Source organism: Streptomyces sp. CoH27 (assembly GCF_020181035.1).
In the GTDB taxonomy this organism is placed as follows: domain Bacteria; phylum Actinomycetota; class Actinomycetes; order Streptomycetales; family Streptomycetaceae; genus Streptomyces; species Streptomyces camelliae.
In genome coordinates this window covers 169412-225724 of sequence record NZ_JAIQYY010000009.1, presented here as the reverse complement: position 1 = coordinate 225724, position 56313 = coordinate 169412, and the positions used below count along the sequence as shown (strand labels likewise).

Annotated in this window: 49 protein-coding genes, 3 pseudogenes and 1 riboswitch (2 of these 53 only partly in view); of the genes and pseudogenes, 22 read left to right on the top strand and 30 right to left on the bottom strand. The window is 72.9% G+C overall.

The genetic code is table 11. The annotated features are described in order from the left end of the window. Positions 1 to 325, bottom strand: partial view of a spermidine synthase gene (locus LE548_RS16845; protein WP_225097665.1) — the beginning only. It extends 1724 nt beyond the left edge of the window; 325 of the gene's 2049 nt are visible here — the first part of the coding sequence; the start codon lies at positions 323 to 325; its stop codon lies off the left edge, out of view. Between the two features lie 336 nt (positions 326 to 661). Here LE548_RS16845 and LE548_RS16840 point away from each other — a divergent pair, with 336 nt between their 5' ends. Further along, positions 662 to 1975: a S9 family peptidase gene (locus tag LE548_RS16840; protein WP_225097664.1), complete on the top strand. Its 1314-nt coding sequence runs from the start codon at positions 662 to 664 to the stop codon at positions 1973 to 1975. A gap of 152 nt (positions 1976 to 2127) precedes the next feature. On the opposite strand, the gene prcB is transcribed toward LE548_RS16840, so the two are convergent. From prcB to LE548_RS16825, 3 genes are all read right to left on the bottom strand, one after another. Next, positions 2128 to 2982, bottom strand: a complete 855-nt coding sequence (gene prcB / locus LE548_RS16835; protein ID WP_225097663.1) for a proteasome subunit beta — start codon at positions 2980 to 2982, stop codon at positions 2128 to 2130. A gap of 75 nt (positions 2983 to 3057) precedes the next feature. Continuing rightward, positions 3058 to 4023: a lysylphosphatidylglycerol synthase domain-containing protein gene (locus tag LE548_RS16830; RefSeq protein WP_225097662.1), complete on the bottom strand. Its 966-nt coding sequence runs from the start codon at positions 4021 to 4023 to the stop codon at positions 3058 to 3060. Positions 4024 to 4180: 157 nt separating this feature from the next. Then, positions 4181 to 5647, bottom strand: coding sequence for a hypothetical protein (locus LE548_RS16825; protein WP_225097661.1), 1467 nt, complete (start codon positions 5645 to 5647; stop codon positions 4181 to 4183). A gap of 205 nt (positions 5648 to 5852) precedes the next feature. Between LE548_RS16825 and LE548_RS16820 the strand changes: the two genes are divergently transcribed. Further along, on the top strand, positions 5853 to 6236 hold the full coding sequence (locus LE548_RS16820) for a BlaI/MecI/CopY family transcriptional regulator (protein ID WP_225097660.1): 384 nt from the start codon (positions 5853 to 5855) through the stop codon (positions 6234 to 6236). Further along, positions 6233 to 7126 carry a M56 family metallopeptidase gene (locus LE548_RS16815; RefSeq protein WP_225097659.1) on the top strand — a complete coding sequence of 298 codons (894 nt, stop codon included), beginning with the start codon at positions 6233 to 6235 and terminating at the stop codon, positions 7124 to 7126. Before LE548_RS16820 ends, LE548_RS16815 begins: the two co-directional genes overlap by 4 nt. A 358-nt stretch (positions 7127 to 7484) precedes the next feature. Here LE548_RS16815 and LE548_RS16810 read toward each other — a convergent pair whose 3' ends face one another. After that, the gene (locus LE548_RS16810) at positions 7485 to 9848 is read right to left on the bottom strand and encodes a glycoside hydrolase family 65 protein (protein ID WP_225097658.1); all 2364 of its coding nucleotides are present in this window, start codon (positions 9846 to 9848) and stop codon (positions 7485 to 7487) included. After that, positions 9845 to 10585: an HAD family phosphatase gene (locus LE548_RS16805; protein ID WP_225097657.1), complete on the bottom strand. Its 741-nt coding sequence runs from the start codon at positions 10583 to 10585 to the stop codon at positions 9845 to 9847. The genes LE548_RS16810 and LE548_RS16805 overlap by 4 nt, the downstream gene beginning before the upstream one ends. Positions 10586 to 10670: 85 nt before the next feature. Here LE548_RS16805 and LE548_RS16800 point away from each other — a divergent pair, with 85 nt between their 5' ends. Next, a complete protein-coding gene (locus LE548_RS16800) occupies positions 10671 to 11321 on the top strand; it encodes a nucleoside/nucleotide kinase family protein (protein ID WP_225097656.1) in 651 nt (216 codons plus the stop codon). Positions 11322 to 11391: 70 nt separating this feature from the next. Here the strand turns inward: LE548_RS16800 and LE548_RS16795 are convergent, their stop codons facing one another. From LE548_RS16795 to LE548_RS16770, 6 genes are all read right to left on the bottom strand, one after another. After that, complete coding sequence (locus tag LE548_RS16795; RefSeq protein WP_225097784.1) at positions 11392 to 13209, bottom strand: hypothetical protein; 1818 nt, start codon at positions 13207 to 13209, stop codon at positions 11392 to 11394. A gap of 70 nt (positions 13210 to 13279) precedes the next feature. Continuing rightward, positions 13280 to 14980, bottom strand: a complete 1701-nt coding sequence (locus LE548_RS16790; RefSeq protein ID WP_225097655.1) for a hypothetical protein — start codon at positions 14978 to 14980, stop codon at positions 13280 to 13282. A 2-nt stretch (positions 14981 to 14982) separates the two neighbouring features. Next, entirely contained in the window at positions 14983 to 15885 is a 903-nt protein-coding gene (locus LE548_RS16785; RefSeq protein WP_225097654.1) for a carbohydrate ABC transporter permease, read from the bottom strand. Beyond that, positions 15882 to 16793, bottom strand: coding sequence for a carbohydrate ABC transporter permease (locus LE548_RS16780; RefSeq protein WP_225097653.1), 912 nt, complete (start codon positions 16791 to 16793; stop codon positions 15882 to 15884). Before LE548_RS16780 ends, LE548_RS16785 begins: the two co-directional genes overlap by 4 nt. A 117-nt stretch (positions 16794 to 16910) precedes the next feature. Continuing rightward, the gene (locus LE548_RS16775) at positions 16911 to 18242 is read right to left on the bottom strand and encodes an extracellular solute-binding protein (protein ID WP_225097652.1); all 1332 of its coding nucleotides are present in this window, start codon (positions 18240 to 18242) and stop codon (positions 16911 to 16913) included. 276 nt (positions 18243 to 18518) lie between these two features. Continuing rightward, a complete protein-coding gene (locus LE548_RS16770) occupies positions 18519 to 19673 on the bottom strand; it encodes an ROK family transcriptional regulator (protein WP_225097651.1) in 1155 nt (384 codons plus the stop codon). 217 nt (positions 19674 to 19890) lie between these two features. Between LE548_RS16770 and LE548_RS16765 the strand changes: the two genes are divergently transcribed. The 5 genes from LE548_RS16765 (at position 19891) to LE548_RS16745 (ending at position 26877) form a co-directional block, all read left to right on the top strand. Continuing rightward, entirely contained in the window at positions 19891 to 20790 is a 900-nt protein-coding gene (locus LE548_RS16765; protein ID WP_225097650.1) for a BadF/BadG/BcrA/BcrD ATPase family protein, read from the top strand. A 246-nt stretch (positions 20791 to 21036) separates the two neighbouring features. Beyond that, on the top strand, positions 21037 to 22950 hold the full coding sequence (locus LE548_RS16760) for a phosphatase PAP2 family protein (protein WP_225097649.1): 1914 nt from the start codon (positions 21037 to 21039) through the stop codon (positions 22948 to 22950). A gap of 95 nt (positions 22951 to 23045) precedes the next feature. Then, positions 23046 to 25094 carry a phospholipid carrier-dependent glycosyltransferase gene (locus LE548_RS16755; RefSeq protein WP_374116111.1) on the top strand — a complete coding sequence of 683 codons (2049 nt, stop codon included), beginning with the start codon at positions 23046 to 23048 and terminating at the stop codon, positions 25092 to 25094. Between the two features lie 78 nt (positions 25095 to 25172). After that, entirely contained in the window at positions 25173 to 26090 is a 918-nt protein-coding gene (locus tag LE548_RS16750) for a MurR/RpiR family transcriptional regulator (protein ID WP_225097782.1), read from the top strand. Positions 26091 to 26496: 406 nt separating this feature from the next. Then, positions 26497 to 26877 (top strand): hypothetical protein, encoded by a 381-nt coding sequence (locus tag LE548_RS16745; protein WP_225097648.1) that lies wholly within the window; start codon positions 26497 to 26499, stop codon positions 26875 to 26877. 57 nt (positions 26878 to 26934) lie between these two features. On the opposite strand, the gene LE548_RS16740 is transcribed toward LE548_RS16745, so the two are convergent. The 3 genes and pseudogenes from LE548_RS16740 to LE548_RS16730 form a co-directional block, all read right to left on the bottom strand. Continuing rightward, complete coding sequence (locus LE548_RS16740; protein WP_225097647.1) at positions 26935 to 27654, bottom strand: peptidoglycan-binding protein; 720 nt, start codon at positions 27652 to 27654, stop codon at positions 26935 to 26937. A 289-nt stretch (positions 27655 to 27943) separates the two neighbouring features. Beyond that, positions 27944 to 28798: a hypothetical protein gene (locus tag LE548_RS16735; RefSeq protein WP_225097646.1), complete on the bottom strand. Its 855-nt coding sequence runs from the start codon at positions 28796 to 28798 to the stop codon at positions 27944 to 27946. A gap of 238 nt (positions 28799 to 29036) precedes the next feature. Continuing rightward, a pseudogene (locus LE548_RS16730) lies at positions 29037 to 29364 on the bottom strand (NAD(P)-dependent oxidoreductase); the annotation flags it as partial. 118 nt (positions 29365 to 29482) lie between these two features. Between LE548_RS16730 and LE548_RS16725 the strand changes: the two are divergent. Together LE548_RS16725 and LE548_RS16720 are read left to right on the top strand one after the other, a co-directional pair. Next, positions 29483 to 30226 (top strand): TetR family transcriptional regulator, encoded by a 744-nt coding sequence (locus tag LE548_RS16725; RefSeq protein WP_225097645.1) that lies wholly within the window; start codon positions 29483 to 29485, stop codon positions 30224 to 30226. 161 nt (positions 30227 to 30387) lie between these two features. Further along, positions 30388 to 30804 carry a Zn-ribbon domain-containing OB-fold protein gene (locus tag LE548_RS16720; protein WP_225097644.1) on the top strand — a complete coding sequence of 139 codons (417 nt, stop codon included), beginning with the start codon at positions 30388 to 30390 and terminating at the stop codon, positions 30802 to 30804. 39 nt (positions 30805 to 30843) lie between these two features. Here LE548_RS16720 and LE548_RS16715 read toward each other — a convergent pair. Then, positions 30844 to 31395, bottom strand: a pseudogene (locus LE548_RS16715) (gfo/Idh/MocA family oxidoreductase); the annotation flags it as partial. On the opposite strand from LE548_RS16715, the gene LE548_RS16710 reads away from it, so the two are divergent. From LE548_RS16710 to LE548_RS16700, 3 genes are all read left to right on the top strand, one after another. Then, positions 31373 to 31618, top strand: a complete 246-nt coding sequence (locus LE548_RS16710; RefSeq protein ID WP_225097642.1) for an FAD-dependent oxidoreductase — start codon at positions 31373 to 31375, stop codon at positions 31616 to 31618. The pseudogene LE548_RS16715 and the gene LE548_RS16710 overlap by 23 nt on opposite strands. Before the next feature lie 250 nt (positions 31619 to 31868). Continuing rightward, positions 31869 to 32336, top strand: a complete 468-nt coding sequence (locus LE548_RS16705; protein ID WP_225097641.1) for an FAD-dependent oxidoreductase — start codon at positions 31869 to 31871, stop codon at positions 32334 to 32336. A 265-nt stretch (positions 32337 to 32601) separates the two neighbouring features. Then, a complete protein-coding gene (locus tag LE548_RS16700; RefSeq protein ID WP_225097640.1) occupies positions 32602 to 35361 on the top strand; it encodes a S9 family peptidase in 2760 nt (919 codons plus the stop codon). Between the two features lie 32 nt (positions 35362 to 35393). Here LE548_RS16700 and LE548_RS16695 read toward each other — a convergent pair whose 3' ends face one another. Both LE548_RS16695 and LE548_RS16690 read right to left on the bottom strand, forming a co-directional pair. Next, positions 35394 to 35780, bottom strand: coding sequence for a PPOX class F420-dependent oxidoreductase (locus tag LE548_RS16695; RefSeq protein ID WP_225097639.1), 387 nt, complete (start codon positions 35778 to 35780; stop codon positions 35394 to 35396). Between the two features lie 10 nt (positions 35781 to 35790). Next, entirely contained in the window at positions 35791 to 36984 is a 1194-nt protein-coding gene (locus LE548_RS16690) for a MalY/PatB family protein (RefSeq protein ID WP_225097638.1), read from the bottom strand. Positions 36985 to 37157: 173 nt separating this feature from the next. On the opposite strand from LE548_RS16690, the pseudogene LE548_RS16685 reads away from it, so the two are divergent. After that, positions 37158 to 37611, top strand: a pseudogene (locus LE548_RS16685) (SAM-dependent methyltransferase). A gap of 285 nt (positions 37612 to 37896) precedes the next feature. Continuing rightward, positions 37897 to 39303 (top strand): S1 family peptidase, encoded by a 1407-nt coding sequence (locus tag LE548_RS16680; RefSeq protein WP_225097637.1) that lies wholly within the window; start codon positions 37897 to 37899, stop codon positions 39301 to 39303. A 115-nt stretch (positions 39304 to 39418) separates the two neighbouring features. On the opposite strand, the gene LE548_RS16675 is transcribed toward LE548_RS16680, so the two are convergent. Both LE548_RS16675 and LE548_RS16670 read right to left on the bottom strand, forming a co-directional pair. Beyond that, the gene (locus LE548_RS16675; RefSeq protein ID WP_225097636.1) at positions 39419 to 39604 is read right to left on the bottom strand and encodes a hypothetical protein; all 186 of its coding nucleotides are present in this window, start codon (positions 39602 to 39604) and stop codon (positions 39419 to 39421) included. 100 nt (positions 39605 to 39704) lie between these two features. Further along, positions 39705 to 40850: an ROK family transcriptional regulator gene (locus LE548_RS16670; protein WP_225097635.1), complete on the bottom strand. Its 1146-nt coding sequence runs from the start codon at positions 40848 to 40850 to the stop codon at positions 39705 to 39707. Between the two features lie 110 nt (positions 40851 to 40960). Here LE548_RS16670 and LE548_RS16665 point away from each other — a divergent pair, with 110 nt between their 5' ends. Next, positions 40961 to 42163 (top strand): Gfo/Idh/MocA family protein, encoded by a 1203-nt coding sequence (locus tag LE548_RS16665; RefSeq protein WP_225097634.1) that lies wholly within the window; start codon positions 40961 to 40963, stop codon positions 42161 to 42163. A gap of 19 nt (positions 42164 to 42182) precedes the next feature. Here the strand turns inward: LE548_RS16665 and LE548_RS16660 are convergent, their stop codons facing one another. Further along, the gene (locus LE548_RS16660; RefSeq protein WP_225097633.1) at positions 42183 to 42878 is read right to left on the bottom strand and encodes a L,D-transpeptidase; all 696 of its coding nucleotides are present in this window, start codon (positions 42876 to 42878) and stop codon (positions 42183 to 42185) included. Positions 42879 to 43102: 224 nt separating this feature from the next. Here LE548_RS16660 and LE548_RS16655 point away from each other — a divergent pair, with 224 nt between their 5' ends. Then, on the top strand, positions 43103 to 44491 hold the full coding sequence (locus LE548_RS16655; protein ID WP_225097632.1) for a pyridoxal-dependent decarboxylase: 1389 nt from the start codon (positions 43103 to 43105) through the stop codon (positions 44489 to 44491). A gap of 89 nt (positions 44492 to 44580) precedes the next feature. Here LE548_RS16655 and LE548_RS16650 read toward each other — a convergent pair whose 3' ends face one another. From LE548_RS16650 to LE548_RS16625, 6 genes are all read right to left on the bottom strand, one after another. After that, complete coding sequence (locus LE548_RS16650; protein ID WP_225097631.1) at positions 44581 to 45495, bottom strand: SDR family oxidoreductase; 915 nt, start codon at positions 45493 to 45495, stop codon at positions 44581 to 44583. 95 nt (positions 45496 to 45590) lie between these two features. Next, on the bottom strand, positions 45591 to 45965 hold the full coding sequence (locus LE548_RS16645) for a DUF4180 domain-containing protein (RefSeq protein WP_225097630.1): 375 nt from the start codon (positions 45963 to 45965) through the stop codon (positions 45591 to 45593). A 43-nt stretch (positions 45966 to 46008) separates the two neighbouring features. Then, complete coding sequence (locus LE548_RS16640; protein WP_225097629.1) at positions 46009 to 46638, bottom strand: MBL fold metallo-hydrolase; 630 nt, start codon at positions 46636 to 46638, stop codon at positions 46009 to 46011. Continuing rightward, positions 46638 to 47723, bottom strand: a complete 1086-nt coding sequence (locus LE548_RS16635) for an S-(hydroxymethyl)mycothiol dehydrogenase (protein WP_225097628.1) — start codon at positions 47721 to 47723, stop codon at positions 46638 to 46640. The genes LE548_RS16640 and LE548_RS16635 overlap by 1 nt, the downstream gene beginning before the upstream one ends. A 326-nt stretch (positions 47724 to 48049) precedes the next feature. Then, a complete protein-coding gene (locus LE548_RS16630; protein ID WP_225097627.1) occupies positions 48050 to 48379 on the bottom strand; it encodes a hypothetical protein in 330 nt (109 codons plus the stop codon). Positions 48380 to 48701: 322 nt separating this feature from the next. Further along, positions 48702 to 49007 carry a hypothetical protein gene (locus LE548_RS16625; protein ID WP_225097626.1) on the bottom strand — a complete coding sequence of 102 codons (306 nt, stop codon included), beginning with the start codon at positions 49005 to 49007 and terminating at the stop codon, positions 48702 to 48704. 173 nt (positions 49008 to 49180) lie between these two features. On the opposite strand from LE548_RS16625, the gene LE548_RS16620 reads away from it, so the two are divergent. Together LE548_RS16620 and LE548_RS16615 are read left to right on the top strand one after the other, a co-directional pair. Next, entirely contained in the window at positions 49181 to 49546 is a 366-nt protein-coding gene (locus LE548_RS16620; RefSeq protein ID WP_225097625.1) for a nuclear transport factor 2 family protein, read from the top strand. 268 nt (positions 49547 to 49814) lie between these two features. Beyond that, a riboswitch (ZMP/ZTP riboswitch) is annotated at positions 49815 to 49895 on the top strand. Between the two features lie 24 nt (positions 49896 to 49919). Beyond that, positions 49920 to 50765 carry a bifunctional 5,10-methylenetetrahydrofolate dehydrogenase/5,10-methenyltetrahydrofolate cyclohydrolase gene (locus LE548_RS16615; protein ID WP_225097624.1) on the top strand — a complete coding sequence of 282 codons (846 nt, stop codon included), beginning with the start codon at positions 49920 to 49922 and terminating at the stop codon, positions 50763 to 50765. A gap of 14 nt (positions 50766 to 50779) precedes the next feature. Here LE548_RS16615 and LE548_RS16610 read toward each other — a convergent pair whose 3' ends face one another. After that, entirely contained in the window at positions 50780 to 52750 is a 1971-nt protein-coding gene (locus LE548_RS16610) for a ricin-type beta-trefoil lectin domain protein (RefSeq protein WP_225097623.1), read from the bottom strand. A 223-nt stretch (positions 52751 to 52973) separates the two neighbouring features. Here LE548_RS16610 and LE548_RS16605 point away from each other — a divergent pair, with 223 nt between their 5' ends. Beyond that, on the top strand, positions 52974 to 54203 hold the full coding sequence (locus tag LE548_RS16605; protein WP_225097781.1) for a glycosyltransferase: 1230 nt from the start codon (positions 52974 to 52976) through the stop codon (positions 54201 to 54203). Positions 54204 to 54288: 85 nt separating this feature from the next. Here LE548_RS16605 and LE548_RS16600 read toward each other — a convergent pair whose 3' ends face one another. Both LE548_RS16600 and LE548_RS16595 read right to left on the bottom strand, forming a co-directional pair. Next, a complete protein-coding gene (locus LE548_RS16600; protein WP_225097622.1) occupies positions 54289 to 55314 on the bottom strand; it encodes an alcohol dehydrogenase catalytic domain-containing protein in 1026 nt (341 codons plus the stop codon). Between the two features lie 164 nt (positions 55315 to 55478). Further along, entirely contained in the window at positions 55479 to 56141 is a 663-nt protein-coding gene (locus LE548_RS16595; RefSeq protein WP_225097621.1) for a TetR/AcrR family transcriptional regulator, read from the bottom strand. Between the two features lie 139 nt (positions 56142 to 56280). On the opposite strand from LE548_RS16595, the gene LE548_RS16590 reads away from it, so the two are divergent. After that, positions 56281 to 56313, top strand: the 5' end (the start) of a protein-coding gene (locus LE548_RS16590; RefSeq protein WP_225097620.1) for a YncE family protein. The gene runs 1221 nt beyond the window's last position; 33 of the gene's 1254 nt are visible here — the first part of the coding sequence; its start codon is at positions 56281 to 56283; the stop codon falls past the right edge of the window.

Genomic DNA, 56313 nt, shown 5'->3' with positions numbered 1-56313 from the left:
TGGTCTTCACGGCGGTGAAGTAGATGATCTGGCCGCTGCTCTGACGCACCTGCACCGGAAATTCGCGCACCAGAACGACGAGCAGCGCGAGCGGAACCGGTGCCCAGCGTGCGAGCCACTGCCCGCGCGAGGCGGGGATCAGGAACCCGATGCCGATGCCCAGGAACGACCCCAGCAGGATGAAGTTCGAAAAGTAGCTGAGGTGGACGACGTTGGCGCCCGCCCATCTGATCAGCGCCAGCTCGACGAAGAGCATGGTGGCGCTGGCCAGCAGAAGCCGCCAGCGCACCCCGCGGTCGGTTTGTCTGATTTCGGTCGGCCTCACGCGCCATTACGGTGCCATCTTCAGCACGGTCAGTCGAGGAGACTTGCCGACTTTTATGATGATATCTCCAGGTTGAGAGAGGTCTTGCGGAGCCGGCAACCATGCCGCGGGCGGCGCTGCCGGTGCGCAGTCGGCTGCGGTGCTGGCGCTTGTGGACAGCATCAGCAGTGCGCGAATCAGCCGCGGCCACCGACAGCGGAAGCCCGTCGAGACGTGGGCTCCGCCGCAATCGGAGCAGGCGCGGCCGGCGCCTCGGACGGCGGATCTCCACAGGCGCGTTGATGGGGAGTGATGCCAGGGTGAGGCAAACACGTTCGCTGGAAGGGGTCTTCACCCGTGCGGATCCAGAGCCTGCTCCACCTCCTGGTGACTCGCGCCGGCAGAGTGCCGCGCCGCCGCCGGGCGGGCCGCCTGTGCGCCGCCGTGTTCGCCGCCGCGCTCACCGCGGTGGGAGGCAGCTGTGCCTTCTCACACCAGGGGGACATCACCGGGACGGTTGACACCTCGGACCGGCGGATGCCGTCGGGAGTGACCATGGTGGGCCACACCTACCAGGTGCCCGATCCGCTGCCTGCCGCAGTGCCGGGCTCGCTGATCGCCTCGACGGACCACGGCCCCGATGCGCGGCTGGAGGGCGCGCGGCGCTGGACGGTGCTCTATCACTCGACCAACGCCCGCGGCGCGGACATTCCGGTCAGTGGCACGGTGCTGCTGCCACCCGGTGCCGCGCCCAGGGGCGGTTGGCCGGTGGTGTCCTGGGCACACGGAACGACCGGCGTGGCCGACGCCTGCGCGCCCTCCCAATCAGCGAATCTGGGCGCAGACGCCTTCGCTCAGGAGCTTCGCGCGTTCCTACGCGCCGGCTACGCGGTCACTGCCTCGGACTACCCCGGGCTGGGCACCCCTGCGGTGCACACCTACCTGGTCGGCGCGGACGAGGGCAACGCCGTCGCCGACATCGTCACCGCGGCCGGCCGGCTCGTGCCCGGCCTGTCACCGGTGTGGTTCGCGGTGGGGCACTCACAAGGGGGGCAGGCCGCGCTCTTCGCCGCCCACGCCCGGCGTCCGACGGCTGCGCAGCGCCTCGGCGCGGTGGTCGCCGTCGCGCCGGCCAGCCACCTGGAGGCGATGCTCGCCGGGGTGAAAGCCTCTCACGTGCCCAGCGAGCTGTCCTTCGCGTTCTACTCCCTGGCGGGACTGGCCGCCATCGACCCCTCGGTGAATCTGCGTTCGCTGTTGGGTCCCGCGGCCGCAGCGACCGCCTCCCACGTCCTCGCCGACTGCGTGACGGACAGCGATCCCGTGCTCAATGGCCTGGACACCGAGCGGATGCTGCCGCTGAGCGCGGAGCAGATGCGGCAGATGGGCGAGCGGATGGGCGCCTACGGCGACCCGGACCGCTCCGCCGTGCCCGTCCCCGCGCTGGTCATCCAGGGCAAGGCCGACCAGGACGTGCCGCCGGCCTGGACCGACGCGGTCGTTGCACACCTTCGTCGCCTGAGCTCGTCCGCCGTCCTCTACCGCACCTACCCTGGTGCGGGCCACAACCAGGTCCTCGGCCAGTCCGTCTGCGACGTCCTGGCCTACCTCCATGCCCACGGCGGGGCCCGCTCCGACGCGTGCACCACCTCGCGTACCGCCGCGAGATGAACCCGTCTGCCGCCACCGGCTTCGGCTTCCGACACAGTCCACGCACAGATACGACGTCGGCGCCGTCAGCAGCGCAGGCCCGCACTCGCGCGAGTCCGCTCCTGCGCGCCGGGCAGGAACAGCGACCGACGGATCGTCAGAGGTCTCTGGTGTCAGGGCGTGGCGTGCGGTCCGTCCGGGCGGTCACCACGGCGCAGGATCATCTCCCGGCTCAGCTCCTCGGTCTCCGGCACCGAGAGCCGCTCGAACCCGTCCTCGGTGATCACCGCCACGACCGGGAAGATACGGCGGTTCAGGTCGGGACCGCCGGTCGCCGAGTCGTCGTCGGCCGCGTCGTACAGCGCCTGCAGCGCGGCGAGGACGGCCTCGCGGCGGGTCAGGCCCGGCCGGTACAGCTTCTTCAGGGCGCCACGGGCGTACGGGGAGCCGGAGCCCTCGGCGTAGAAGTCGTCCTTCTCGTACAGGCCGCCGGCCGGGTCGAAGCCGAAGATGCGCCCGCGGCGGCCCTCGGATGCGCTGAGGTCGTACCCGGCGAGCAGCGGGACGACGGCGAGGCCCTGCATGGCCTGGGCGAGGTTCTGCCGGATCATGGTCGCGAGCCGGGTGGCCTTGCCGGCCAGGGTCATCGGGGTGCCCTCGATCTTCTCGAAGTGCGTCAGCTCGACCTGGTACAGGCGCACCATGTCCACGGCGAGACCGACGGTGCCGGCGAAGGCGACGGCCGTATGGTCGTCGGCGGGGTGCACCTTCTCCAGGTCGCGCTGGGCGATGAGGTTGCCCATGGTGGCCCTGCGGTCGCCGGCGATCAGGACGCCGTCGCCGTAGGTCAGGGCGAGGACGGTGGTGCCGTGCGGGAAGCTGTGCGGTGCCGTCCGCACCCCGGCGGGCAGCGGGGGCGCGGTGGGCAGCATCTCCGGTCGGTGCGCGGCGAGGAACTCGGTGAAGGACGACGTCCCCGGCGTGAAGAACGCCTCGTCCGGCAGCCCCGCTGTCCCGTTTCCCGGCATGGCTCTCCCCCTCCTGCTGCGGCATGCGACACCCGACTCCTACCTGAAGCGGGCCCGCGGGAAACTCCCCGTGTCTCACAGAGCCTTGCGCCGGACCAGCACCCCGAGCACCAGCAGGCCCGGGAGCAGGGGCAGCCAGACCGTCAGCAGCCGGTAGCCGAGCACGGCGGAGGCAGCGGCCGCGCCGGGGGCGCCGGAGACGGTGAGGGCCAGCGCGAGCGCCGCGTCCAGGGAGCCGAGTCCGCCCGGGGTGGGCAGCAGGGCGGCGGCGCTGCTGGCGGCGAGGTACAGCAGGGCCACCTGGAGCGGGGGCAGCGGCAGTCCGACGGCCCGGGTGACCGCGACGAGGACCGTGGAGTGGAGGGCGGCGAAGGCGAGGGAGCCGCCCCACAGGGCCGCCGCGCGGGCCGGACTGGCGTGCAGTGCGCGGATGTCGGCGAGTACGGCGGCGAGGGCACGGTGGCAGCGCGGCCACAGCGGGGTCGCGAGCAGCGCGCCCAGGAGGACGGCAGCCCCGAGTGCACCGAGGAGGGCGGTCGCGGAGAGGTCCGGCAGGCGCAGCAGGCCCGGGCAGAAGGGGGCGAGGAGCGCGATCAGCGTCAGGCGGACGACGGCGCCGGCGGTGGCCTTGACGGCGAGGGCGCTGGCGCTGCGCCCCGCGGGCAGTCCGCAGCGCATCAGGAAGCGCAGGTTGACCGCGCCCGCGCCGAGGCCGGCGGGGAGCAGGTGGTTGGCGGCGGAGGCGGCGAACTGGGCGGCGACCAGCCGGGGTCCGGGGAGCCGCCGCAGGACCGCGCCCTGCTGGGCCAGCGCCGAGGCCGCCCAGGTGCCGAGTGCCGCGGTCGCCCCGACCAGCATCCACCCCTGATCGGCCCCCGCCAGCCGCCCGGCCCCGCTCTCCAGCGCGGGCCAGTGCCGCCGGGCCAGGTACAGCCCGCCGAGCAGAACGGCGAGCAGCACACCGGCGTGCCAGTGCGCGCGGCGCCGGACGGGGATCGCAGCATCGTCCGGCGCGACGAGTTCCGTACCCGGGGACGTCATCGGCGGCCCCCGGGCACGGAGGAGTACGGCCGCTGTCCGCCGAGGGGTTCGGCCGGCCGGCCAAGGGCACGGCCGGGCATGCGCACCCCTGCCGGCACCGGCGGGGCGACCGAGGTCCCCCGGACGGCGGCGACGGCGCATGCACTGCCTGCGCGTGTCATCGGCCGCTCCCCGGTACGGAGTAGTACAGCCACTGTCCGTCGAGGGGTTCGGCCGGCCAGGCGCGGGCGTACGGCGGTGGCTGGGAGCCTGTTGGTACGAGTACGGCGACCGGCGTCCGGCGGGCGGCGGCGGCGATGCGGGCCGGGGTGCTGTTGGCGTCGGCGCCGTCGGTCACGGCCGAGGAGCAGCCGGTGTAGAAGGCGAGGGGAAGGGCGTCGTTGCCGGTGAGCAGGCAGGGCGGGCGGACGCCGAGCCGGTGCAGGGCGGTGGCGGTGCGGAACCAGGCCTTGTGGGCCTGGGTCGTGCGGTCCACCGTGTGCGTCAGGACGGCCAGTTGTACGGCCAGGTGGGCGGCGAGCCCGAGGCCGAGCAGAGGGGCGACGACCCGGCGGCGCGGTGCGGTGAGGAGATGTGCGAGCGCGTCGGCGACCGGGAGCGCGAGCAGGGCGTAGGCAGGGAGCAGGAAGCGGGGGGCCGCGTAGCCGATCAGGAACAGGTACGGGAAGGCGGCGCTCGCCGCGCAGGCGAGGGGGAGCGCCGTGGCGGCCGGGCGGCGGGCACGGACGGCGACGGCGAGTCCGAGCCCGGCGAGCACGGGCAGGACGAACCACCACGCGGTGATCAACGGATTCGGCAGGCCGCCGGTGCACGGTCGGCACAGCGTGTGGCCGCCGAGGCTGCGCAGTTGGTCGGTGACGGCGAAGTGCCAGCCGAGACCGCCCTGTATCGCCGAGCCCCGCGACAGCCGGTGGGCGAGGCCGCCGTAGCTCGTGTACGCCTCGATCACCCACTGGGCGGCGCCGGCCGCGAGCCCGGCGAGCAGCACCGACAGTGCCCGCCACCGGCGGCGGACGAGGCCGACGGCGAGGAGCGGCAGCACCGCCCAGACGGCGTCCATGGGCCGCATCCACGCCATCAGCGCACCGCTCGCCGCGAGGCCCCACAGCGCGGATCGCCCGGCGCCGGCACGCAGGAAGCAGCCGACGGCGGCCAGGGCGCCCACGGCGACCCAGTAGTTGGGCATGGCTTGCGGGCCGTAGAACAGGGTGATCCACAGGGAGGCGAAGAGGGCGCCGGCGAGGGCGAGCACGCGGGCCGGGAAGAGGCCGCGCCAGGCGTGCAGGGCCAGGAACAGGGCGAGGCCGGACAGCAGCGCGAGGTAGGTCCGCAGCAGTGCCGTGGAGGTGGACCAGGCGGCGACGGGCGCGACGAGCAGGGAAACTCCCCGGGCCCGGGGTGCGCTGAAGAAGGCGGCCGGGGCCTGGGGGCTGACCTGGCTGACGTACACCGTCTCGTCCCAGCCGAGGCCCATGCCGGGCCGGACGAGGAGCAGTTGGGCCAGGGTGAAGGCGGCCGCGACGGCGGCGAGCGGGGCAGTGGTGCGCGGTGCGCGGCCGGCGGACGTGCGGCGGCCGCGCTCGCGCCGTAGTCCGGCGAGTGTGGCGTGCGCGCTGCCGGCCATCATCACCCCTCTTGCCTCCGCAGCGTGCGGAGCCCTTGTCACCCTACAGCCTGTAGGGTCCAGCACGGAGCCGGGAGCATGTCGCCGCACGGTGACAACACCCTCGACCCCGGGGGAAAACACCGCCAAAGTACCCCGTATCGCTGGCTCTTGCCGGGCGGACGGGGCCATCCGGCCCACGCACTACGCGCTGTAAGGTTGGGGCATGGCTGGCACAGAGTCCCGCGGCAGGGCGGAGCGGAGAAGTGCCGGGGAGCTGGAGAGCGAGGTGCTGGCCGCACTGTGGGCCACCGAGCGGCCGCTGACCCCGGCGGAGATCCAGGCCGAGGTGGACGGGGCGCTCGCCTACAACACGGTGCACACGATCCTCAAACGCCTGTACGACAAGGGGCTGGTGCTGCGGGACGCGGACGGCCGGCGCGGTGCGTACCGGCCGGCGAAGAACGCGGCCGAGCTGACCGCCGAGGCGATGCACGAGGCCCTGGACCGGGGCCCGGACCCGATCGCCGCGTTGCAGCAGTTCGTCACCGGGCTGAGCCCCGCGGAGGAGCGGGCGCTGCGCGAACTGCTTGCCGGAGGCGGCGCATGAAGTTCGACGTGTACGGCCCGCTGGTGCTGTCGCCGCTGCCGGTGCTGGTCTGCCCGGTGCTCGCCCGCCGGGTCGCCCCTGCGCTCGCCGCGCGCGTGCTGGCGTCGGCCGCCGTGGTGACGGCGCTGGCCACCACCTGGTCGCTGGTGCTGCTGGCCGCCGCGCTGCTCGGGGACACACCGCCGGTGATCCGGGAGGCCCGCGAGCACGGGCACCGGGTGATGGATCCGGTGCCGGAGGCGATCGGGCTCGGCGCGTGTCTGGTGCTGCTGGTGGTCGCCGTACGGGTGCACCGGGCCGTGCGGGCCGAGCGGTCCACGCGGCGGGCGCTGCGCCGGCTGTGCGCGGGGCAGCCGGACGGCACCGAGCTGATCGTCGCCGCCTCCGAGGTGCCGCAGGCGTTCGCGATCCCGGGCCGGCCGGGCCGCATCCTGGTCACCTCGGCGATGCTGAGTGCACTGGCGCCGGCCGAGCGGCGGGTGCTGCTCGCGCACGAGCGCGCGCACCTCGTCCACCGGCACGGGGCGCTGGTCACGGCGGTGACGCTGGCCGCGGCGGCCAATCCGCTGCTGCGGCCGGTGCGTACGGCCGTGGCCTTCCTCGTGGAGCGCTGGGCGGACGAGCAGGCGGCGGCCACGGTCGGCGACCGCCGCGTCACCGCCCTCGCCCTGGCCCGGGCCGCCCTCACGGCGGGCCGCACCCGCGCCGCCTGCGCCCTGGGCTTCACCGACCGGGCCGTCACCCGCCGCATCGCGGCCCTCCAGACGACCCCGCCGCCCCGGCTGTGGGCCGCCGCGGCGGCCGTCCTCGCCCTGGCCACCCTGCCCGCCCTGCTCGCGGCCGACGCGACGGGCGACCTGCTGGGCCTGCTGTCCGGCACCCTGAACTGAGCCCCGACGACCGGCCGGGGCCCGCAGGACAAGCGGGGACCTTACGACCGCCCTCACCGCGCCAGCCCCACTCGCTGCCGGCACCACGGACGACCGGCTGGGGCTGACGACCGGCTGGGGCTACTGTCCGGCACCCTGAGCTGAGCCCGGCGACCGGCGAGTCGTCGGCGGCGCGCCGGCGACGCCCGCGGAGGTTCCCCCGCGGGACGAGCGGTACGCCGGGATCGTCGGCCCCGGCCTACCGGCACGCCCGGACTGCCCGCCCACCGTGCCGCAGGACGCCGTTCCCGAACAGTGACACCGCAGCCCCGTCGGCCGCCGTCAGGGCTGCCCCACCGGCGCGTACCGGCGCCGCCTCTCACCCCCCGTTCGGCACCCGGTGCAGGGGCTGTTCGGGGGTCGAGCGGCGGATCGGTGGGGGTACCGGGCGGACGGCCGGACCGTCGGGGGTCAGGGTCAGGGGGTCGCCGTGGTGGCGCAAGGTGAGCGGCGGGCCGTCCAGGAGCTCGTAGGTGGCCTTGTCCGCGCCGATGTCCACGCGCAGCGTGCGGCCGCGGAACTGGACGTGGAAGGCGAGCCGGCTCAGCCGCTCGGGCAGCCGGGGCGCGAACCGCAGGCTCTCCCCGTCGCGGCGCAGCCCGCCGAAGCCCGCCACCAGTGCCATCCAGGTCCCGGCCAGCGAGGCGATGTGCAGCCCGTCGCGGGTGTTGTGCTCCAGGTCCTGCAGATCCATCAGGGCCGCTTCCGCGGTGTAGGCGTAGGCGAGGTCCAGATGGCCGGTCCGGGCGGCCATGACGGCCTGGCAGCAGGCGGACAGGGAGGAGTCGCGGACGGTCAGCGGCTCGTAGTAGGCGAAGTTCCGGGCGATCTGCTCCTCGGCCGCCTTCCCGTCGCCGCGCTCGAAGAAGTCGCCGCAGGTGTACATGGCCAGCACCAGGTCGGCCTGCTTGACGACCTGTTTGCGGTAGAGGTCGAAGTAGGGGAAGTGCAGCAGCAGCGGGTACTGCTCGGCGCGGGTGCCGGCGAAGTCCCAGCGCTGGTAGCGGGTGAACCCGGCGTGCTGTTCGTGGACGCCGAGTTCGGCGTTGTAGGGGACGTGCATCGCCGCGGCGGCGTCCCGCCAGGCCGCGCTCTCCTCCGCGTCCACGCCGAGCCGGGCGGCCTGGTCCGGGTGGCGTTCGACGGCGTCGGCCGCGGCCATCAGGTTCTGCCGGGCCATCAGGTTGGTGTACGTGTTGTCGTCGGCGACCGCGCTGTACTCGTCGGGTCCGGTGACGCCGTCGATGTGGAAGACGCCGTGGGCGTCGTGGTGGCCCAGGGAGCGCCACAGCCGGGCCGTCTCCACCAGCAGCTCGGTGCCCACCTCACGCTCGAACGCGCCGTCGCCGGTGGCCTCGACGTACCGGACGACGGCGTCGGCTATCCCGGCGTTGACGTGGAAGGCGGCGGTGCCGGCCGGCCAGTACGCCGAGCCCTCCGGTCCGGCGATGGTCCGCCAGGGGAACGCGGCCCCGCCGAGGCCGAGTTGGGCCGCGCGCTCTCGGGCCTCGTCCAGGGTGTTGTGGCGCCAGCGCAGCGCCTCGGCGACGGCTGCGGGCGCGGTGTGGGTGAGGACGGGCAGCACGAACATCTCGGAGTCCCAGAAGGCGTGCCCGTCGTATCCGGAGCCGGTCAGGCCCTTCGCCGGGATCGCCCGCTGCTCGGCACGGGCGCCGGCCTGCAGGACGTGGAACAGGGCGAAGCGGACGGCCTGCTGGATCTCCTCGTCGCCCTCCACCTCGACGTCCGCGCGGGCCCAGAACGCGTCCAGGCAGGCCCGCTGGTCCGCGAGCAGCCCCTGCCAGCCGTCGTGCGCGGCGGCGGCGAGCGCGGCGTCGACCTGGTCGGCCATCGCGGGCAGCGAGCGGGCGCCGGACCAGCCGTGCGCGACCAGTTTCTCCACCCGCAGCGTCTGCCCGGGTTCCAGTACGGAGGTGACGGTGAGCCGGGCCACGTCGGTGCCGCTCTCGCTGCGGGTGGTGGTCCGCTCGGGGCCGCTGACGACGTGGTCGGCGGCGACGGCGACCCGCAGGCCGCTGCGCCGGGTGCGGTGCACCAGCCGCAGCCGGCTGCCGGCGGCGAGGTGGTCTTCCTGCTCCAGCGGCGACTGGAGCGCCATGGCCGCGCGCGGGTCGCCGTCGGACTCGGGCAGGGTCTCGTTGGCGACGAGCTCGGACTGGATGACGACCCGGCTGCGGCAGCCGACGGCCTGCACCTCGTACGCGACGGCGGCGACCGCGCGCTGGGTCAGCGACACCAGCCGGGTGGAGCGCACCCGGACCGTGGAGCCGGCCGGCGAGGTCCACTCGCAGGTCCGCTCCAGCACCCCGCGGCGCAGGTCCAGGACCCGCTCGTGGGTGACGAGTCGGCCGTAGCGCAGGTCGAACGGTTCGTCGTCCACGAGCAGCCGGAGGATCTTGCCGTTGGTGACGTTGATGACGGTCTGGCCGGACTCCGGGTAGCCGTACCCGGCTTCGGCGTACGGCAGCGGGTGTATCTCGTGCACGCCGTTGAGGTAGCTGCCGGGCAGGCCGTGCGGTTCGCCCTCGTCGAGGTTCCCGCGCCAGCCGACGTGGCCGTTGGACAGCGCGAACACGGACTCGCTCTGGGCGAGGACGTCGAGGTCGAGGGCGGTCTCGCGGACGGCCCAGGGCTCGACGGCGTACGACCGGTCGGTGATCACTGCTTGCCTCCCAGCTCGGCGAGGTCCTGGACGACGATGCTCGCGCCGTGCGCGTACAGCGCGTCGGCCTGGCCGACCCGGTCGACGCCGACGACGTATCCGAAGCCGCCCGCGCGGCCCGCGTCCATGCCGACCAGCGCGTCCTCGAAGACGGCGGCGTGGGACGGCTCGACGCCGAGGTCGCGGGCGGCGGCGAGGAAGGTGTCGGGGTGCGGCTTGCCCGGCAGGTGCCGTTCGGCGGCCACGACCCCGTCGATCCGTACGTCGAAGAAGTGCTCGGCGCCGACCGCGCGCAGCACGTCACGGCAGTTGGCGCTGGAGGAGACGATCGCCGTGCGCAGCCCCTCGGCGCGCACCGCCTCCAGATAGCGCAGGGTGCCCGCGTAGGCCTCCACGCCGCCGGTGCGGATCTTCTCAAGGAGCAGGAGGTTCTTGCGGTTGCCGACGCCGTGCACGGTGCGGGCGTCCGGCGGGTCCTCGGGGGTGCCCTCGGGCAGCTGGATGCCGCGTGAGGCGAGGAAGGCGCGCACGCCGTCGGCGCGGGGGCGGCCGTCGACGTACTCGTCGTAGTCGGCGACCGCGTCGAACGGCCGCCCCTGCGCGCCGTCGTAGTCGCGCAGGAACGGGTCGAAGGTCTCCTTCCAGGCGGCCGCGTGCACGAGGGCCGTCTTGGTCACGACCCCGTCGAGATCGAACAGGCAGGCCTGGATTGTGTCGGGCAGACCGAGCTGAGTCATACCCAGCACTGTTCCCCATGAGGCGCCGTCCAGTGGGTGGCGCACGCCACATGTGTGCGCGAACTCCTGGTGCACACTGTGCGGTGTGCCGCTGACCTTCGACGACCTCCTCGCCCGTGCCCGTGCCCTCGCCGGGGAGGGCCGGCGTGCCGTGCTCGGCATCGCGGGCAGCCCCGGTGCGGGCAAGACGACCCTCGCGGAGCATCTGGTGCGGGCCCTGAACGGGGACGGGCCGCCCTGGGCGGCGCATGTGCCGATGGACGGCTTCCACCTGGCCGACGCCGAACTGGACCGCCTGGGCCGCCGGGACCGCAAGGGCGCCCCGGACACCTTCGACGCGGCCGGCTACGCGGCACTGCTGCGCCGGCTGCACGAGGACACCGAGGAGGTCGTGTACGCGCCCGGCTTCGAGCGGGTCCTGGAGCAGCCGCTGGCGGGCGCGATACCGGTGGAGCCGGCGGCCCGGCTGGTGGTGACCGAGGGCAACTACCTGCTGCTGACCGAGGGTTCGTGGGCGCGGGTGCGGCCGTGCCTGGACGAGGCGTGGTTCTGCGAGCTCGCCGAGGAGGAGCGGATCCGCCGGCTGGTCGCCCGGCACGAGGAGTTCGGCAAGGGCCACGAGGAGGCGGTGGCCTGGGTGCTGGGCACGGACCAGCGCAACGCCGAGCTGGTGGAGACGACGCGGGGGCGGGCGGACCTGATCGTCCCGCCGACCGCGCTGCCCGGCATAGCCTGAGGTGCCGGCCGGTGAATCCCGGGAGGGCGTACGGCGGACGCCGAGCCGCTGCCGGCTGCTGAACCGGACCTCAGGCGGAGATGTCCAGCCGGGGTTCGCCCACCGGCTCGCCGAGCACGGCGGTGAACGCCTCCGTGCGCACGGTGAGTCCCTCCGGGCCCTCCTCGAAGACGGGCGCGAAGGCTCCCCCGGGCCCGTACCGTACGGCGAACACGTGCAGCCCGGCGGGGGCGCCCGGGGCCGGGTCGGCCTCCAGGGCGGTGGAGGAGATCAGGTGGCGCCAGCCCTCGTCCGGGTTGCCGTAGCCGCGCGGGTCGGCGGCGAGGGCGAACGCGGCCTGTTCCTGGGTGAGTTCGCCGCGGGCGTCGAAGTGGTCGTCGCCCGGCGCCGCCGGGTGCGTGAGGCGCAGACCGCCCGCCGCCGTGACCTGGCCTTCGGCGGTGCGGCGCACCCGGTCGCCGTCATCGGCGGCGTACGGCATTCCGGACAGCAGGTACGGCTCCCCGTCGAGGCGTTCCACGGCGACCGTGACCCACAGGCTGGTGCCGTCGGTGACGTACAGCGAGCGGACATGGCGCAGGACGTGGTCGCGGCCGACGACCGGTTTGGTGACCAGTTTGGCGGCGAGCCCGTCGGCACGGACGTCGCGGACGCGTACCTCGCCCATCGGGCGGCACAGCAGGAAGCCGTCGGTGACCGGGCCGAAGCCGTGCTGGCGGCGCACGGCGGCGGGCAGGTAGTAGGTGCCGGCGGCCTCGATCAGGGCGGGGGTCATCCGGCTGTCGAAGGCCACGGAGACCGTGCCGGAGCGCAGTTGGTGGCGGGCGGGGCCGGGGGACGGGGTGCGGTGCCAGCGGGTGGGGTCCTGGATCTGCCAGACGAGCATGAAGGCGAAGTGCCCGTCGATCCGGCCGTCGCCCTGCACGGCGTGCCGGCCCCAGCGGGTGTCGCCCCGGTAGCGGCCCAGGTCGGCGCCGATGCGCGCGCCGAAGTACCGCAGGCCCAGGACGGATTCGAAGCCGGAGTGCTGTTCGCTGTAGCGGGGTCCGCCGCAGTCGTAGCCGCCGCTGGTCAGCCGGGCGTCGAGATAGCGGGCAAGGGTGTCGCCGTCCTCGGCGAACATCTCCGCGCCGCTGACCCGGTGGGCCTGGGCGAGGAACGACAGGGAGATCGGGCCGTAGTTGTTGTCGTAGGCGCCGCCGTGCTCAGGCGGCAGCGATGCGCCCCGGTCACGGACCCGGTGGGCGCGGATCTCCTCGGCGTACAGGCGCAAGGCCCGTGCACGCACCAACTCCCCCTCGCTGTCCGGGAGATGGCGGGCGAGCATCAGGCCGCCGACCACACAGCCGATGGCCTGGTTGCCGGCCTCTTGCGGGTTGAAGAAGGTCGCCTCGGTCAGCCACTGCCAGTAGCCGTGCGCCAACTCCCTCAGTTCGGTGCGCTGTTCGCCGTCCACGAGGCCCTCGGCCGCGTCGAGGACGTTGACCGCCTGGAGCAGGGCCCAGACCGTGCTGGGCCAGTCGCCGATGGGGTGGGCGCCCGCTTCGAGGACGTAACGGGCGTACGGCAGGCCCGAGTTGGTGACGCGCAGGTTGGGGTAGCCGGGGTTGTCCTCGGTGTAGACGCGTTCGCGCAGGTGGAAGGCGAGGCTGGTGCGGACGGCCGCGGGGAGGCGGGGGTCCTTGCCGCGCTGCCAGGCGAGGGCGAGCAGGGAGGTGATGCCGAGCGAGGTGTCGCCGATGTCGTCGCCGGCGTCCGGGTGCTCAAGGTTGCCTTCCGGCGTGATCCGCGCGAGGGCCGCCTCGACGACGTCCGCGAGGACCGCGTCGTACGCCTCGGGGGTGTCGGGCAGGTCGTGCAGCGGGCCGAGCTGGCGGGGCAGATGCACGGGAGGGGGCGGGAGGTGCACGGGGATCAGCCCTTCATACCTGAGGTGGCCATGGCGTGGGTCGTCGGAGTCACACGGCAGGTGCGGGCCGGCGGGCGCGCAGTGCGACGGTCAGTGTGTGCGGGCCGTGTCCACCGATGTAGACGCGGTTCCCGGTCGTCGCGTCGGTGCCGCCCACCACGGTGTAGTCCTGACCGGGGTCGTACCGCAGTACGTCGCTGCGGTACGACCCGGCAAGCGGTTCGCCTGCCTCGACGTCGGCCTCGACCCGGATCTCGTCGTCACCGACCCGGTAGGTCATCGGCCCGGTCGTCAGGCACCAGCGTCCGTCACCGATCGGTACGGCGCCCTCCGGCACGCCGCCCGGCCGGAAGGTCAGTTCGAGGGCCCAGGGCACCGGCGGGCCGCTGATGTCGATCCGCAGGTCGGCCCCGTCCTCCCGCAGGTCGACCTCGACTCGGGTCGTGTGGGAGACCTCGTCCTCGGGGCGGTCGGGGAAGGCCATCGCCGCGGAGAAGCGGCCCTCGTCCACCAGACGGTAGGCGCCGTCGTCACGCCTGAGGTCCTTCGGGAGCGGCTGGTAGTAGGCGGTTGTGAGGGTTTCGGTGAGCCGGTACCGGTTGTCGGCGAGCTGTTCCATGTCTCCGGCGCGGAACGGGCCCATGTCGAAGAACCCCCGCGAGAGACGGACCGCGTCGAGGACGGCGTCGCCGGCGAACAGGCGCAGGAAGGTGGGGTTGCAGGCGAGGCCCGAGCGGATGCGCCGGTGCTCGGGCACGTCGGAGCCGCCGTACACCACGGTGTGCGCGGTGGCCGAGGCGTGTGCGGCGAGGCGTGCGGTGGGGAGGTACCGGTCGCGCGGGAGCTTCTCCGCGTCCGGGGCCGGCAGGGCGCGGCACAGATCCGGGGTGAGGAGGGTCTGGGCGAGCAGGTCGGGGTCGTTGATGCCGTCGGCCGCCGCCAGGCGGGCCGCGCGGGCGAAGTCGCCCCGGCCGGTGCGGATCGCGAGCAGCCGGTAGTGCGGCAGGTAGGGCCACAACGGGAACGAATGGCTCTGGTCCTGGCGGCGCGAGTGGACGGTCTCCACCGTGCCGTCCGGCCTGATCAGGTCCAGGGTCGCGGCGAGGTTGCGTTCGACGGCGTCCAGCAGGTCGGTACGCCCGAGCACCTCGGCCAGCAACAGCAGCGACGGGTTGGTGACGATGGACGCGTAGACGGCGCTGCGTTCCGAGTACAGGCCCTCCGCGTCGATGTCGACGCCCTCGGCGAGCCACTCCTCGGCGCGGGCGAGCAGCCGGTCGTCCGGGAACGAGCGGTGCAGTCGGGCCAGCGCCGCGGACAGCTCCCAGCGGTGGTTCGGGGTGTGCACCCCGCCGGTCAGGAGAGGGCCGGTGGCGGCGCCCGCGATGTCGGCGAGCGCCGCCGTGACGTCGGCCAGTTCCGGCCCCGCGCCCGCGGCGAGGACGTGCGCGTCGCACACGTCGTTGACGGTGAACGCGGAGTCCGGCGGCGACTGCACGTTGTCGCCGCCCGCGAAGAGGCCGGAGGCCGTCTGCACGGACCGCAGGGCACGGAGGTGGGTCAGCGCGGCGGCGACGGCCCGCTCGCTGCCGTGCAGGGCCGACTCCGGCGAGAGGTACGCCGCGACCAGGGTCTTCACCCGCCGGGCCAGGGCGCGGTGCGGCTCAATGAATTCCGCCGATGGGTCGGCCGACCCGTCGGCGGCGAGCGCCGCTGCGCGGACGAACTCGTGGTCGAACCCAGTGGGCAAGGTCAGTCCTTCAGTCCGGCATTGATGTCGGCGCCCATGACGTAGCGCTGGAAGACCAGGAAGATGACGATCAGCGGGATCATGGAGATGACCGATGCGCCGAGCAGGACCGACCAGTTGATGTTCTGCGCGCCGACGATGCTCTGGATGCCGATCTGCACGGTGAACTTGCTGGGGTCGTTGAGCATCAGCAGCGGCCAGATGTAGTCGTTCCAGCGCCACTGGAAGGACAGGATGGCGAGGGTCAGCATGATGGGCCGGGAGAGCGGCACCATGATCCGCAGGAAGATCGACAGTTCGCGGGCGCCGTCGATGCGTGCGGCTTCCACGAGTTCGTCGGGGACCGTCAGGAAGAACTGGCGGAACATGAAGCATCCGGTCGCGGTGAGCACGGCCGGGAGGATGATGCCGGTGAACGAGTTGTAGAGGCCGAGGTTGCGGACCACCAGGAACTCCGGGGCGAGCATGACCTCGCCCGGCAGCATCGTGGTGGCCAGGATGCAGATGAAGAACGCCTTGAGCCACTTGTTGTCGTACTTGGCCAGCGCGTACCCGGTGCAGCAGCTGGCTGCCACCGTGAGGACCGTCGTGATCACGCACACGAGGGTCGTGTTGATGAAGTACTGGGAGAAGTTGGCGCTGCGCCACGCCGTCAGGTAACCCGACAGGGTGGGGTGGTGCGGAACCAGCGTCAGCGGATAGGAGAACAAGTCCCCGGCCGGTTTGAGGGAGCTGAGGATGAACCACAGCACCGGCAGCCCGTAGAGGCACGCCAGGAGCCACAGGAGTGTCGTCGCGGGTATCGCCCGCCGGAGCCCACCGCCGCCCTCGCTGCGGGGCCGCTTCTTGGAGTCGGCCCGTCCGGGATCGGCGTCGACCGGGCGTGCCATGTCTGTGGTTGTCATCGGTTCTCCACCCGCCGGTTGACGATCAGCTGGATGATCGCGACGGCCATCAGGATGAGCATGAGCACGAATGACGCGGCGCTCGCGTAGCCGATCTGGCCCCGTTGGAAGCCGGTCTGATAGATGTACTGGACAAGCAGGTTGTTCGACGTTCCGGGTCCGCCGTTGTTGAGGGAGACGAACAGCGGGTATTCCTTCATCGCGTTGATCGTGTTGAGCAGGATGACGATGAACGAGGTGGGCGCGATGCTCGGCAGCGTGATGCTGATGAACTGGCGCCACGGACCGGCGCCGTCGAGCGCGGCCGCCTCGTAGTACGACACCGGTACGTTCTTGATCGCCGCGATGAACAGCAGCATCGAGAAGCCCGTCCAGGCCCAGGATGCCGCCATCACCACCACCAGCAGCGACAGGTCCGCGTTCGACTGCCACGGAATCGCGTGCCCGCCGAGCTTCTCGACGACGTAGTTGACCAGTCCGAAGTTCTCGCCGAACAGCCACCGCCACAGGACGCCCACGACGATGGGCGACAGCAGCCACGGGATGAAGAAGACGACACGGGCGACCGACGTGCCCTTGGCGTGCTTGCTCACCAGCACGTTGGCGATGAGCAGCGAGAGCGCGAAGTTCAGCGGAACGAAGAGGACGGTGTACAGCAGCGTCCGGGTCAGCGCGTCGTAGAAGGAGGAGTCCCCGAACAGATTGCTGTAGTTGTCCAGTCCGATGAACTGGAACGCGCCCACGCCTGTGTAGTTCGTGAAGGAGTAGACGAGCCCGATCACCGCCGGCCAGACGAAGAACAGCGCGAAGAGCACGACATTGGCCGCGATGAGGACGAGCGGCGCGAGGGTGTAGCGGCTGCGTCTCCTGGGCGAGCTCACGGACACGTCCGAGGCGCGTTTTGTCATCTTCCTGACTCCGTGCTGGTGGAATGGGTTCCTGTGGGCTCACGCCATGAGCCCGGCGTCACGTGGGCGAACAGGGCCGGGCGGCAGTGTCTCGACCCCGCCGCCCGGCCCTGTGGTCTACGATCCGCCGCCGACCTGCTGGTTGTAGCCGGCCACGATGTTCTCCAGGGCCTTGTCGGCCGACTGCTGGCCGTTGACCGCCTTGCCGAGCTCCGTCTTGGTCGGGTCGGTGGTGAGGCTCTTGCCCTTCAGCACCCAGTTCGTCTGCGCGTTGTTGAAGTACCCGGAGATCGGGGCGTAGAGCGGGATCTCCTGGTTGTACAGCTTGAACGCCGCCTGCGCCGCCTCGGAGGTGAAGGGGTACTTCGGGTTCAGGCCGCTCTCGACCGGGAGGAACCCGGAGGTCTCGACCAGCTCGGTGTACTGCTTGGGCGCGTACACCCAGGCCAGGAACTTCTGCGCGGCGGTGGCCGCGGCGCCGTTGTTGTTGAAGCCGACCATCATGCCGCCGCTGTTGACGTCGCTCGCCTGGACCGGCTCGGCGGGCGTGGGGACGCTCGCCCAGTCGAACTTCTTGATGCTCTCCGCGAAGGCGGGAACCTGCCACACGCCGGACCAGTAGGCGACCACGTCACCGCTCTGGAACATGGCCGACGGGTCGGCGCCGCTGGTCCACACCGACTTCGGCATGGTCTTGTCGTCGTTCAGTCCGACGAAGAAGTTCACGGCCTTCTTGGTCGCGGCGTCCACCGAGAACGTGCCGGAGGAGTCCGCGTGGACATACTGCCCGCCCATCTCGTACACCATGGCGCGGAGCCGGGACGGCGACTGGTCGAACGTCAGGGAGTACTTGGCGCCGGTCTTCTCCCGGACCTGGTTCGCCGCCTTGATGAAGTCGGTCCAGGTCCAGGTCTTCTGGGGCGAGGTCGGGAAGGAGACGCCGGCCTTCTTGAACAGCGTCTCGTTGATGTACAGGCCGGACGCGGTGACGTCCGAGGGGATGGACAGCACCTTCCCGGACGAGTCCTTGGCGAGGAAGTTGCCGTTGATGTTGTTGCTCTTGTCGTTGGCGATGGAGCTGAGGTCGATCAGCTTGTTCGACCAGATCGGGTCCAGCGCGGGCACGTCCGCCACGTCGGGCAGAGCGTTCGCCTGCGCGGCGTTGTGCAGCTTCGTCGGGTAGCCGTCGTAGGGGATGTTGACGAGCTTGACGTCGACGCCGGCTTCCTGCTTGTACTGCGCCACCAGCTTCTTCCAGCCCGCGTCCTGCCCCGGGACCGTGGAGATCCAGAACGTCAGCGACTTGGAGTTCCCGCCCGAGCCGGACCCCGACCCGCCGCAGGCGGAGAGCAGAAGGGCACCTGCCGCGGCAGCGGCAGCGAGGGGAACCATCCGGCGTATGCCGCGGCGGCCGAGTCGGCGGGAGCGCCGCACACCCACACTGGTCATCTTCGATCCCTTTTCGTCGTAGGGGACGGAGCACGGCGCCGACCGAGGCGGCACGGGTGCATTTTGCAGGAAATTTCGCTTTCCGGGGGCGCGGCCTCGCCCGGCCTCGCCGCCTTGAGCGGGTGAGGTCCCCGGCCATGAGGGCCGTCGTCGCACAAGCACGCCCTCGTGCGGCTGCCGTACTTCGCGTACCGGCGGGAGGCTCACCCGGAGTCGGCGTTCCCGGCCGACTTAGAAAGCGCTTGTCCGGACATTGACAGAGCGAGCCGGAAGCCGTCAATGCCTCCATCGCGCGGGCTCGGTCACGGTTCGGACACCTCGGGCCACCGCGAGCCGGGCCGCGCCCACCACGGTGCCGAGATCGCCGACCGTGCTGCTGACCACCTCGGTGGGCCAGCTCAGCCGGGCCAGCTCGGCCCGCACCCCGGGCAGGAGCTGCGGGTCCGCGCCGGTGCTGCCACCGAGCACGATCAGCCCCGGGTCCAGTACGGCGGCCACGGCGGCGGCCAGCCGGCCCACGTCGGCGGCGTGGGCGTCGACCACGGCACGGGCCGGTCCCTGCCCTCCGCCGGCCAGCGCGAACAGACGCTCGGTGGTCTTCGGGCACGGCCCGTTCGCGTCCGGTGCGTCCCGCCAGGCCTCGGCGGCGCGGCGCAGCAGGGAGTGCGCGCCCATGTACTCCTCCAGGGCCTCCAGGCGCGGCTCGCGGCCCTCGTCCCAGGGGTAGGGCAGCCGGGCCAGCTCGCCGGCCGCGCCGTTCGCCCCGCGCAGCACCTGGCCGCCGACGACGATGCCGAGGCCGACGCCCACACCGACCCGCAGATAGCCGAAGGTGCCCCGACCCCGGGCGGCACCCTCGTGCAGCTCGGCGAGGGCGGCGCAGTTGACGTTGTTCTCCAGGTGGACCGGCACGCCCGGGGGCAGCGCGACGGCCACGGCGTCGAAGACCGGGCCCGCCTTGGCGGTCGCCGGACGCTCTCCGGAGCTCTCCGTGGCCGGTGCGCTGACGTCGCCGATCGCGACGACGATGGCCCGCAGCGGGGCCGTGGCGGGCAGCGCGTCGAGGGCTTCGGTCACCGCGTCCGCGGCCCCGGCCCGGGAGCCGGTGGCCTCCGCGAGCAGCGTGCCGTCCAGGGCGCAGCCCCGGACCCGGGTGAGGTCCGGGCCGAGATCGACGGCCAGGACCGCGCCGGCCTCCGGCCCGAGCCGGTAGACGGCGGCGGTGCGGCCGGTGCCGCTGGAGGCGGTGCCGGAGTGAGCGGCGAGCCCGGCGCTCTCCAGCTCCGCGACGGCGGAGGACACCGTCGGTTTGGACAGGCGGGCCAGGCTCGCCAGTTGCGGCCGGGTCGCGCTGCCCGCCTCGGCGAGCACGGCGAAGACCGCGCTCGCGCTCTCGGTCAGCCGGGGCGCAGCCACCACGTCGTGTTCCACGGTTCTCCCACTAGGTCGTCGCGAGGACTCTTGACGCACTGTACTTCGTTAGTTAATTTCCTAACGAACTTCACGGTACTCGCCTGCCGTACTCCGCCAGAGGCCCGTCCCGGGGCTTCCCGACCGCTCCGCCCCCGCTTCATCCAGGCACGGTTCGCCCGCCGTCGCAGCATCACGCGCACGAAACAACGACAGCGCACACGACGAAAGAGGTCCCGTGCAGGACTCCACGCCCGTCCTGGTCGGCATCGACGTGGGCGGCACCAAGACGCATCTGCGCGCCCTGGCCGGCCACACCCCGGTCGCCGACCACGTCCGTTCGAGCAGCGGCTGGCGGCCGCACGATCCGGTCGCCGCCGCCGGCTGGCTGGCCCGGCTGACCGCCGAGGCCCTGCCGGCCGGTCTGCGCCCGTCGGCGCTGGCGGTGGGCGGCCACGCCTGCGAGACCCCGCGCCAGTGCGAACAGATCCGCACCGCCCTGCATCTGCACTTCGACGCGCCCGCACTGGTCGTGGGCGACGCCGAACTCCTCGTCCCCGCCGCCGCCCTGGACAAGGGCGCCGGTCTGGTCGCCGGCACCGGCTCGGTGGCCGTGGGCCGCCGCGCCGACGGTACGCCGGTGCAGGTCGGCGGCTGGGGCGCGGTCCTCGGCGACGAGGGCGGCGCGGCCGGGCTGGTCCGCGAGGCGGTGCGCGCCTGCTGGGCCGCCCACGACCGGGGCGAGGCACCCGACGCGCTGGCGGCGGCGCTCCTCGACGCGTTCGGCGTGCCCGAAGTGCCCGCGCTGGGCGCGGCGCTGGAGAGCGCCCCCGACCCGTCCGCCGCGTGGGGCCGGGCCGCCCCGGCCGTCTTCTCCGCCGCCGAGGCGGGCTCCGTGCTCGCCCGGGAGGTGATCGCCGCCGGGGGTCGCGGCCTGGCCGCGCTGATCGTCCTGCTGGAACGGCGGGGCGCGGCGGTCGACGACGTGGTGGTCGCGGGCAGCACGATCCTCGCCCAGCCACCGCTGTACGACGCCTTCGCCGGCGCGCTCGCCGCGTCCCTGCCGTCGGCCCGGCCCCGGCCGCTGCGGGTGCCGCCGGTGGAGGGGGCCGTGGCGCTCGCGCGTGCGCTGCTGTGACGCACCAACTCCCGTGCACCCGGCTGCCGTTGTGACACATCCCTGCACCGGCTGTTGGTTTCTGTGCGCCGGACTCCCCGCGTTCACCTGCCGAACAGCCGGAGATCACCCGGGTCTCCCCAGCGGGTCACACCCTCGCCCTAAATATTCATCCGTTCAACTTCTTCCCCTTTCTTCTCCACGGGATCACACAACTCGGCACAGTGCGCCGGGCTTTCCCGTGGCCCGTCCCTGAGAGGCACAGGCATGCCGTCACCCGCCGGGCATCCCTCCTCCGCGCTGAACCGGCGCGGCTTCCTCACGACCACGCTGGCCGCGTCGGCGGGGGTGCTCGCCGCCCCGGCCGTCGCCGTCTGGCTGCCGGCGGCCGACGCCAAGGCCGCGACGGCGCCGGCCGCGTTCGTGGACGACTACAAGACCAACGTCGCCGCCAACCTGACGCCCGAGACCAACGCCGTGGTCCGGGCCCTCGGCGGCTTCGCCCAGGTGTGGAAGACCGGCTCCGCCTGGAACACCGGCACCCCGCTGCGCCCCGAGATCCTCCGCGCCGACCTGCGCTACTGCGCGACGATCACGGCCGAGCGCACCGACGCCCAGGCCAAGGAAGCCTTCGTCTACGACCGCCAGCACCAGAGTTACGCGATGATCGCCGGCCTCGGCCCGCTGAGCGACCTGTACAAGGCGGGCGCCAAGGCCGTCACCTCGATCACCGGCGCCCCCGACGGCACCCCGGCGACCACCGTCAGCGACACCGTGCCCGCGAACGCCCCGGCCGGCTCGGCGCTCGGCGCGGGCGCCCACGACTCCGCGCTCGGCAAGGTCGCCGAACTCGTCGACACCCTGCGCGGCCCCTACGCCTCCGGCAACCCGTCCAAGTACGCCTACCTGTACCCGCGTCCCTGGCGGCTGAACGAGGACAGCGAGGTCGTCGACACCGGGAAGACCGACGCGTTCGGGTATCCGGTCTACGACTCCCCCGTGGCCGTCGCCCCGCAGCTGCTGCGCCAGCGCGGTACTTCCCCGGCCGACGACGGCGGCTTCCCGAGCGGTCACACCAACGCGTTCCATCTGGCCGCGCTGGCCTACGCGTACGCCGTGCCGGAGCGCTTCCAGGAGCTGGTGACGCGCGCCTTCGAGCTGGGCCACACCCGGATCGTGGCCGGCATGCACCACCCCGTGGACGTCATGGGCGGCCGGATCATGGCCACCGCGCTCGCCGCGGCCACCCTCGCCGACCCGGCGAACGCCCAGCTGAAGGCCGCCGCCCGCGCCCAGGCCCTTGCCTACTTCACCGCGCAGACCGGTACCACTGCCGACACGCTGTACGCCTACGCGCACAGCGGCGCCGACCCGTACGCCGACCGGGACGTCAACGAGCGCGCGGTCCGGCCCCGGCTGACGTACGTCCTCACCCGGCAGGGCCGCGACGTACCGCTGACCGTGCCGAAGGGCGCCGAGGTGCTGCTGGAGACCCGGCTGCCGTATCTGAGCGCGGACCAGCGCCGCGAGGTGCTGCGCACCACCGCCCTGCCCTCCGGCTATGTGCTGCTCGACGGTTTCGAGCAGTGGGGCCGGCTGAACCTGTTCGCCGCGGCGGACGGTTACGGCGCCTTCGACACGGACGTCACGGTCACGCTGGACGCGGCGGCGGGCGGCTTCTCGGCGGCCGACGCCTGGCGCCACGACATCGACGGCTGCGGCGCTCTGACCAAGCGCGGCACCGGCACACTCACCCTGACCGGCCGCAACCGGTACACGGGCGGGACCGTGCTGGCCCAGGGCACGCTGGTCGCCGGCGGCGAGGACGCCCTCGGCCACGGGGACGTGCGGGTGAAGGACGGCACGCTGCGCATCGACGGGCGGCTGCGGCTGCGGGTGCGCGGCGCCTACGCGCAGGACGCGGGCACGCTGGAGGTCACCCTGCGCGCGGGCCGCAAGGCCCCGCTGACGGTCCGTCACCTCGCGGTGCTGGGCGGATCGTCCGTCCTGTCGCTGCGCCTCGACACCGAGCGGCCGCCGGCCGCGGGCAGCACGCTGCCGGTCCTCGACGTGCCCCGGCTGCGCGGCCGGTTCGCCCGGATCGAGGTGAACTCCGAGCGGCTGCGGGCCGTACCCGTGTACACGGCAGAAGGTCTGTCGGTACGACTCGTGCAGCGATGACACCCCCGGCGGCGGGAGCGGTGCGACAGTAGGGCCATGATCCGGCCCACGCACTCCCCCGCCGCCGTACGGCCGGTGCCACCGCGGGGCGGATGATGGCGCGCGCACAGCACCTGGTCCTCAGCCGAACGGCACCTGCGCGGGCGCCGGCCCGCCCGTACGCCCGGGTGCGCCGGCACCGGCGGTGGCTGGTCCCGCTCCTCGTGGCGATGCTGCTGGCCCAGATGGCCGCGGCGATGGTGACGACGGCCGTCCGGCAGACCCCGACGATCGACGAACCGGTGTACGTCGCGACGGCCACCGACTATCTGCACGAGCACCGGATCCGCTACAACCCCGAGCACCCGCCGCTCGGCAAGCTGCTGATCGAGGCCGGGGTGGCGGTGGCCGGCCCGCACTACGACCCGTCGTATCCCGGCACGCAAGGAGACGTGGGCCGGCATCTGCTGTACGAGTCGGGCAACGACCCGTGGCGGCTGATGCTGTGGGCGCGACTGCCGGTGATCGCGCTGACGCTGCTGTGCGGGCTGGTCGCCTTCGCGTTCGCCCGCGAGCTGACGGGTACGGCCGGTGGCCTGGTGGCCCTCGCCCTGTACGCCTTCTCCCCCGATCTGATCGCCCACGGTTCACTGGCCACGCTGGACATGCCGGCGGCCGGCTTCGTGCTGACCTCGGCCTGGCTGGTGTGGTGGGCGCGCCGGCGCCCCGCGCTGTATCTGCCGCTCGCCGGGGCGGCACTGGGGGCGGCCGTGGCGACCAAGATGAGCACGTTGCCGGCGGTGCCGGTGCTGATGGGGCTGGCGGTGGTGTCGGTCCTGGCGGCGGGGCGGGATCGGGCGGCAACGCCGGTGGACGGCACGGACTCCGGCACAGGCACGGGCACGGGCACGGGCCGGCGGTTCACGCGCGGCGGCCGGGAGGATGACACTCTCCGGCGTACGGTCCCGTCCACCCTCGCCGGTCCGGCCGGTGGCCGTCGGCGAAGGGCCCTGTCCGCTCTTGTCGGTCCGGTCGGTGGCCGTCGGCGCACGGTCCTGTCCCTGCTCGCGGGGATGGCCGGCGGCCGTCGGTACGAGGCCCTGTCCACCCCCGTGGGCCCGGCCGGCAGCCGTCGGCGAACGGACGAGTCCGCCCACGTCGGGCCGGCCCGGGACGGGCGGCGCCGGGACCTGGCCCCCCGCGCTGGAACGGCGGGCGGGCGGTGGCGGAGGGTGTCGGGGGCGGCCGGGGGTGCGGGCGTCATGGGGCTGGTGGCCGTCGGCGTCGTCTGGGTCTCGTATCTGGCGGTCGATCCGCGGCTGCGGTTCTCGCCCGCCGAACCGGTCCCGCCCCTGCACGGTCTGCGCGGCCGGCTGGTCGCTCTGCTGCCGCTGCCGCCCGCGTACCGGGCCGGGATGCGGGTGCAGTTCGCGTTCGAGGACCAACCGTGGCAGGGCTATCTGTTCGGGCACCTCTACACCGGCTCGCGCTGGTACTACCTGCCCGCGGCCCTGCTGGTGAAGACACCGCTCGGCCTGCTGGCCCTCGGTGCGGCCGGTGCCGTGGCCCTCGTCGCGGTACGGCGGCTGCGGCCCGCGGCACCGTATCTGCTGCTGCCGCCCGGCGTCCTGCTCGCGGCGGCGATGACCGGCGCGCGGGACTTCGGGACGCGGTACGCGCTGTTCGTGCCGGTGTTCCTCGCGGTGACGGCGGCCTGTGTACCGGCCGGCGCACCGTGGCCCGGCCGGCGCCGGACGGCCGCCGTGACGGCCGCGCTGGTGCTGTGGACGGCGGTGAGTTCGCTGCGGACCTTCCCGTACTACCTGCCGTACGCCAACGAGGCGTTCGGCGGGCCCGCGCAGACGCACCGGCTGCTGCACGACTCCAACGTGGACTGGGGTCAGGACCTGGGCCGGCTCGCCGACCGGCTCCGGCGGGAACCTCCGGGCGAGCGGGTGTGGCTGGTGTACAAGGGCAGCGGTGTGCCGTCGTACTACGGCATCCGCGCCGCCGATCCGCGCGACGTCCCGGCCGACCGGGTGCACGGCCTGCTGGTGGTGTCGGACTCGGCGGTCGCCAAGGCGCGCGGGAAGCTGGCTGAACTGATCGCTTCCAGTCATCCGGTCGGCGACGTCGGTCATTCGATCAGCCTCTATCGCCGATGAGCACGTACGCTCAACCTGCTGGTCACAACGGCCGGTGAGCTATGTTGAGTGGTCGTGGCAGACAAAGGAGGCGACCGGGTGTCCTCGCCCCAGCAGGCACGCGCGCAGGCGTCAGCGATCACCTCGGGCAAGACCGTGCCCGAAGCCGAGCCCGCCCCGACCTCCCGCCTCCGGGAACTGTTCGACGGGCCGCGTCTGTCACCGGGTCAGCGGCGCATCGCCCAGTACCTGATCGAGCACATCACCGAGGCTGCGTTCCTGTCGATCACCGAGCTCGCCGACCGGGTCGGGGTGAGCCAGCCCTCCGTCACCCGCTTCGCCGCCGCCGTCGGCTTCAGCGGCTATCCCGCGCTGCGCGAGAAGCTCCAGTCGATCGCCCTGAGCACCCTCGCGGGCGGACCCGGCGAGGAGAACCGGGCCAACGAGCTCCAGGCGGCCGTCGACGCCGAGATCGAGAACCTGGAGAACCTGCGGCGCGACTTCGCCGACCCCGACCGGATCATCCAGGTCGGCCGCGCACTGTCCCGCTCGACCCCGCTGACCGTGCTGGGCCTGCGCATCTCCGTGTCCCTCGCCGAGTACTTCGGCTACGCGGCCCGCCGGATCCACCCCGACGTACGGCTGGTCACCCGGGGCGGCAGCGTGGCCTACGACGCGCTGCTGCAGTCCCGCGAGGCCGGCGGCACCTGGGTGCTCGCCTTCGCCATGCCCCGGCACTCCCAGGAGACCCTGCACGCCGTCCAGGTGGCCCGCGGCGCCGGCCTGAAGGTCGCCCTCGTCACCGACCTCGCGCTCGGGCCGCTGGCCGACGAGGCCGACATCACCTTCGCCACCGGGACCGGCTCCCGGATGGTGTTCGACTCCTACGCCGCGCCCGGTGTGCTGGCGGCCGCGCTGCTGCAGGCCATGACGGACGCCGACCCCGAGCGCACCCAGGCCCGGCTGGAGAAGTACGAGCAGCTCTCCGAGCAGCACCAGTTCTTCATGAAGGACTGACCTGTCCACGACGGACCGACGCCACGGCGGTCCGCGTCCGCACGCCGGGCACCCGTGAAGATCCTGCACCTCCTCTCCCCCGGACAGGGATCATCCGACACAAAGCGCGCATGAATGTTTTCATACGGCTTGCAAACGGGACGGCATATATAAATACTGCTCGCACCACAGCCCCGAGAAAGCCGACGGACCAGCCATGCGCACGCACCCCGCCCCGCAGCGCCGGTTTCGCGTACCCGGGGCCCCTGTACGGACACCCTCAGCCGCCGTTCCCTACCCACGTCGGTGCCCGGGGTGTTCCGGGGCGCGCCGTCTGCGCGACGCGCCCGTGGCGGCCCCGGCCATCCCCTAGACCGGGGCCGCCCCGCACCCGTCGACACCCTCACGACGCCGCACACCGGAAGCGATGATCATGCCCTTGACCAGCACGCGCATCAGTCCCGACTGGCCCTGTCAGGTCAAGACGCCGGGCTCGTACGACTGGGAGCGCTCGGCCGCCAGATGGCTGCGGGAGCTGATCCCCGCGCGGTACGCCAGCTACCCGGCGCTCATCCGGCACCCCGTACTGCTCGCCCGGCACGCCCAGATCCAGGTCCAGCAGGAGGTCCGCGTGGCCCGCACCGCCCTGCAGACCGCGCGCACCGAACTGCCGATGCTGGGACTGCCCGAGTCGGTCATCGAGCACACGATCAAGATGTACGCCGCCGAGGTCATGCAGCTCCAGCACATCGCCCGCAGCGTGCGCGCGGTCAGCGAGGCCCTGGCGGTCCGCGGCCCGGGCCGCTGACGCCCGCCGCGGCGGGCCGTCCGCTTCGCCCTTGCCCCGGTCCGCTTCCGCCCGGTGTCAGAAACCGTCGCCGAGGGTCGTCCGCGATTCCAGCGCGCGGCGCGTGTCGTTGCCGTAGACGCCGGTCTCGTCGCCCCTGATGCCGTACCAGAGCTGGAACCGGGCCACGGCCGCCGTGAGCGTGGCGTCGTAGGTGCCGTTCGTGGAGCCGTCGCGGTAGACGTCCGGGATGCGCAGCAGGCGTTGCTGCAGTTCGGTGACCTCGGGGCCGGTGTCGCCCTGGCGGAGGGTGCCGGGGCCGTCGGGGTCGGTGGCGGCGGTGGGCGCGGCGGAGGCGGTGGGAGCCGGCGTGGTCGCGGGTGGTGCGGTCGTCGCGGGCGGTGCGGTCGTCGCGGGCGGGGCCGCAGGCGTGGCCGCGGAGGACTTCTGGCCGTCGGACAGCAGCATCGCGCAGCCGAAGCCGACAAGCGCGGCCACCGCGATGGCCCCGGCGAGGACGGCCCGGCGCAGACCGGGGGCGCGGCGCGGGACGCCCGGGGTGGAGCCGGCCGGCGGCACGGGTGGGAGCTCCTGTGTGTCCTCCTCGGTGGTGTGCGCCGTTCGCTCCGGTGCCGGGCGCGGTCCGGGCTCCGTGGTGACGGGCTCGTACGCCACCGGGTCCGGCCGGATCTCCCGCATCAGCTCGGCAAGGGCGTCGAAGCGACGGGGCCGCAGCACCCGTACGGGTTCCAGGACCGGTCCGTGATGCGGGCGTTCAGGATCGGGCGGTGTCGACACCAGGCTCTCCTTCCGTCCCCGAGCACTGATACGGCCGGGACTGCGGCCCCGTTCAGACCGCCGGGCCCGATCCGGGCCCGCACCTCCACGGCCGACGCTCACCCGGGCGAGGTGGGCGCACATCGGCGGGCACGGCGGCCAGGCGCAGTGGCTCACCGTGACCTGGAGGCGGGCGATCGCCGCGGTGACGTCCGCGCCGGGCACACTCGCCTCGGCGGCCACCGGATCCACGCTGACACCGACCTTCGGCGACCTCACGGGCCCGGCGGGGACGACCCGCGGGTGACGGTCAGGCCGGGTTGAGGGCGGCGCCTTGCGCGAAGCGGCTCAGGGACGCCGTGAACGCGGTGACGAAGGCGTCCCTGGCCTCCTCCGCCAGCGCCTCCAGGGACAGATAGGGGTTCAGGTCCTCCAGTTCGACCAGCAACAGGCCGCCGTCGCGGGTGCGGCAGGCGTCCACCCGCTGGATGCCGTGGCCGAGGTCGTTCCAGTCGATGAAGCGCCGGGCGAACTCCAGATCGGCGGCGGTCGCGGCGTGAGGCCGCAGCTCCCAGCGGCGCTCCGGGTCGGGCGCGTACAAGGCGTACTGGAAGTCGTCGTCGACGAAGTAGAAGGACACCTCGTGGACGAAGTCGACGCAAGGCTGGATCAGCACCTCGCCGCCGGCCGCCGTGACGGCTGCCGCGACCTGTCCGGCGGGCACGATCCGCAGGCCGACGGAGTCCGCGCCGAGCTTCGGCTTGACGACGTACCGCTCGGCGGACGGCAGCCGGTGCAGCTCCTCGGCGCTGCCGACCGTGGGTATGACGGGGAAGCCGGCGGCGCTCAGGTCGAGCAGATACTGCTTGCCCGCCATGTCTGCCTTGCCGGTGAGCGGGTTGTACACCCGGGCGCCGGTGGCGAGCGCCTGTGCCCGGAAGGCGTCGTAGGCGCTCTGGTAACCGAGGACGGGCCCGCTGTTGCGGACGACCACGGCGTCGAAGCCGTCCATCAGCGCGCCCGCGTCCAGCGGGTGGCACAGGGCGAGGTCGAAGCGGGCACGCAGCCGGGAGGTGAGGAAGATGTCCTCGTCGCAGTAGCGGCGCCCACGGGCCCGGTACGCCAGGTCGGTGACGTAGAGCAGACGGGGGCGGGCTGCGGACATGCGGGAGCTCCTCGGACGGGCCGGTGTGGGAACGGCCGGTGCCCCGCCGCCGCAGAGGGTGCCTGCCGACGCGGGCCGGTCCCGGCACGGTGGAGAAAGGTTACGTCGCAGGCTACGAGCGGTGCAGAGCGGGGCCACTCGCCGTGCCGGCGGGGTGGGACGGGGCCGGGCCGGTGTTCCCGGCGGGGACGGCCGTCCGGTTCGAAGGCCGGCCGCCTCCCGAGGGAGCCGGCGCTGTGATGTGCGGGGTGAGCAGGTCGTTCGGCAGGGTGAGAGCCGGCGGGCGGAACGCCGGGTTCGGTGACGTCGAGGACGGCGTTCAGGCGGCCGGTGAGCAGGTGTGCGGTGAAGGCGTCGCTGTCCACCAGGGAGCCGCGGGCGGAGTTGACGAGGGTTGCGCCGTTGGATGTCACCACGTCACCGCGCGCGGCGAGTTCGTCCAGGCCGGCTCATTCCGCGCCGAGGACGCAGGCCTCGGCGGAGTCGGCGTAGAGGTCGTGCAGCAGGAAGTGCGGGTCGACGGGCCGCAGCAGTGCGATGACCCGGCGGCGGCCGACCCGGGGTGCGGGTGCATTCGATCGTTCCTCTGTTCGGCAGGCGTACGCGCAGCACTCAGTTCCCTTGCTGGCCCGCTCCTCCTGCACTGAGTGTCATGACTCTCCTCCGGGTGCTACGTTCCCGTTCATGAGCTCCAGCAGCGTGGTGCCGACCGCGAAGCCGCCGATGCGGGAGGCCCTGGTCGCGGCGGCCTTCCGGCTCTTCCTGGAACGCGGGTACGAGCAGACCACCGTCGATGACATCGTGGCCCTGGCCGGAGTCGGCCGGCGTTCGTTCTTCCGCTACTTCCCCTCCAAGGAGGACGTGGTCTTTCCCGACCACGAACGCTGCCTGGCCGACATGACCGCGTTCCTCGCGGCGGGCGGCGCGGAGCACGAACCGGTGCGGCGGGTGTGCGATGCGGCCCGGCTGGTGCTGCGGATGTACGCCGAGAACCCGACGTTCTCCGTGCAGCGCTACCGCCTCACCAGGCAGGTGCCGGGTCTGCGCGCCTACGAGCTGTCGGTGGTGTGGCGCTACGAGCGCGCGCTCGCCGAGTATCTGCGCGGACGCTTCGCCGGCCGGCCCGACGGCACGCTGCGGGCCGACGTGATCGCGGCCGCGGTCGTCGCCGCGCACAACAACGGCCTGCGGTCCTGGCTGCGCTCGGACGGCGAGGGCGACGCGGGGGCGGCGGTGGATCACGCGCTGGGGTATGTCCAGAAGGCGTTCGGGCGTCCCGCCGAGGCGGCTGCGCCCGCGCCCGTCGGCCCGGGGCCGTTCGGCGGACCCGCGGGTCAGCCGGACGACGTGGTGGTGCTGGCCTGCCGCCGGGACACCCCGCTGTGGCGGGTGGTACAGGAGCTGGAGGCGGCACGCGGGCCCGCCTGAGACGGCTCGTCCGCGCAGATTCAGGGTACGGAGTGTCTTTACGCATGACACTGAGTGCCATAGTCTGTTCGGCGTGCACGGTGGCACTGCTGCCGGGCACACGTGTGCCCGGTGCGCGCCGGACACGCGGGATTCCGGCCGAGCGCAGGGAGTTGACCAGCGTGTACCACCACTCAGCAAACACCTCGCATCCGGCAGCCGGTGCCGCGACGGGTCTGCTCGACCCCGTCTCCGCGGACTCCAAGGACGCCATCCTCTTCCAGCGCTGCACCTGGTGCGGCACCGCGATGTACCACCGGCTGCTGTGTCCGGTGTGCCAGGGCAGCGAGTTGCGCACGGAGCGCAGCGAGGGCGTCGGGACGGTGCGGCACTCCACCGTGCTGCACCGCAATACGCCCGCCGCGCGTAATGTGTCGCTGATCGAGATGGCCGAGGGGTTCGTCCTGCGGGGCCGGGTCATGGGCCCGCCGATCGGCATCCACAGCGGTGACCGGGTCCGGCTGTCCACCGCCAAGGACCCGGTGCGGGGCGAGCCGGTCTTCCAGCTGATCGACGAGCCGTACCGGGCCTGGACCTGACCCACCCGGGCGGGCCGGGGCGGGCGCCCGGCAACGGCGTCACCGGCCCCACAGGCCCGGCACCAACTCCCGTACGCCGACGGGCCGTCCGGTCTCGAACGCACGGTTGGCGGCGAGGCCGACGGCGAGAGCCAGCGCACCATCACGTTCGGTGGCCGTCGGCGCCGTACCGGTACCGGCAACCGGACCGGGACCGACGCCGTACACGGGACGAGGCCCCGGACCGGGGCCGGCCGCGTCCACCGGCCCGAACAGCGCGTCCAGCATCCGCGGGTCTCCCCCGCCGTGTGCCTCGTGCGCGGTCCTGAGCGGGATGTCGGCCGGAGGCTGCCACAACGGGCGCAGCGTGAGGCGCACGCCGCCCGCGTGCCGGGCCGCCGTGTCCCCGTGCAGCGCGCCGCTGCCGCCGGTGCGCTGCGGGGCAGGTGACTGCCAGCGGCTCTCCTCGACCTCCAGCTCCAGCCGGCCGGCGCTGCCGTTGACCATGACCCGGTAGCCCTCCCACGGGGAGTAGGCGGTCAGGTGGTAGGTCATCGTGGCTCCGCGCGCGTACCGGACGAGGACGGCCATGTCGTCCGTCGTGGGTGCCGGGATGCTGGGGGCATCGGTGGCGTATCACCCGGCGGGCCGGAAGGTGCCGGTCACCCTGGTGGAGCGAGCGGCGCGGCCCGGCGCGGGGGTGACGGGCGACTCGTTCGCGTGGATCGGCGGCGCGGGCGGTCACTGGCCCGGCGGCGCGGCCGGCCTGCGCGGGTCGGTCCTGGCGGACTGGCGGCGGCTGGAGGCGAAGCTGCCCCGGGTACGGGTGCGCTGAACGGGCTCGCTGCGGTGGCCGCCCGGGGAAGACCGGCCCGAAGAGGCATGGCTGTCCGGGGACGGCCGGCCCGAAGAGGCATGGCTGTCCAGGGACGGCCGGCCCGAAGAGACATGGGTGTCCGGGGACGGCCGGGCCGAAAGGGCGGCCGACGGGGCGGTCGTACGGGTGGGTTCGGAGCGGATCAGGGCGCTCGAACTCCGGCTGCGCACTCCCGCCGTCGGCCGTCCATACCCCCTCCGACGGCGGCGTGGATCCGGTCGCGGTCACCGAGGCCCTGGTCCGGGCGGTGCCGGCGCTCGGCGGCCGGGTGCTGCTCGGGGTGTCCGGGGCGGCGCTGCGGGTCGCCGGGGCCCGGGTGACCGGTGTGGCCACCGAGGACGGCTTCCATCCGGCGGACCGGGTGGTGCCGGCCGCCGGTACGGGTGTGAACGCGCTCTGCGCGCCGCTGGGCGTCTCTCTCTCCCCCCCGGTCACTGCGTCACCGGAGCGCCACGTCCGGCTGACCGCGCCGCCCGGCCTGGTCAACGGCATCGCGGCCGGACCGGACTTCGAGGTACGGGAAGTGGCGCCGGGACAGCTGCTCATGACACTGCCGGAGCCGGAAACGGCCGCTGCGCAGGGCTCGGCGCCACCGGCACCGGCGCCTGACAGGTCGTCGGCTCGCGGGTCGCCGGCCGGCCGGTGCCCGCGGGCGGCCCGCTCATCGGCCCGCTGACCTCGGACGGCTCGGTGTACGTCGCCGTCGCCCACTCCGCCGTGACGCTCGCGCCCGTGATCGGCCGGCTGGTGGCGGCCGAGATCGCCGACGGGCGGTCCGCGGAGCAACTACGGGCGTGCCGATCCCGGTTGTCCTGATCTCGATCACGTGATCGACGGCCCCTCCTTCACAGGCAACCCACAGACTCCGCGTTCCGTCCTCCGGGGGCGAGAGGCTCCCGGGACGGCCGGGACGCCCGAGGTCGGGGGTACGAGGAGGATCAGTGGTCCGTGCCCGGCACATATGGGTGACCGCCGCCGCGTTGCTCGCGGTGGCGGGGGCATCCCCAGGGGCGGCAGTCGCCCAAGGCCGACCACCGGCGCATACGGCCGAGTTGGTGGCATCGGGTGAGGGCACGCTGCCACCGGGCTGGCGGATCGCCGGCGGGCGGTCGCAGGCGCAGCTGGTGTGGCGGTCGGACCGGCCGGTGCCGATGGGTGACGCCAGGGTCGAATTCCGGTCGGACGGGCGCCTGTTGGGAGTCCCGCAGTCGAGCGGGGACGGCCACAGCTTCCGGCTGCCGCTGGACGGGCAGCGCGCCGGCGATCTGCACGGACTGCAAGTCTGGTCCGGCGGACGGCGGTTGGACTCGCGCAGGACGACCGGGGACACATCGGCGGCCGAGCCTCCCGCCCCGCTGTCCGCGAACCCCGTCGACCCGGGCAAGCCCGGCTCGTACCGGACCAGGACGGGCGAGTACAGCCTCACGTCGGTGAAGCTGCCCGGCCTTTCAGCGCCGGTGGAGATGCGCGGAGTGGTCGTCGCCCCCGTGGGCGCGCCGGGCGAGCGGCCGCTCGCGCTGTTCCTGCACGGCCGCCACTACACCTGCTACCAGGGCAAGCAGACCAGCGGCGACTGGCCCTGCAAGACCGGCTGGAAGCCGGTGCCCAGCCACCGCGGCTATCTGCGCGACCAGCAACTCCTGGCATCCCAGGGCTATGTGACCGTCTCGATCTCCGCGGACGGCATCAACGGCCAGGACTTCGCGGCCGAGGACGGCGGCGCCCAGGCCCGCTCCTCGCTGGTGCGGCTGCACCTGGCCCGGTGGGCCGACTGGGCCGCGCACCCCGAGACCGCTCCGGCCGTCGTACGCCGGTCACCGCGCGCCGATGTGTCCCGGGTGCTGCTCGTCGGGCACTCGCGGGGCGGCGAGGGCGTCAACCGGGCGGCCCTGGACAGCCTCTACCCGCCGCCGGCCGACCAGGACGGCTATCACGGCCCGGTCCGCTGGTCCGTCCGCGGCATGGTGCTGATCGGTCCCACGGTCTTCGGTCAGAACCCGGTGCCCGACGTGCCGTCGGTGACGGTCCTGCCCGGCTGCGACGGGGACGTCTCCGACCTGCAGGGCGAGGTGTACGTCGACGGGACCCGCGCGGTCAGCGACGGCAGCGCGCTGCACAGCGCCGTGTACGTCATCGGCGCCGACCACAACTTCTTCAACTCCGAGTGGACGCCCGGCAGGTCCGCGGCGCCCTCGGAGGACGACTTCTCCGACGACCCGCAGCACCCGGACCCCGTGTGCGGCAAGCGCGCGGCGACCCGGCTCACCGCCGACCAGCAGCACCGGGCCGGCTCGACGTACATCGCCGCCGCCGCGCGGCTGTTCCTGGCCGGTGACGACCGGGTACGGCCGCTGCTGGACGGCTCCGGGAAACGGGCGCCGTCGGCGGATCCGGCGCGCGTCCTGAGCCATGCGGTGGGGGCGCGCCGAGGGGCCGGGTTCCTGCCGGACGGCGGGGTGTCGGTGACGGGCGCCCGGCTGTGCGACGCGGTGAACCCCAGCCCGGGCGAGGCGTGTCTGGACAGGCGCGCGGCGGGCGCCTCGCCACACTTCGCGCCGTGGGAGACCGACCGGGAGACGGGCCGGCACACGATCGCGCTGCGCTGGACGCGCACCGGTGCCCTTGCCCGGGTGAGCACCTCGCACCCGGTGTCGCTGAAGGGCTCCGAGGCGCTGGCGCTGCGGCTGTTCGTGCCGCCGAACTCCCGGGGCACCCAGCTGGATGTGTCCCTCACCGACACCGCCGGCCGGAAGGTGACGCTGGGCCGGGTGCGGGCCGACGGACTGCCCGGCAGCGGGCGCACCGCGTCGTACTGGGCGCGCGAGTTCCGGGTGCCGCTGACTGCGGCCACGCGCGGGCGGTTCGCGCTCGGCTCGGTGAAGTCCCTTGAACTGACGTCGCGTTCGGCGGCCGGGCAGGCCTGGCTGATGGACGCGTGGGGCTGGCGGCCGGGGACACCGGCGGTGCGGGCGGCCGCGCTGCCCCGCGTGGACATCGGCCGGATGACGGTCGCCGAAGGCGACTCGGGTGTGCGCACCTACCGCGTTCCGGTCCAGGTGACCGGCCACGGCAGCGGACAGGTCCGGGTGTACGTCGTCGACCCGGCCACCGGCACGGCGAAGGACCGGCTGGTGACGGTGCGTCCGGGCGGTCACGACATCGACGTACCGGTCGAGGTGAAGGGCAACACGCGCTACGGCCCCGATGTGTCGCACGACGTCCTGGTCAAGGCGGTGCACGGGGCGGTCGTCGGCTCCTACCGGGGCGGGATCACGGTCCACGACGACGATCCGGCGCCGACGATGACCGTCACACCGGTCGCCGACCGGGTCACCGAGGGGAAGTCCCTGACGTGGCGGCTGTCGCTGTCGCAGGCGGTGGACGTGGGCATGAGCGCGATGTTCACCGCGGTGCCGCCCGGCACCGGTCCGGAGCTGTCCACGAAGGACGTCTCGGCGCGCTGGCTTCAGGAGACCGCCGGAGTGAAGCCCGATCCGGAGCGTCCGCTGTCAAAGGCCGGGATCTACCTGTGGGTGGACGTCCCTGCGGGGAAGACGAGCGTGGACATCACCGTGCCCACGGTCAAGGACAAGGTGAAGGAACCGGCCGAGTCGGTGCGGTTCCAGCAGACCGACATGAACACCGGTGAGCCGAAGGACGGCGGGCTGGTGCTGACCGGGTCGGTGCTGGACGCGTCGTAGCAGCTCCTCTGTCCGGGTGGCCCTCGCCGCGGTCAGTCCGTGAGGGTCACCCGGATCCCGACCGTGCCGTCCAGGCCGCGCCGCAGCCGGCTGCCGAGCAGGGTGAGGCGGCCGAGGATGCCGTACTTGCGGGTGATCAGGCCCCGGTAGCGGGCGGTGGTGGCCGCGTCGGCGATCGCGGCGGTGGCCGGCAGCTGGTCGCCGGTGGGGTTGCCGCGCAGGTCGCAGGGGCCGACGAGAACGTCGGGGCGGCGCCGGATCCGCTTGACCTTGAAACTGTCGGCGGCCGTCCAGACCCCGAGGGTGTCCCCGTCCCGGACCACCCACACCGGGGTGGCGACCGGGGCGCCGTTCTTGCGATAGCTGGTCACCAGCAGATATTTGCCGGAGCCGAGTCGGTCCAGCCGTGTGTCGTCCATGCCCGGCAGTCTAGGAGCCACCCGGTGCGGGCAGGGCCGCCGCCATCCGCCGGACGCCCTCGGTGAGGATCTCCGGCGAGGTCGCCAGGTTCAGCCGTACGTGCCCAGCGCCGCCGGTGCCGAACGGCAGACCGGAGTTGACGGCGACCCGGCCGCGGTCCAGGAAGACCTGCGCGGGATCGTCGCCGAGGCCGAGGGCACGGCAGTCGAGCCAGGCCAGATAGGTGGCCTCGGCCGGGTGGAGGCGGAGCGCGGGCAGGTGCTCGGCGAGGAGGGCGGCGAGCAGGCGCCGGTTGGTGTCGAGGCCGGTCAGCAGGGCGTCCAGCCAGCCGGTGCCGTCGCGCAGGGCGGCCGTGTGGGCGATGACGCCGAGGTGGCTGGGGCCGTGGCTGACCTCCTCGGGCATCCGGTCGAGGTCGGCGGCGGCCTTCGGTCCGGCAAGGGCGAGGGCGGCCTTGAGGCCGGCCAGGTTCCAGCCCTTGGAGGCGGACATCAGGGACAGGCCGCGCTCGGCGCCGGGCACGCTCAGATACGGCACGAAGGGCACGCCAGGGGCGACGAGCGGGGCGTGGATCTCGTCCGCGACGACCCGAACGCCGTACCGCTCGGCGAGGGCTGCGACGGCGGCCAGCTCCTGCGCGGTGTGGACGGTGCCGGTGGGGTTGTGCGGGCTGCACAGCAGGAAGGCGGCGCGGCCGGTGGAGGCGGTCGCCACCCGGAACGTCTCCTCCAGGGCGGCCGGATCGAGGCGCAGCCCGGCACCGAGCGGGGCCTCGACCACCTTGCGGTCCATGTGGCCGATGAACTGGAAGAACGGCGGGTACACCGGCGGGTTGACGATCACCGGATCGCCGGGCCCGGTGACCAGTTTGATCATCTCGACCACACCGAGCATCACGTCAGGAACGATCGCGGTGCGCTCGATCGCGATCCCGTCCCAGACCCAGCGGTCGGCGGCGAACGCGGCCAGCGCCTCGGCATAGGCGCTGCCGGCAGGGTACCCGGTGTCGCCGAGGGCGAGCGCGTCGGTGACGGCACGGACCACCGGTTCGGCGAGGGGGACATCCATCTCGGCCACCCACAGCGGCAGCACGTCCTCGGGATAGGTGCGCCACTTCATGCTCGTACGGCGGCGCAGCCGCTCCAGGTCGAGGGCGCGCAGCGGGTCCGGACAGCCAGAGGAGTCGTGCGGGGTGCCGGTCATGGGGCTCACGATAGGCGGCCGGGGCAGGAGAGGGAACGGCGGAGGACCGGGGTGCCCGGCAATGATCAACTCGTGCGTCCGGATTGCGTCTTGAGCGGTGTGAACGCGCCGCCCGTCCGGCCTTTCTCCGGCCTCTCGTCCTGCTCTTCTCAGGCATCCAGGAGCTGACCCACGTGACCGTCAACCCGGCAGCCACCGACGACGTGGCCGCGTCGCTGCGCAGCCGCATCGACACCAGTCAGCCGCACACCGCCCGGATCTGTAACTACTGACTCGCCGGCAAGGACACCTACGAGGTCGACCGCGCGGCCGACGGCCGGATACGCCAACTGCACCCGGGCATCGGGGAGTACGCGCGCGCCGACCGGCTCTTCCTCGGCCGTGCCGTGCGCCGTCTGGTCGCCGAGGCGGGGTTCCGGCAGTTCCTGGACGAGACGGTGACATTCTGAAACGAGAACGGCCCCGCAGCCGACCCAGCGCACGCCCGAGGCCGTGGCCCGGTTCTTCGATGGCCTCGACCTGCTGGAACCGGGTGTGGTGTCGTGCTCGCGCCGGCGCCCGGAGCACCCGCACGGGGCCGAGCCGGAGGAGGTCGCCATGTACGGCGGGGTGGCCCGCAAGGGCTGAGCCGGCGCCGGAACGCCGGGGCAGCCGAACGGCCGGGCGGGGTTGCCGTGGCGACCGCACGCCCGGGTGGGTTGCCGGGGCGTACGCTCCGGGCGGGGTTGCGGGGCGTGCGCTCCGGGCGGGGTTGCGGTGGCGGCGGAACGTCCCTCACCCGCAGGGCGGCGCCGATTCCGCTGAACGCCGGGGCCGTGACTCCCGTATGGGAGTGCGGCCCCCCGATGAGCCGGGGGTCTCGCGCTGCCGGTACGGGCGGTGCGCGTTCGGGTTCGGCTTCGGGAGCCATGCATGCGGCACGCACGACGACGCATCGTCCGGCGAGTGACACGCCTGGCGGCGGTCGGCGGACTCCTTCTGGGGGGCGCGATGGTCACCCAGGCGGCCATGGCGAGCGAGACACCTCCGGCCGCCGTGAGAGCCCTGGCCGCCCCCACCGGTACCGGGGACACCGGCGCCGCGCTGGTGGCGCGGCTCGGCACGGCACGTACGGCGGGCAGCTGGATCGGCGCCGACGGGCGGCCGGTGGTGGCGGTGACCGACGACGCGGCGGCACTGGCGGTGCGCGGCGCGGGGGCCGAGGCCAAGGTCGTCGCGCACAGCATGGACGAGCTCAAGTCGGCCACGGCCGCGCTGCGTTCGGCACCCCGGGTGGCGGGCACCGCGTGGGCGGTGGACTACCGGACCAACCAGGTCATGGTGAGCGCGGACAGCACGGTCTCCCGGGACGACTGGTCCCGGATGAGCCATCTGACCGCGAAAATAGGCGACTTCGTGCGGATGGAGCGTACGAAGGGCACCTTCACCACACGGCTGAACGGCGCCCAGCCGATCCTGTCGACCGGCGGCCGCTGCTCGGCGGGGTTCAACGTGACCGACGGGCAGAGCGCCTTCATCCTCACCGCCGGGCACTGCGGTCCGGCCGGATCCACCTGGTTCGCCGACAACCAGGGCAACCGGCAGCTGGGGCAGACGGTGAGCAGCACCTTCCCCGGCAACGACTTCTCGCTCGTGAAGTACGCCTCCGGCACGGCCGGTGACGGCGCCGACGTCGTCGCGATCGGCGGCGGCAACGGGGTGCGGATCACGGGGGCGGCCGATGCGCAGGTGGGGCAGCGGGTGTTCCGCAGCGGCAGCACCAGCGGTCTGCACGACGGGACGGTCACCGCGCTGAACGCCACCGTCAACTACCCCGAGGGCACGGTCACCGGGCTCATCCAGACGAATGTGTGTGCCGAGCCCGGCGACAGCGGCGGCCCGCTGTTCTCCGACGGCATCGCGCTCGGTGTCACCTCGGGCGGCAGCGGGGACTGCACGGCGGGCGGGACGACGTTCTTCCAGCCGGTCACGAAGGCGATGGCGGCGTTGAACGTCAAGCTCATCGTGTCGGCCCAGAGCGCCGCCGCCCAGAACGCCCGGAACGCCCAGAACTCCGGCGGCACCGCCCAGAGCGCCGCTCCCTCCCCCGCGGCCACGCAGGCCGCGATCGCGCCGAGCGCGGTCTCGCCGGGCTCGGCGGCGCCGGTGTCCGGCGGCCAGAACGAAACGCTGCTGGCCCGGCTGACGGACACCCGGAACATCGGTCCGGGGCTGCTGGTCATCGCGGGCAGTCTGATCGCGCTCGTCGCCACCCGATACATCCGAGCCGAGCAGGACCGCAAGGCCTATCAGCGGTACTACTCGGCGACCTGGGGCTGACGAGACGGCGGTTACGGCGGTTACGGCGGTTACGGCGGTTTACGGCGGTTACGACAAGGGCACCCGTGCGGTCACGGGTGCCCTGGAGGTTACGGCGCGGTCCGCGCGAGGCCGGTCAGGCCGCTCGCTGCGATCGCGGGGCCGCGGCGGCCCACTCCATCACGAGGCGCTGGTACTGCGCGCGCTGCTCGGTGGTCAGTGTCCCGCCCGACCGGCGCCACAGGGCCCTGATCTCCTCGTTGACCTCCGCGGCCGATCGCTCGGGGGCGGCTTCAACAGTGGTGGACATGCTGTGAAGCATATGCCGACCGGCGTGAAGGCGTTGTGAGTAAGTGCACTCGATGCGGACATTTCGGACCGTGTTACTCATCACGTCAATCTGTCAATCCGCGTACGGGAGTTCACACTCTCCCCTCACCCAGTACGAGCACCTGGATCGCCAGTACGGCGGCGCCGCGCGCCCAGTCGTGGAAGTCGGAGACCTTCGTCTCCAGGTCCACGGCATCGGCGAGCGGGTGGCGGTGGGCGCGGACGGTCTCGTGGACCGTGGCCCCAGCCACATCCATGAGTCCGACCCCCTCGCCGGCGAGCAGGATCTTCTGCGGCAGGGCGAAGTTGGCGATCTGGGCGATCAGGGTGCCGAGCGCGCGGGCGGCCTCGCCGACGACCCGGGCGGCCATGGGCTCGCCCGCGGCGGCACCGGCGAGGATCTCCGCGTAGGAGGTGTCGCGGCCGGTCGCGGCGCGGATCTGGTATTCGATGCTCGGAACGGTGAGCAAGGACACGGCGCTGCCGCGCGCGCCGTCCGGGGTGAGCGGGCCGTACGGGTCGATGATCCAGTGCCGGCCGGGACCGCGGCCCTCTTCCGCGAACGGCACGCGCCGGCCGCCGAGCACCAGTCCGTAGCCGATGCCGGCGCCGATGGTCAGCAGCGCGAAGCGGTCGAGGCCACGGCCCGCGCCGAACCAGGTCTCCGCCTCGGTCAGGGCGGCGACGTCGTTCTCCACGACGACCGGCAGCCCGGTCCGGTCCCGGACCAGTGCGGCGAGTGGCACGTCCCGCCAGCCGAGGAACGGCGACTCCTCGACCACCGCGCGCTCCCGCACCAGACCGCCGACGCCGATCCCGATACCGGCCGCGGCGGGGCGCCCCTCGGCGAGCTCGGCGGACAGTGCGGCGACCACGTCGGCGACGGCGGCCGGGGCGTGCGTGGTCAGCGGCCGCTCCAGGCGGGCGGTGACCTCACTGCGCAGCGTGGTGACGACGCCGTAGACCATGTCGCCGGTGACCTTGAAGCCGAGGAAGGAGCGGGCGTCGGCCACCACCCCGAGCGGCTGCGAAGGGCGGCCCTGGCGCGCCTGAGCCGCCCCTGTCTCGGGGGTCTCCACCAGCAGCCCGGATTCGATCAGCGGCTTGGTCAGCCGGGTGAGACTGCCCTGGGAGAGCCCGAGACGCCGGGCCAGCTCGGTGCGCGACAGCGGACCGTGTACGAGCACCTCGATCGCCACGGAGCGCTCCGCCGGGCTCAGCGGCAGCCAGCTGGTCATTTTCTTCCTCCTCACAAGTAACTAGGACATCCTATTGCGCGCAGAGCATGCCGCAGAAGCTTCCATCCGCCTCTTGACGGGCATATTCTTCCGCAACAAAAGTAATGGGCATGACTTTCTCTCTCGGCATCGTCGGCGCCGGACAGTTCTCCGGTCAGTTCGCCGCACTGTTCCAGGCCCATCCCGGCGTCCGTGACGTGTATGTCACCGACCTGCTCCCCGAGCGGGCCGAGCGGCTCGCCACCGCGCAGGGTCTCGCCGGCACCTTCCCCTCGTACGAGGCCATGCTGGAGTCGGCCGCGGTCGACGCGGTCGCGGTCTTCACCCAGCGCTGGACGCACGGCCCGCTGGTCCTCCAGGGCCTCGGCGCCGGCAAGCACGTGTACTCCGCGGTACCCATGGCCGTCACCACCGAGGAGATCGCCGCGATCATCGACGCGGTCCGGGCCACCGGGCTGACGTACATGATGGGCGAGACCAGCCAGTACAACCCGGCGACCGTGCACGCCCGCAACCAGATCGCCGAAGGCGCCTTCGGCCGCCTCTTCTACGCCGAGGGCGACTACGTCCACGACATGGACCTCGGCTTCTACGACGCCTACAAGTACAGCGGCGGCGACGGCTGGAAGGCGACCGCCAGCTATCCGCCGCTGCTGTACCCGACGCACTCGGTGGGCGGGGTGCTCGGGGCCTGGCGGACGCACGCGGTGAGCGTGTCGGCGATCGGAGTGCGGGACGATCGCGGCGACGGCGTTTTCGACCGATCGGTCAGCCAGTTCGACAACGACGTGTCCAACGCGACCGCTCTGTTCGAGGTGGCGGGCGGCGGATCGTTCCGTACGAACGAGTTCCGGCGGGTCGGCTACCCCTCGCACATCCGCGAGTCCCGGTTCCGGTTCTTCGGCACCGAGGCCAGCATGGAGCAGCTGGCGACGGTGGCGCTGTGGCAGGACAAGAACGGGGTGAAGGACATCAGCGAGCTGCTGGAGCCCAAGGCGACGCTGTCCCCCGACGACCCCTCGCTGGCCCATGTCGCGCCCGAACTGCGGGCCGCCTTCACCTCCGGTTCGGCCCCGGTGCACGACCGGGCCCGGCTGCCGCGGGAGTTCGACCACCTCCACAACGGCCACGAGGGCAGCCACCACTTCCTCGTGGACGACTTCGTCACCGCCGTCACCACCCGTTCGCTTCCGCCGGTGAACGCGTGGACGGCCGCCCGCTACACCCTGCCGGGCATCATCGCGCACGAATCGGCCCGGCAGGGCGGGGTACGGCTCGCGATCCCCGACTTCGGGGACGCGCCCGAGGCGTGACGTCCCGGGCGGCGACGGCTCAGGTGCCCGGCTTGCGGCCGTACACGAAGACGTCGTCGCCCGTCCTCAGCAGCGACCAGTACGACGCGGCGTCCTTGGTCGTCATGTTGACGCAGCCGTGCGAACCCGGCGGGTTCCACATGCTCAGACCGACCGAATGGAAGGCCTGGCCGCCGTCGAAGAACTGGCTGTAGGGCATCGGCACGTTGTAGACGGTCGACACGTGGTGGAGGTCCCGCCAGTAGATCTTCTTCAGACCGGTGCGGGTGACAAAGCCCTTGCGGCCGGTGCGGACGGGCACCGGACCGTAGACGAGCTTCCTGCCGTCCTGGATCCAGCTGAGCTGGAGCGTGAGGTTCACGCAGGCGATCCGGCCCTTGTTCACAGGGCATCGGCCGTCCTTGTTCGGGTTGTTCCCGACGGCCTTCTGCTTGTTCATCAGGTCCATCACGCCCCAGGTGACCGATCCGGCGTAGCCGATCGCGGGCGTGATGCCGTGCTTGTTCTGGAAGGCCTGGATGGCCCTGCAGGCGGCGGCGGACTGCCTGCCGTCGACGGGCCGGCCGAGGAACTTCTCCACCTGCTTCTGATACGGCCCCGTCTGCGTGGTACAGCTCGCTGCCTGGGCCGGCGCCGCGGTGAGGGCGAGCGTGAGCGGCGCCACCAGTCCTGTGACGCCCAGCGCTACGACGCCGCGTCTGCGTATGTCCCCCATAGGTCTCCCCTTCTCCCCTTGTTCTCCCCATGGCACCCGGGGCATGCCCCCGGTGCTGTGTACGCGCTTCCCCGGATGTCGGACTGCTAGACCTGCGCGGGGGCCTGGGGGTTGTGGTTCCGGTCAGGCTGTGACGAAACGATGAACTTCGCCCCATGCACCCGGTCCACTTTCCCCGAATTGGACCGGGCATCCGGCTCCCCCGACGATCTACGCTCCGGCACATGCATCCCACCCTCACCGACGATCTCTCCCGGCTCCCCGAAATCCTGCAGTCCGCCCGCGACGTGGCCGCCCGTGAAGTGGCCGGGATCGGCGAGCGGCCGGTCGCCGTCGCCGGGCCGGCACCCGACGCCGCTCGGCTGCCGGAGAACGGCGCCGGCGCGGACGCGGCGCTCGCGTCCTTCGCCGAGCGGTGGGCGCCCGGGTTCTCCGGGTCCGCCGGACCCCGGTATCTCGGGTTCGTCACCGGGGGTGCGACGCCCGCGTCGGTCGCCGGGGACTGGCTGACGTCCGCGCTGGACCAGAACGTGTCGGGGGCGAGCGGTTCCTGGGCCCAGGAACTGGAGCGGGAGACCGTGGCCTGGCTGCGCGAGCTGTTCGGGCTGGGCGAGGAGCACAGCGGGGCGTTCGTGACGGGGGCCACCGCCTCCAACACGGTCGGGCTGGCGATCGGCCGGGAGTGGATCGGCGAGCGGCTGGGCGTGGACGTCTTCCGGGCGGGTGCGGCCGCGCTGGGCCCGGTCGACGTGCTCTCCGGCAGCCCGCACTCCAGCATCACGAAGGCGATGTCGGTGCTGGGCATCGGCCGGGACCGGCTGCGCCCGGTGCCACTGCTGCCCGGCAACCGGGAGGCGGTGAACGTGGCCGCGCTGGAGTCGGCGCTCGCCGGGCGCGAGGGCCGGCCGGCGATCGTCGTCGCCAACGCGGGCACCGTGAACACCGTCGACTTCGACGATCTGCGGGCGATCGCGGCGCTGAAGGAGCGGTACGCCTTCTGGCTGCACGTGGACGCCGCTTTCGGCGGCTTCGCCGCGCTCTCCCCCGACCTCGCCGGCCTGGTCGACGGACTCGACGCTGCCGACTCGGTCTGCGTGGACCTGCACAAGTGGCTCAACGTCCCCTACGACGCGGCCGTACAGTTCACCCGGCGGCGCGACCTTCAGGTGAAGGTGTTCCACAACGCGTCGCCGTATCTGGGCCTGCCCGACGACGAGCCCGACTTCCTGCATCTGACGCCGGAGAACTCGCGGCGGCTGCGCGCACTGCCCGCGTGGTTCTCGCTGGTGGCCTACGGTCGCGCCGGGCACCGGGAGATCGTGGAGCGGAACGTGGCCCTCGCCCGCCGGCTCGGCGCGGGCATCGAGGCGCTGCCGGGGCTGCGGCTGCTGGCACCGGTCCGGCTCAACGTCGTCTGCTTCACCCTCGCCGAGGATCCCTCGCCGGAGCGGGTCGCGGCGCTGGCCCGGGCGGTCGAGGCGTCCGGGGAGGCGTATGTGACGCCGACCGTGTACGGCGAAGTGCCCGGTCTGCGGGCCGCATTCAGCAACTGGCGCACCACCGGCGCCGACACCGAGCGCGTGCTGGCGGCGCTGGCGAAAGCCTCGGGGTGACCTTCGGACGAGGTGGCGGCCGTGCGGAAGCCGGCGTGCGCGACGGCGGCCTCCACGGCCGCACGGCCGCCCTCCTCGGCGGGACCGGCTCACCGGTATCCGGTGGCGTCCGCAGGCCGGCCCGCTTCCTGCACCTCGACGAGGTAGCGCCAGGCGTCGGGACGGCTGCCGTCGAGGTCGGTGAAGCCGTACTCCCGCGCGAGTCCGCCGCTGGACAGCGACTGCCCGTTGAAGCGGGCCACGCCGGGATCGGCGGCCAGGGCGGCGACGGCGCGGCCGGCGAAGCGCGGGGTCTCGGAGATGACGAAGTGCGGTTCCTTCACGAGAGCGTCACGCCAGTTGTCCTCGCGCACCCCGTACAGGTCGAGCATCAGCTCCGAGCGGAGCCAGCCCGGGGTGAGCGCGACGGCGGTGGCGCCGCGCGGGCCCAGCTCGTGGCCGAGGGCGAAGGCCATGCGCAGCACGGAGGCCTTGGCGAGGTCGTAGAAGAGGTTCACGCGGTAGTTGTCGCGGTTGTACTCGGCGGTGCCGTCGGTGACCTCCACGACCAGCCCGCCGGGCCGGCGCAGCAGCAGGGGCAGCGCGTAGTGGCTGGTCACGGCGTGTGTCTCGACCCCCAGCCGGAGGAGCCGGAGCCCGCCCGCGAGGTCGTGCTCCCAGACCGGGGTGTCCCACTCGAAGAGTTTCTCCCCGCCCCAGATGTCGTTGACGAGGACGTCGAGGCGGTCCTGCTCGTCGGCGATCCGCTCCACCAGGGCCCGTACGGCCGCGTGGTCCAGGTGGTCGACGGGTACGGCGATGCCCTGTCCGCCCGCCGCGGTGACGAGGTCGGCGGTGTCCTCGATCGTCTCGGGGCGGTCGTACTCCGAGCGCCGGGCGCGGGTGCTGCGGCCGGTGACGTAGACGGTGGCGCCGGCCGCGCCGAGTTCCACGGCGATGCCGCGTCCGGCCCCCCGGGTCGCCCCGGCGACCAGCGCCACCTTGCCCTGCAGCGGTCCTGACATGTCCGGCCTCCTGTGCGGTACGACTGCGGTACGACTGCTGTCGTCCCCACTCTCACGGGAAAGCCGGACACCTTCTGTCGGTATTGGCAGCGGATTCAGGTGCGAAGTCGCTCGTCCAGCTCCGCCGCGTCCGCGACGAACCAGAGCTGGCCGCCCTGGTTGGACTCGTACACGAAGTCCCGCAGGGCGTCGCTCGTCGCGACGTGGGCCGAGATGTCGCCGAGGACGGCAAGCCGCAGCCGGTAGTTCACGAACTTCTGCACGACGTCGCCGGCGACACCGGAGCGTAGTCGGAAGAAGTCGTCCGATATCCGCTCCACGGGCACCGCGACCAGCTCCGCCTCCTGGCCGAAGGCGTCGCCGATCAGGTCCAGTGCCGCGCGCTCGCCGTCCAGGAGCGGGCCGTCGGGTGCGCAGCGCAGGACGCGGGTGCCGTGCAGGGTCTCCAGCGTGTTCGGGTGCGTGGTCATGATCGTGATCGTACGGGCCTACCGACTTCGGCCGTACCGGGTTTCAGTGCCCGCGCTTGATCCACTCCTCCAGGTGGGGTGCCTCGGCGCCGATGGTCGTGGAGTCGCCGTGCCCGGTGAGGACCTTGGTCTGCGGGGGCAGGGTGAGGAGCTTGTCGCGGATGGAGTCGATGATCGTCGGGAAGTGGGAGTAGGAGCGTCCGGTGGCGCCGGGGCCGCCCTGGAAGAGGGTGTCGCCGGTGAAGACGACACCGAGTCCGGGGTCGTGGAGGCAGACCGCGCCGGGGGCGTGGCCCGGGGTGTGGAGCACGGTGAGGTCGGCGCCGGCCGCCTCGATGACCTGACCGTCGAGAAGAGGCCGGTCGGGGTCGCGGTGCGGGTGGGTCTGCTTCCACAGCGGCAGGTCGTCGGGGTGCAGCCAGATGACGGCGCCGGTGAGGTCGGCGAGGGCGGGGGCCGCGTCGATGTGGTCGTTGTGGGCGTGGGTGCACACGATCGCGGTGAGCCGGCGGTCGCCCACGGCATGGGCGATGGCTTCCGCGTCGTGGGCGGCATCGATGACGACGGCCTCGTGGTCGTCGCCGACGATCCAGACGTTGTTCTCGACGTCCCAGGTGCCGCCGTCGAGGGTGAACTGGCCGGAGGTGACGAGGCGTTCGATGCGGGCGGTCATCACAGCACCACCACCGAGCGCAGCACGTCGCCGTGGTGCATCCGCTCGAACGCCTTCTCCACCTCGTCCAGTTGGATCGTCTCGGTGACGAACGCGTCGAGCGGCAGCCGCCCTTGCAGGTGCAGGTCGATCAGCATGGGGAAGTCCCGGGAGGGCAGACAGTCGCCGTACCAGGAGGACTTCAGGGCGCCGCCGCGGCCGAAGACGTCCAGCAGGGGCAGTTCGAGCTTCATCTCGGGGGTGGGCACGCCGACGAGGACGACCGTGCCGGCGAGGTCGCGGGCGTAGAAGGCCTGGCGGTACGTCTCCGGGCGGCCGACGGCCTCGATGACGACGTCGGCGCCGAAGCCGCCGGTCAGCTCGCGGATCGCCTCGACCGGGTCCGTGTCCCTGGAGTTGACGGTGTGGGTGGCGCCCAGGGTGCGGGCCTTGTCCAGCTTGCGGTCGTCGATGTCGACGGCGATGATCTTCGCCGCGCCGGCGAGGCGCGCCCCCGCCACGGCCGCGTCGCCGACACCGCCGCAGCCGATGACGGCGACGGAGTCGCCCCGGCCGACGCCTCCTGTGTTGATGGCGGCGCCGATGCCGGCCATGACACCGCAGCCCAGCAGGCCGGCGACCGCCGGGGAGACGGCCGGGTCAACCTTGGTGCACTGGCCGGCGGCGACGAGCGTCTTCTCGGCGAACGCACCGATGCCGAGCGCCGGGGACAGCTCCGTGCCGTCGGTGAGGGTCATCTTCTGCTTGGCGTTGTGGGTGTTGAAGCAGTACCAGGGCCGCCCGCGCAGACAGGCCCGGCACTGGCCGCACACGGCACGCCAGTTGAGGATGACGAAGTCACCGGGTGCCACGTCGGTGACACCCTCGCCGACGGACTCCACGACGCCGGCGGCCTCGTGGCCGAGGAGGAAGGGGAAGTCGTCCGAGATGCCGCCCTGCTTGTAGTGCAGGTCGGTGTGGCAGACACCGCAGGCCTGGACGCGCACCACGGCCTCGCCGGGTCCCGGGTCCGGCACCACGATCGTCTCGACCCGTACGGGCTCGTCCTTCCCCGGTGCGATCACACCGCGGACTTCCTGCGCCATGGCCTGGCCCTTTCTGTCGATTGCCTTCGCCGCCGACCCTACGCGTGACCGCTCGGTAGCGGGACGGACCACGGCGGTGAGCGTGGATCTTTCCGGCCGCCGCCGGCCTCCGTCAGGTTTCCGGCTCGTCGAGGAAGTGGCTGTCGTGCCTCAGCTGGAACGCCCTCCGTGCCCGCGGGGCGCGTCCGGCGAGAACAGGTCGGACGTGACAGCCGTACCGGACGAACCGCATTCCTGCTTCCCGGTGTTCGCCGAGAGGCCGGACGACATCCGCGCCCGCCTCGACCCGTATCTCCAACTCCCGCCGACCTGTGTGATGTCCGCGGTCAACGGCACCCGCAGGAGTCGTACTGGATGTGGTCTGCGGGGAGGGGACCCGGCGGACGGCCGCCGCGTACGCCGCGGGCGTGTTCTCCCCGGCGGACGTCCGCCACGCCGTCGGCACCCTGGCCCGGCTCCTGGACGGGCTGCCCGACCCGGCACCGGGCCGTCCCGGCATGGACGGCGTCCTCGGCGCACGGCCGGACACGCGCCACCCTGCACCCGCGCACCTCGTGCCGGCCGCTCGTCTGCGACGGCAGCGCCCGCCCGGTGGGCGCCGATGCCGCCGAGCCGGAGCTCTGGGTACGGCGCACACCGCCGCGGTTCGCGGACACGGCCTGCGTGCTGCACCGCGCCGGGGTCCGCACCTGGTCGAACTCGGGCCGGGCGATCTGCTCGTCCGCCTGCTCCCCGGCTGTCTGCCGGACGGCACGGTCTCGGCGTTCGCGCTGTCCCGGGGCCGGGCGACACTGCGGGTGGGGCCGCCGGGCGCGGGGTCCGGGAAGGTCACCCCGTGCGGGCCGCGCTCGGGAGGGTCAGGCAGACGTGAGGGCCGCCCCCATCGGGACGGCCCTCGGCGTGTCCCGGTCGGAACGGCGCTCACGGCGCCCCGGCCGGGACGGTCCGGCCGGGACGGTCCGCGGATCTGCGGGCGGGTCAGGCCTCGACAGCCGGCAGCAGGCCCGTCACGGGGGCCGCGAGGTCGGTGACCTGGTGCAGCTCGTACAGCTGGTTCAGCTTGCTCACCTGGTTCAGCGCGTGCATCTGCTCGGAGACGCGCGGGACCTGGGCCTTGTGCGCGGCGGGGATGTCGCTGACGGTGAGCGAGTCGAGCACGCCCATGGGACTGATCTGCCCGAGGGGCGCTGCGCTCGCGTCGGCCGCGTTCGCCATCGGGGCGGCGAGGGCCGTGACCCCGGCGGCGAGGCCGAGGGCGGCGACGATACGTCGTGTTGAGATCATGCCTTCAGCAACGGCCCCGGCCCCCGGCCGGACACGGGCGGCGGCCCGCGCTCACTCGTGAGGCGGAGCCCATCGGCTGCGCTTGCCGCGGCCGCCCGGCCGGAGGAGTCTCGAAGGGTGAGGCCCGCGCGGTCCGCTCCTCGCCGGGCCGCGGGCGCCTGAAGGAGGTCACCATGGGCACCGCGTCAGGTTCCGCCTTCGACACCGAGACACTGCGCCGGGCCGTCGAAGGGAACACCGGCAACTCCCTGCTCGCGCTCTACACCGACGACGCGGACATCCGTATCGTCGACCACAACCACCAGCCCAGCCACCCCACGGTCCTGCACGGCCGGGGCCAGATCGCCGAGTTGCTGGACGACATCTACAGCCGCGACATGACACACAAGCTGGGCCACTGCGTCGTCCAGGGTGATCATGTCGCCTTTACCGAGACCTGCCAGTACGGCGACGGCACCCGTGTCCTCGCCGAGTCGATGCTCACGCTGCGCGACGGCAAGATCGCCGACCAGCTGATCATCCAGGCCTGGGACGAGTAGGCGCACCCCGGCATGACAGGCGCCGGAAGGAGAAGTGCGAGGGTCCAGGTCACCTCCAGGCTGACCTGGACCTTCTCTGCCCACGCGAGCTTGGGCGGGCTGCGGCTGCGGTCGGTGCGGTCGATGCTGGGGGCCGCGTGCCCGCACCCGGTGCGCTCGGCGCGCTCGGTGCTGCGAGCGGCGCGCCCACGCCCGCTGCCGTGCGCCCGCAGGCCCCGGCGCCGCTGAGCCGCCCGGGACGGGGTCGTACGTGCGCTCGGCTACCCTGTACGCGGGCCGTGACTGGCGCTGAGGTGGAGTACCACCGGGGAGCGGCCTGTGGTGGATGCCGCGCGCCTGGGCGAGAGAGTCGATCCGCTCAGGAGTGTGCAGCATGACCCAGGCCCGTCTCATGGACGGCACCGCCCTCGCCCGCCGTATCGTCGAGGAGACCGCGAAGAAGGCCGCCGAGCTCACCGCGCGGACCGGCGTCGCCCCTTGTCTCGCGACCGTGCTGGTCGGCGAGGACCCGGCATCGGTGACCTACGTCCGGATGAAGCAGAACCGCTGTCGCACTGCGGGAATCGCCTCCCGTCACGTGGCGCTGCCCGCCGCCACGAGCACCGCCGAACTCGTGGGCACCCTGCGGGAGTTGTCCGCCGATCCGACGGTGCACGGCATCCTGCTGCAGCATCCGGTCGGCGACCATGTCGACGAGCGGGCCGCGTTCGAGGCGATCGCGCCCGAGAAGGACGTCGACGGGGTCACCTTCGCCTCCTTCGCCACGATGAGCTTCGGTCTGCCGGGCTTCGTCTCCTGCACGCCCGGCGGGATCATGCGGCTGCTGGACGAGTACGGCGTCGACCCCGCCGGGAAGCGGGCGGTGGTCGTGGGCCGCAGCGCGATCCTCGGCAAGCCGGTCGGCATGCTGCTGCTGGCGCGGGACGCGACCGTGACCTACTGCCACTCGCGCACCCGGGACCTGTCCGCGGCGGTCCGGGAGGCCGACATCGTCGTCGCCGCCGTCGGCCGGCCCCGGCTGATCCGCGGGCAGGACATCAAGCCCGGTGCGGTCGTGATCGACGCGGGCTACAACCCGGGCAACGTCGGCGACGTCGACTTCGACTCGGCCGTGGAGCGGGCCGCGCTGATCACTCCGGTGCCGGGTGGCGTCGGTCCGATGACCATCGCCACCCTGCTGGAGCAGACGGTCGCGGCCGCCGAGGCGACGGCCGCGTAGGGGGGCCCCGGCGGTCAGGTCCGGGACCACTTCTGGTTGTCCTGCCCGTTGCAGGTCCACAGGACCAGTGACGTGCCGTTGCCCGTGGCCGCGTTGTAGGCGTCCAGGCAGAGTCCGGCATGGACGTTGGTGAGCGTGCCGTCGGCGTTCAGTGTCCACTTCTGGTTGTCCTGGCCGTTGCAGTCCCAGATCACGACCTTGGTGCCGTCGGTGGTGCCGCGGTTGTAGGCGTCGAGGCACTTGTCGCCGTAGACCACCAGTTCCTTGCGGGAGGTGTACGTCCAGGCCTGGTTGGCGCCGCCGTTGCAGTCCCACAGCTCGGCCTGGGTGCCGTTGGTGATCGTGTTGTCGTAGATGTCCGCGCAGCGCCCGGACTGCTTGCCCACCAGCAGCGTGCCGTTCGTGTCCGGCAAGGAGCGGACGGTGAGGGCGCTCAGGGCCGGACCGCCGTTCACCGCAAGGGAGTTGGCGGCTCCCTTGGTGAGGTTCACCTGGACCGAGACCGTGCCCCGGGCGGAACCGGTCGGCGGGAAGGAGACCGCGGTGGCGGTCTGCCCGTCGACCCGGAGCGTGCCGGTGACGGGCGTGGAGCCGGTGTTGGTGTAGGCGATGTCGACGACGTCGAGTCCGGTGCTCGCCGCGCTCACCCCGGTGAACGTGCCGGTGGAGGTAGCCGGGTAGCCGCTGCTCGCCGCCTCGGTGCCGCTCACCTTGAGCATGACCGAGCCGCCCGCCGGGACGCTGGTGGTGTAACTCGTGGCGTACGAACCGAGGTTCGCCCGCGCCCAGAGGTCCCGCACGCTCGCCGTGGCGCCGGTCAGGCCGAGGTCGGACCAGCGGACGGTGATGTTCTGCGCGGCGGAGGTGCGGTTCAGCAGCACCACGGCCCGGTTGCCGGTGCCGGCCAGGACCTTGCCGTAGACCTGGAGTCCGGTGGTGTCCTCGGCGACCTTGACGCCCTGGAGGCCGCGCGGGTCCTGGTCGACGGCGACGACGTCCGGGTTCGTGAGGATCCCGGCGGTCTCGCTCGTCATCGTCGTCAGGTCGTTGCCGGCCAGCAGCGGGGCGCCGGAGATCGCCCACAGGGCCATGTGGGTGCGGTTCTGCGCGGCGGTGAAGCCCGGCATGCCGGTCATCAGCATGTCGGGGTCGTTGTAGTAGCCGGTGTGCTGGGCGGCCGGGTGCTGCGCCTGGTCGAAGTTGGACAGCATGTTCGCCTGGGAGGGCGCGTTGCCGTAGTAGATGATGTCCGTGCTGGTGCGCCACATGGTGGCGAGGCCGGGCGCCCAGTTCCAGGGGTTCTGCTTGCCCCAGTTGCACACGGAGAGGGTGAGCGGGCGGCCGGTGGCCGCGGTGGCGTTGGTGACGGCGGAGCTGATCGCCTGGTACGTCGTCGCCGCGTTCAGTCCCTCGGCGTCGCCGCCGCACCAGTCGACCTTGACGAAGTCGAAGCCCCACTTCGAGAACTGGAGCATGTCCTGGTCGTAGTGGCCTTCGCTGCCGGTGTTCGGGGCGGCGGGGCGGCCGGTCGGGTAGTAGTAGCCGCAGCCGTTCTTGCCGGCGTCGGTGTAGATGCCGGCCTTCAGGCCCTTGCTGTGGATGTAGTCGGCGATGGCGCTCATGCCGCCGGGCCACTCACCGGTGTCGACGGTGATGTTGCCGGCGCTGTCGCGGGTGCCCTGCCACCAGCCTTCGTCGATGTTGATGTACGTGTAGCCGGCGGCGGGAAGGCCTGCCGCGACGAACGCGTCGACCTGCTGCTTGATGACGTTGTAGTCGATCTTCGCGGCGAAGCTGTTCCAGGAGGCCCAGCCCATCGGCGCGGTGGGCACCGGGATCTGACGGGCCGTCGCCGCCTGGGCGGTGCCCGGCTGGGCGAAGAGCAGAGCGGCGGCCGCGGTCAGGGCCAGGACCATCGCGCGTACGGCGGTGGTTCTGCAGCGGCGTACGAAGCCTTCGGCGGTCGGACGGGGTGGGGGGTACATCGGCGCCTCCGCGTGCGGACGGATTCCACGCTGATCGACACGGTGTGTATGTTCGATATCCCGGACATGGATCGGTGAACCGAACATGCCGCGCGCCGACGGTAGAGCCGCACGAGGGTGAAGTCAACGGCTGCGGCAGAGGTGAACCGGCCGTCCACGCCGGGCATTTCGGCCCGCTCGACGCGCGCGGCCGCCATACTTGGTCATCGTGCGCATTGCGATCATGACGGCCGGATCCCGGGGCGACGTCGCCCCCTACACCGGGCTGGGACACCGACTCGCGCTCGCCGGGCACGAGGTCACCCTGGTCACCCACGCACGCTTCGAGCCGCTGGTCACGGGCTCCGGCATACGGTTCCACGGGCTGCCCGTCGATCCGCGGGCGGAGCTGGAGTCACCGCGCGGGCGGGGTCTGCACCGCAGCGCGAGCGAGGCCACGAAGCTGCTGCGCCTGGCGGACCTGGCCCGCCGGGTCGTCGGGCGGATGACCGAGGACCTGCTCACGGCGGCCCGGGACAGCGAGGTGCTGCTGCTGTCCGCCTCCCTGGCCCCGCTCGGCCACACGATCGCGGAGGGCCTGCGGCTGCCGAGCATGGGCGTCTACCTCCAACCCCTCTGCGGCACCCGGGAGTTCGCGCCCCCCGTCCTCGGCGGCGGCTCCTGGGGGCCGACGGCCAACCGGGTCGCCGGGCACGGGGTCTGTCTTGCCACGGAACACATCTTCAGGCACGCCGTACCCGGGCTGCGCAAGCGGTTCGGGCTGCCGGCGCTGCGGGCCGGTGCCGCGCTGCGGGCCCGGGAGCGACGCCTCTGGCCGGTGCACCACGGCTTCAGTCCCCTGGTGGTGCCGCGCCCCCGGGACTGGCGGCCGCGCCTCACGGTGAGCGGCTACTGGTGGCCGTACGACACGGAGGACAAACTCCCTGGCAGAATACGGGAGTTCCTGGACTCGGGCCCTGCGCCGGTCTTCGTCGGGCTGGGCAGTGCCACCGTGCCGGACGCCGGGCGGCTCAGCGCCCAGGTGGTCACGGCGCTGCGGCGGGCGGGGCTGCGCGGGGTGATCCAGCGCGGCTGGGGCGGGCTCGCGGCCGACGGCGACGACATGCTGACCATCGGCGACGTGCCGCACGCGCTGCTCTTCCCCCGCCTGGCCGCCGTGGTCCATCACGCGGGCGCGGGCACGACCGCGGCGGGACTGCGCGCCGGGGTGCCGGCCGTGCCGGTGCCGGTCCAGTTCGACGCGGGCTTCTGGTCCACCCGCCTGATCACCCTGGGCGTCGCCCCCGCCGCCGTACCCCTGCGACACCTGACCGTGGACGCCCTTTCCTCGGCCCTGGTACGAGCCACGCGCGAGCCGGTGTACCGGGACCGCGCCCGCGTCCTCGGCACCCGCATCCGCGCCGAGGACGGCGCCGCCCCGGTGCTGGCCGCACTGGAGCGGCTGGGCGGCTGATCCGCGCGGCCCGGCTGGGAGCGGCCGCAGCGGCCGGCTCCGGCGTGCGCCGTCGGTGCCGGCCGCCGTGGCCCCTGCCCGAAAGTCAGCTGTACGTGAGCACCATGCGGAAGCGGGCGCCGCCCGAGAGCATCTTCTGGAAGGCGCCGCCCACATCGTCCAGCGGCACGGTCTCGGTCATCGGGCGGATGCCGTGCAGGGCGCTGAACTCCATGGTGTCCTGCACGTCCTGCGCGGTGCCGGAGGGGTGGCCGCGCACGACGCGGGCGCCCATGATCAGCTGGAGCGGGCTGATGCCCATGGAGTCGGGATCCGCGCCGATGACGACCAGTTCACCGCGCGGTGCGAGGCCGTCCACGGTGGCCGTGATGGCGGCGGAGTTGCCGGCGGTGGCCAGCACGACGTTCGCGCCGCCCAGGGACTGCAGGGCCTCGGCGACCGGCGTGCCCGCGGTGCTGTCGATGTAGTGGTGGGCGCCCAGCCGCTTGGCGAAGTCGGCCTTCTCCGCGCCACGGGCGATCGCCACGGTCTCGAATCCCATCGCCGCCGCGTACTGCACCCCGAGATGGCCGAGGCCGCCGAGCCCGAGCACCGCCACCAGGTCGCCCGGCCGGGCGGAGCTGCGCCGCAGCCCGTTGAACGTGGTCACGCCCGCACAGGCCATCGGCCCGGCGTCGCCGGCCGCCAGCGCGTCCGGGATCCGGGCCAGGGCGTCCACGGGCGCGATCACCTTCTCCGCGAAGCCTCCGTCGTAGGCCCACCCGGGCACCTTCAGGTTCGCGCACAGGATGAAGTCACCCTGCCGGCACGGCTTGCAGTGCCCGCAGCTGCCGCCGAACCAGCCGACCGCCACCCGGTCCCCGACCTGCCAGCCCGCGTCCTGCGCGCCCGCGCCGAGTGTCTCGACGTGCCCGGCGATCTCGTGCCCGGGGACCTCGGGGAAGGTGATGCCCGGCACCGCGGCGTGCACGAACATGGCGTCGCTGTGGCAGATGCCGCACGCCTCGACGGCGATCCGCACCTGGCCGGGCCCCGGCTCCGGCACCTCGCGCTCCGCCAGCTCGAACGAACCGCCCGCGCTCATCACCTGCGCGACTCGATAGGTACTCATCACACGCTCTCCTGTGTCTCGCGGTGTGCCTGCCGCTGCGGAGCACGGGTACGACCGCCCCCGCACCAGCAGACCAGCTCTGGGCCGATCCCGCGCGCCGAGCGGTACGAAGCGGGCCTTGACCTGGGACGACAGGGGAAGGGCCACGTCACCCGGGTCATGGGTCATGCGGCCCGGGGGCGCCAGCCTTCCGGGCGGAGCATCCCCAGCAACAGCCGCACCAGCTCCTCCACCACCTCGTCCAGCGTCGCGTCCACCCAGCCGGCGCTCCAGTCGTGCAGGAGGCCGTTGACACTGCCGATGAAGGCCGTGGCGGCGAGCCGGTAGTCCCGGGGCGCCGCCTCCCCGCGCACCACGGCCGCGTCCGCCTCGGCGCGGATGAGGTCGACCCAGCGGGCCCGGCGGGCCAGCCGCTGCTCCTCCAGGCGAGGGCTGACGCCGACGATCTCCACGAAGGTGATGCGGATACGTCGCGGGTCGCAGGTGACGTCGGAGGCGTAGGCGCGGAAGAGCACCGCGGCCCGTTCGGCCAGCGGCAGGCCGTCCGCCCCGGCGAGGGCCGCCAGCACGGCCTGTTCGGCCCAGCCGTTGACCTCCAGGTGCAGCGCGGCGAGGACGTCCTCCAGGGTGCGGAACTCCTCGTAGAACTGGCGCGTGGACAGGCCGGCGGCCTGGCTGAGCGCGGCGACCGTCGTCCCCCGGTAGCCGGGGGCGCCGCCGAACAGCTCCAGGGCCGCATCCAGGAACCGCCGGCGCCGCTCGGCCTGCCGCTCCTCGGCGGATCTGCCGCCGTAGCGGCCCGTCGGCGCCCTGAGTCTGCCCGTCACGTCTCCCCCTCCGCCCGCCGTCCCGGCCCCAATCTTGTCGTGCACACCTCTTGTCGAGTAACCGGCCCTCTCCTTACTTTTCAGTAAGTTCACTGTGAATGCGCCCGTGTTCAGATTCCCCCGAGGAAAGAGAGCAGTCATGCCTGCCTCCAGAACCAGGCACCTGTGCTCC

Excerpts from the sequence above, each read along its gene's own strand:
- LE548_RS16655 (WP_225097632.1), top strand. The coding sequence starts at position 43,103 with ATGCATCCCACCCTCACCGACGATCTCTCCCGGCTCCCCGAAATCCTG.
- LE548_RS16635 (WP_225097628.1), bottom strand. The coding sequence starts at position 47,723 with ATGGCGCAGGAAGTCCGCGGTGTGATCGCACCGGGGAAGGACGAGCCC.
- LE548_RS16665 (WP_225097634.1), top strand. The coding sequence starts at position 40,961 with ATGACTTTCTCTCTCGGCATCGTCGGCGCCGGACAGTTCTCCGGTCAG.
- LE548_RS16610 (WP_225097623.1), bottom strand. The coding sequence starts at position 52,750 with ATGTACCCCCCACCCCGTCCGACCGCCGAAGGCTTCGTACGCCGCTGC.
- LE548_RS16780 (WP_225097653.1), bottom strand. The coding sequence starts at position 16,793 with ATGACAAAACGCGCCTCGGACGTGTCCGTGAGCTCGCCCAGGAGACGC.
- prcB (WP_225097663.1), bottom strand. The coding sequence starts at position 2,982 with ATGCCGGGAAACGGGACAGCGGGGCTGCCGGACGAGGCGTTCTTCACG.
- LE548_RS16815 (WP_225097659.1), top strand. The coding sequence starts at position 6,233 with ATGAAGTTCGACGTGTACGGCCCGCTGGTGCTGTCGCCGCTGCCGGTG.
- LE548_RS16650 (WP_225097631.1), bottom strand. The coding sequence starts at position 45,495 with ATGTCAGGACCGCTGCAGGGCAAGGTGGCGCTGGTCGCCGGGGCGACC.
- LE548_RS16670 (WP_225097635.1), bottom strand. The coding sequence starts at position 40,850 with ATGACCAGCTGGCTGCCGCTGAGCCCGGCGGAGCGCTCCGTGGCGATC.
- LE548_RS16825 (WP_225097661.1), bottom strand. The coding sequence starts at position 5,647 with ATGGCCGGCAGCGCGCACGCCACACTCGCCGGACTACGGCGCGAGCGC.
- LE548_RS16625 (WP_225097626.1), bottom strand. The coding sequence starts at position 49,007 with ATGATCTCAACACGACGTATCGTCGCCGCCCTCGGCCTCGCCGCCGGG.
- LE548_RS16805 (WP_225097657.1), bottom strand. The coding sequence starts at position 10,585 with ATGACTCAGCTCGGTCTGCCCGACACAATCCAGGCCTGCCTGTTCGAT.
- LE548_RS16755 (WP_374116111.1), top strand. The coding sequence starts at position 23,046 with ATGGCGCGCGCACAGCACCTGGTCCTCAGCCGAACGGCACCTGCGCGG.
- LE548_RS16600 (WP_225097622.1), bottom strand. The coding sequence starts at position 55,314 with ATGAGTACCTATCGAGTCGCGCAGGTGATGAGCGCGGGCGGTTCGTTC.
- LE548_RS16710 (WP_225097642.1), top strand. The coding sequence starts at position 31,373 with ATGTCGTCCGTCGTGGGTGCCGGGATGCTGGGGGCATCGGTGGCGTAT.
- LE548_RS16675 (WP_225097636.1), bottom strand. The coding sequence starts at position 39,604 with ATGCTTCACAGCATGTCCACCACTGTTGAAGCCGCCCCCGAGCGATCG.
- LE548_RS16640 (WP_225097629.1), bottom strand. The coding sequence starts at position 46,638 with ATGACCGCCCGCATCGAACGCCTCGTCACCTCCGGCCAGTTCACCCTC.
- LE548_RS16745 (WP_225097648.1), top strand. The coding sequence starts at position 26,497 with ATGATCATGCCCTTGACCAGCACGCGCATCAGTCCCGACTGGCCCTGT.
- LE548_RS16690 (WP_225097638.1), bottom strand. The coding sequence starts at position 36,984 with ATGACCGGCACCCCGCACGACTCCTCTGGCTGTCCGGACCCGCTGCGC.
- LE548_RS16760 (WP_225097649.1), top strand. The coding sequence starts at position 21,037 with ATGCCGTCACCCGCCGGGCATCCCTCCTCCGCGCTGAACCGGCGCGGC.
- LE548_RS16695 (WP_225097639.1), bottom strand. The coding sequence starts at position 35,780 with ATGGACGACACACGGCTGGACCGACTCGGCTCCGGCAAATATCTGCTG.
- LE548_RS16660 (WP_225097633.1), bottom strand. The coding sequence starts at position 42,878 with ATGGGGGACATACGCAGACGCGGCGTCGTAGCGCTGGGCGTCACAGGA.
- LE548_RS16725 (WP_225097645.1), top strand. The coding sequence starts at position 29,483 with ATGAGCTCCAGCAGCGTGGTGCCGACCGCGAAGCCGCCGATGCGGGAG.
- LE548_RS16605 (WP_225097781.1), top strand. The coding sequence starts at position 52,974 with ATGACGGCCGGATCCCGGGGCGACGTCGCCCCCTACACCGGGCTGGGA.
- LE548_RS16775 (WP_225097652.1), bottom strand. The coding sequence starts at position 18,242 with ATGACCAGTGTGGGTGTGCGGCGCTCCCGCCGACTCGGCCGCCGCGGC.
- LE548_RS16680 (WP_225097637.1), top strand. The coding sequence starts at position 37,897 with ATGCGGCACGCACGACGACGCATCGTCCGGCGAGTGACACGCCTGGCG.
- LE548_RS16735 (WP_225097646.1), bottom strand. The coding sequence starts at position 28,798 with ATGTCCGCAGCCCGCCCCCGTCTGCTCTACGTCACCGACCTGGCGTAC.
- LE548_RS16620 (WP_225097625.1), top strand. The coding sequence starts at position 49,181 with ATGGGCACCGCGTCAGGTTCCGCCTTCGACACCGAGACACTGCGCCGG.
- LE548_RS16830 (WP_225097662.1), bottom strand. The coding sequence starts at position 4,023 with ATGACGTCCCCGGGTACGGAACTCGTCGCGCCGGACGATGCTGCGATC.
- LE548_RS16615 (WP_225097624.1), top strand. The coding sequence starts at position 49,920 with ATGACCCAGGCCCGTCTCATGGACGGCACCGCCCTCGCCCGCCGTATC.
- LE548_RS16785 (WP_225097654.1), bottom strand. The coding sequence starts at position 15,885 with ATGACAACCACAGACATGGCACGCCCGGTCGACGCCGATCCCGGACGG.
- LE548_RS16820 (WP_225097660.1), top strand. The coding sequence starts at position 5,853 with ATGGCTGGCACAGAGTCCCGCGGCAGGGCGGAGCGGAGAAGTGCCGGG.
- LE548_RS16645 (WP_225097630.1), bottom strand. The coding sequence starts at position 45,965 with ATGACCACGCACCCGAACACGCTGGAGACCCTGCACGGCACCCGCGTC.